46 protein-coding genes and 1 pseudogene (1 of these 47 only partly in view) are annotated in these 57,671 nt (G+C 46.9%); 25 read left to right on the plus strand and 22 right to left on the minus strand.

All coding sequences use genetic code 11. The features are described 5' to 3' along the window. Positions 1–168: 168 nt before the first annotated feature. Positions 169–774, plus strand: coding sequence for a nitroreductase family protein (locus C943_RS03540; RefSeq protein WP_008624302.1), 606 nt, complete (start codon positions 169–171; stop codon positions 772–774). A 69-nt stretch (positions 775–843) separates the two neighbouring features. On the opposite strand, the gene C943_RS03545 is transcribed toward C943_RS03540, so the two are convergent. Then, on the minus strand, positions 844–1,374 hold the full coding sequence (locus tag C943_RS03545; RefSeq protein WP_008624304.1) for a DinB family protein: 531 nt from the start codon (positions 1,372–1,374) through the stop codon (positions 844–846). Positions 1,375–1,453: 79 nt separating this feature from the next. Between C943_RS03545 and gldD the strand changes: the two genes are divergently transcribed. Beyond that, entirely contained in the window at positions 1,454–2,035 is a 582-nt protein-coding gene (gene gldD / locus C943_RS03550) for a gliding motility lipoprotein GldD (protein ID WP_008624305.1), read from the plus strand. A 60-nt stretch (positions 2,036–2,095) separates the two neighbouring features. Here gldD and C943_RS03555 read toward each other — a convergent pair whose 3' ends face one another. Both C943_RS03555 and C943_RS03560 read right to left on the minus strand, forming a co-directional pair. Then, positions 2,096–2,659 (minus strand): alpha/beta hydrolase, encoded by a 564-nt coding sequence (locus C943_RS03555; protein ID WP_211208859.1) that lies wholly within the window; start codon positions 2,657–2,659, stop codon positions 2,096–2,098. A 96-nt stretch (positions 2,660–2,755) separates the two neighbouring features. Next, complete coding sequence (locus C943_RS03560) at positions 2,756–4,537, minus strand: sodium:solute symporter family protein (RefSeq protein WP_008624316.1); 1,782 nt, start codon at positions 4,535–4,537, stop codon at positions 2,756–2,758. A 224-nt stretch (positions 4,538–4,761) separates the two neighbouring features. Between C943_RS03560 and C943_RS03565 the strand changes: the two genes are divergently transcribed. Beyond that, a complete protein-coding gene (locus C943_RS03565; protein WP_008624317.1) occupies positions 4,762–5,793 on the plus strand; it encodes a phosphotransferase enzyme family protein in 1,032 nt (343 codons plus the stop codon). 86 nt (positions 5,794–5,879) lie between these two features. On the opposite strand, the gene C943_RS03570 is transcribed toward C943_RS03565, so the two are convergent. Together C943_RS03570 and C943_RS03575 are read right to left on the minus strand one after the other, a co-directional pair. Next, a complete protein-coding gene (locus C943_RS03570) occupies positions 5,880–7,952 on the minus strand; it encodes a protein-disulfide reductase DsbD family protein (RefSeq protein WP_008624318.1) in 2,073 nt (690 codons plus the stop codon). A 227-nt stretch (positions 7,953–8,179) separates the two neighbouring features. After that, entirely contained in the window at positions 8,180–9,565 is a 1,386-nt protein-coding gene (locus C943_RS03575) for a dipeptidase (RefSeq protein WP_008624324.1), read from the minus strand. Between the two features lie 142 nt (positions 9,566–9,707). On the opposite strand from C943_RS03575, the gene C943_RS03580 reads away from it, so the two are divergent. Both C943_RS03580 and C943_RS03585 read left to right on the plus strand, forming a co-directional pair. Next, positions 9,708–11,219 carry a zinc-binding dehydrogenase gene (locus tag C943_RS03580; protein WP_008624326.1) on the plus strand — a complete coding sequence of 504 codons (1,512 nt, stop codon included), beginning with the start codon at positions 9,708–9,710 and terminating at the stop codon, positions 11,217–11,219. Between the two features lie 72 nt (positions 11,220–11,291). Then, complete coding sequence (locus C943_RS03585; RefSeq protein WP_008624327.1) at positions 11,292–12,386, plus strand: glycoside hydrolase family 130 protein; 1,095 nt, start codon at positions 11,292–11,294, stop codon at positions 12,384–12,386. Between the two features lie 25 nt (positions 12,387–12,411). Here the strand turns inward: C943_RS03585 and C943_RS03590 are convergent, their stop codons facing one another. Next, positions 12,412–13,083 (minus strand): methyltransferase domain-containing protein, encoded by a 672-nt coding sequence (locus C943_RS03590; protein ID WP_008624328.1) that lies wholly within the window; start codon positions 13,081–13,083, stop codon positions 12,412–12,414. Between the two features lie 189 nt (positions 13,084–13,272). Between C943_RS03590 and C943_RS03595 the strand changes: the two genes are divergently transcribed. The 3 genes from C943_RS03595 (at position 13,273) to C943_RS03605 (ending at position 16,887) form a co-directional block, all read left to right on the plus strand. Further along, entirely contained in the window at positions 13,273–14,643 is a 1,371-nt protein-coding gene (locus C943_RS03595; RefSeq protein WP_040478888.1) for an undecaprenyl-phosphate glucose phosphotransferase, read from the plus strand. Continuing rightward, the gene (locus tag C943_RS03600) at positions 14,633–15,562 is read left to right on the plus strand and encodes a class I SAM-dependent methyltransferase (RefSeq protein WP_245545502.1); all 930 of its coding nucleotides are present in this window, start codon (positions 14,633–14,635) and stop codon (positions 15,560–15,562) included. Before C943_RS03595 ends, C943_RS03600 begins: the two co-directional genes overlap by 11 nt. A gap of 107 nt (positions 15,563–15,669) precedes the next feature. Further along, a complete protein-coding gene (locus C943_RS03605; protein ID WP_008624332.1) occupies positions 15,670–16,887 on the plus strand; it encodes a hypothetical protein in 1,218 nt (405 codons plus the stop codon). Between the two features lie 22 nt (positions 16,888–16,909). Here C943_RS03605 and C943_RS03610 read toward each other — a convergent pair whose 3' ends face one another. Together C943_RS03610 and ispE are read right to left on the minus strand one after the other, a co-directional pair. Then, positions 16,910–17,146, minus strand: coding sequence for a hypothetical protein (locus tag C943_RS03610; RefSeq protein ID WP_008624334.1), 237 nt, complete (start codon positions 17,144–17,146; stop codon positions 16,910–16,912). 54 nt (positions 17,147–17,200) lie between these two features. Continuing rightward, positions 17,201–18,007, minus strand: a complete 807-nt coding sequence (ispE, locus tag C943_RS03615; protein ID WP_008624336.1) for a 4-(cytidine 5'-diphospho)-2-C-methyl-D-erythritol kinase — start codon at positions 18,005–18,007, stop codon at positions 17,201–17,203. Positions 18,008–18,644: 637 nt separating this feature from the next. On the opposite strand from ispE, the gene ilvD reads away from it, so the two are divergent. From ilvD to truA, 10 genes are all read left to right on the plus strand, one after another. Continuing rightward, positions 18,645–20,321: a dihydroxy-acid dehydratase gene (gene ilvD, locus C943_RS03625; RefSeq protein ID WP_008624338.1), complete on the plus strand. Its 1,677-nt coding sequence runs from the start codon at positions 18,645–18,647 to the stop codon at positions 20,319–20,321. A gap of 12 nt (positions 20,322–20,333) precedes the next feature. After that, the gene (gene ilvB, locus C943_RS03630; RefSeq protein ID WP_008624340.1) at positions 20,334–22,016 is read left to right on the plus strand and encodes a biosynthetic-type acetolactate synthase large subunit; all 1,683 of its coding nucleotides are present in this window, start codon (positions 20,334–20,336) and stop codon (positions 22,014–22,016) included. Between the two features lie 15 nt (positions 22,017–22,031). Then, the gene (ilvN, locus tag C943_RS03635; protein WP_008624342.1) at positions 22,032–22,541 is read left to right on the plus strand and encodes an acetolactate synthase small subunit; all 510 of its coding nucleotides are present in this window, start codon (positions 22,032–22,034) and stop codon (positions 22,539–22,541) included. A 14-nt stretch (positions 22,542–22,555) separates the two neighbouring features. After that, complete coding sequence (ilvC, locus tag C943_RS03640; RefSeq protein ID WP_008624344.1) at positions 22,556–23,599, plus strand: ketol-acid reductoisomerase; 1,044 nt, start codon at positions 22,556–22,558, stop codon at positions 23,597–23,599. Positions 23,600–23,612: 13 nt separating this feature from the next. Beyond that, entirely contained in the window at positions 23,613–25,124 is a 1,512-nt protein-coding gene (locus C943_RS03645; protein WP_008624347.1) for a 2-isopropylmalate synthase, read from the plus strand. A gap of 2 nt (positions 25,125–25,126) precedes the next feature. Then, on the plus strand, positions 25,127–26,527 hold the full coding sequence (leuC, locus tag C943_RS03650; protein WP_008624349.1) for a 3-isopropylmalate dehydratase large subunit: 1,401 nt from the start codon (positions 25,127–25,129) through the stop codon (positions 26,525–26,527). Between the two features lie 104 nt (positions 26,528–26,631). Beyond that, positions 26,632–27,240 carry a 3-isopropylmalate dehydratase small subunit gene (gene leuD / locus C943_RS03655; protein ID WP_008624351.1) on the plus strand — a complete coding sequence of 203 codons (609 nt, stop codon included), beginning with the start codon at positions 26,632–26,634 and terminating at the stop codon, positions 27,238–27,240. 61 nt (positions 27,241–27,301) lie between these two features. Continuing rightward, positions 27,302–28,921, plus strand: coding sequence for an alpha-isopropylmalate synthase regulatory domain-containing protein (locus tag C943_RS03660; RefSeq protein WP_008624353.1), 1,620 nt, complete (start codon positions 27,302–27,304; stop codon positions 28,919–28,921). Continuing rightward, positions 28,890–29,951 (plus strand): 3-isopropylmalate dehydrogenase, encoded by a 1,062-nt coding sequence (leuB, locus tag C943_RS03665; protein WP_008624355.1) that lies wholly within the window; start codon positions 28,890–28,892, stop codon positions 29,949–29,951. The genes C943_RS03660 and leuB overlap by 32 nt, the downstream gene beginning before the upstream one ends. Before the next feature lie 72 nt (positions 29,952–30,023). After that, on the plus strand, positions 30,024–30,809 hold the full coding sequence (gene truA, locus C943_RS03670; RefSeq protein ID WP_040478937.1) for a tRNA pseudouridine(38-40) synthase TruA: 786 nt from the start codon (positions 30,024–30,026) through the stop codon (positions 30,807–30,809). Positions 30,810–30,878: 69 nt separating this feature from the next. On the opposite strand, the gene C943_RS03675 is transcribed toward truA, so the two are convergent. The 3 genes from C943_RS03675 to C943_RS03685 all read right to left on the minus strand — a co-directional run bounded on the left by C943_RS03675 (position 30,879) and on the right by C943_RS03685 (position 34,791). After that, on the minus strand, positions 30,879–31,694 hold the full coding sequence (locus C943_RS03675; protein WP_008624359.1) for an enoyl-ACP reductase FabI: 816 nt from the start codon (positions 31,692–31,694) through the stop codon (positions 30,879–30,881). Between the two features lie 112 nt (positions 31,695–31,806). Beyond that, complete coding sequence (recN, locus tag C943_RS03680; RefSeq protein ID WP_008624361.1) at positions 31,807–33,459, minus strand: DNA repair protein RecN; 1,653 nt, start codon at positions 33,457–33,459, stop codon at positions 31,807–31,809. Positions 33,460–33,633: 174 nt separating this feature from the next. Then, positions 33,634–34,791 carry a PQQ-dependent sugar dehydrogenase gene (locus tag C943_RS03685; protein WP_008624363.1) on the minus strand — a complete coding sequence of 386 codons (1,158 nt, stop codon included), beginning with the start codon at positions 34,789–34,791 and terminating at the stop codon, positions 33,634–33,636. Between the two features lie 143 nt (positions 34,792–34,934). Here C943_RS03685 and C943_RS03690 point away from each other — a divergent pair, with 143 nt between their 5' ends. After that, positions 34,935–36,056: a sugar phosphate isomerase/epimerase family protein gene (locus C943_RS03690; RefSeq protein WP_008624368.1), complete on the plus strand. Its 1,122-nt coding sequence runs from the start codon at positions 34,935–34,937 to the stop codon at positions 36,054–36,056. Positions 36,057–36,126: 70 nt separating this feature from the next. On the opposite strand, the gene clpB is transcribed toward C943_RS03690, so the two are convergent. Next, positions 36,127–38,739, minus strand: a complete 2,613-nt coding sequence (gene clpB / locus C943_RS03695; protein ID WP_008624370.1) for an ATP-dependent chaperone ClpB — start codon at positions 38,737–38,739, stop codon at positions 36,127–36,129. Positions 38,740–39,169: 430 nt separating this feature from the next. Here clpB and C943_RS03700 point away from each other — a divergent pair, with 430 nt between their 5' ends. Continuing rightward, positions 39,170–42,319 (plus strand): histidine kinase N-terminal 7TM domain-containing protein, encoded by a 3,150-nt coding sequence (locus tag C943_RS03700; RefSeq protein ID WP_008624374.1) that lies wholly within the window; start codon positions 39,170–39,172, stop codon positions 42,317–42,319. A gap of 74 nt (positions 42,320–42,393) precedes the next feature. On the opposite strand, the gene C943_RS03705 is transcribed toward C943_RS03700, so the two are convergent. Further along, positions 42,394–43,407: a dipeptide epimerase gene (locus C943_RS03705; RefSeq protein WP_008624376.1), complete on the minus strand. Its 1,014-nt coding sequence runs from the start codon at positions 43,405–43,407 to the stop codon at positions 42,394–42,396. Positions 43,408–43,482: 75 nt separating this feature from the next. Here C943_RS03705 and C943_RS03710 point away from each other — a divergent pair, with 75 nt between their 5' ends. After that, positions 43,483–44,973 (plus strand): M14 family zinc carboxypeptidase, encoded by a 1,491-nt coding sequence (locus C943_RS03710; protein ID WP_008624378.1) that lies wholly within the window; start codon positions 43,483–43,485, stop codon positions 44,971–44,973. A 154-nt stretch (positions 44,974–45,127) separates the two neighbouring features. Here the strand turns inward: C943_RS03710 and C943_RS03715 are convergent, their stop codons facing one another. The 4 genes from C943_RS03715 to C943_RS03730 all read right to left on the minus strand — a co-directional run bounded on the left by C943_RS03715 (position 45,128) and on the right by C943_RS03730 (position 51,662). Next, on the minus strand, positions 45,128–45,916 hold the full coding sequence (locus C943_RS03715) for a hypothetical protein (RefSeq protein WP_008624380.1): 789 nt from the start codon (positions 45,914–45,916) through the stop codon (positions 45,128–45,130). A gap of 104 nt (positions 45,917–46,020) precedes the next feature. Further along, positions 46,021–48,903, minus strand: a complete 2,883-nt coding sequence (locus C943_RS03720; protein WP_008624383.1) for a TonB-dependent receptor — start codon at positions 48,901–48,903, stop codon at positions 46,021–46,023. A 97-nt stretch (positions 48,904–49,000) separates the two neighbouring features. Then, positions 49,001–50,506, minus strand: a complete 1,506-nt coding sequence (locus C943_RS03725) for a hypothetical protein (RefSeq protein ID WP_008624384.1) — start codon at positions 50,504–50,506, stop codon at positions 49,001–49,003. Between the two features lie 184 nt (positions 50,507–50,690). Then, positions 50,691–51,662, minus strand: a complete 972-nt coding sequence (locus C943_RS03730) for an AAA family ATPase (protein ID WP_008624385.1) — start codon at positions 51,660–51,662, stop codon at positions 50,691–50,693. A 327-nt stretch (positions 51,663–51,989) separates the two neighbouring features. Between C943_RS03730 and C943_RS03735 the strand changes: the two genes are divergently transcribed. Beyond that, the gene (locus tag C943_RS03735) at positions 51,990–54,194 is read left to right on the plus strand and encodes a B12-binding domain-containing radical SAM protein (protein WP_040478939.1); all 2,205 of its coding nucleotides are present in this window, start codon (positions 51,990–51,992) and stop codon (positions 54,192–54,194) included. A gap of 136 nt (positions 54,195–54,330) precedes the next feature. On the opposite strand, the gene C943_RS22470 is transcribed toward C943_RS03735, so the two are convergent. Both C943_RS22470 and C943_RS22610 read right to left on the minus strand, forming a co-directional pair. After that, the gene (locus C943_RS22470) at positions 54,331–54,636 is read right to left on the minus strand and encodes a hypothetical protein (RefSeq protein WP_245545503.1); all 306 of its coding nucleotides are present in this window, start codon (positions 54,634–54,636) and stop codon (positions 54,331–54,333) included. A gap of 114 nt (positions 54,637–54,750) precedes the next feature. Then, positions 54,751–54,939, minus strand: a pseudogene (locus C943_RS22610) (zinc-ribbon domain-containing protein); the annotation flags it as partial. Between the two features lie 269 nt (positions 54,940–55,208). Here C943_RS22610 and C943_RS03745 point away from each other — a divergent pair. Next, positions 55,209–55,796, plus strand: coding sequence for a hypothetical protein (locus tag C943_RS03745; protein WP_008624393.1), 588 nt, complete (start codon positions 55,209–55,211; stop codon positions 55,794–55,796). Between the two features lie 233 nt (positions 55,797–56,029). On the opposite strand, the gene C943_RS03750 is transcribed toward C943_RS03745, so the two are convergent. Then, complete coding sequence (locus C943_RS03750; RefSeq protein WP_008624395.1) at positions 56,030–56,656, minus strand: pseudouridine synthase; 627 nt, start codon at positions 56,654–56,656, stop codon at positions 56,030–56,032. A gap of 60 nt (positions 56,657–56,716) precedes the next feature. Between C943_RS03750 and C943_RS21950 the strand changes: the two genes are divergently transcribed. Both C943_RS21950 and C943_RS03760 read left to right on the plus strand, forming a co-directional pair. Further along, positions 56,717–56,935 carry a hypothetical protein gene (locus tag C943_RS21950; RefSeq protein WP_008624397.1) on the plus strand — a complete coding sequence of 73 codons (219 nt, stop codon included), beginning with the start codon at positions 56,717–56,719 and terminating at the stop codon, positions 56,933–56,935. Continuing rightward, positions 56,925–57,236, plus strand: a complete 312-nt coding sequence (locus tag C943_RS03760) for a type II toxin-antitoxin system RelE/ParE family toxin (RefSeq protein WP_008624399.1) — start codon at positions 56,925–56,927, stop codon at positions 57,234–57,236. The genes C943_RS21950 and C943_RS03760 overlap by 11 nt, the downstream gene beginning before the upstream one ends. Here the strand turns inward: C943_RS03760 and C943_RS22190 are convergent. Both C943_RS22190 and C943_RS03765 read right to left on the minus strand, forming a co-directional pair. Beyond that, complete coding sequence (locus C943_RS22190; RefSeq protein WP_008624401.1) at positions 57,233–57,409, minus strand: hypothetical protein; 177 nt, start codon at positions 57,407–57,409, stop codon at positions 57,233–57,235. The two genes, C943_RS03760 and C943_RS22190, sit on opposite strands and share 4 nt — an antisense overlap. 173 nt (positions 57,410–57,582) lie before the next feature. Then, positions 57,583–57,671, minus strand: the final stretch of a protein-coding gene (locus C943_RS03765; protein WP_008624404.1) for a polysaccharide deacetylase family protein. The gene runs 850 nt beyond the window's last position; only the last 89 of its 939 coding nucleotides appear in the window; its start codon lies beyond the right edge, outside the window — the gene reads right to left on this strand; its stop codon occupies positions 57,583–57,585.

Raw genomic sequence — 57,671 nt, forward strand, 5'->3', positions numbered from 1 at the left:
CTGACCAAATTCGGAGATAACTCACCCATAGTCACACCTTTTGTTGAACCAAGGTAACGTGATCGTTGTGATTTTGGAATATATCTAGGATAGATTTTATTGAATCGAGGAAACCATTTTTGTCGGTTTTTTGCTTATTCTCCTGATCAACCGTCAAAACTCAATCACATGCAAAGACCTGATTTCAATATCTCAGAGGTTAACAAAATCATCCGTGGACGCAGGTCCCAATTTATCGCCCAATTCAAGGAAAATGACCCAGTAGACGACAGCATCATCGAGGAAATCCTCGAAAACGCGACTTGGGCACCAACGCACAAGCTGACCGAACCTTGGAGTTTTACAGTTTTCACCGGCGAAGGGTTGAAAAAATTTGCCGACTTCCAGGCAGATCTGTACAAGGAACGAGCCACCAAAAACGGGAACTTTATAGAGGCTACCTACGAAAAATTCAAAGAAAGCCCCCTGAAGGCTTCCCACATCATCGCGATCAAAATGAAGCGTGACCTGAAGGCCAACTTGCCTGTGATGGAGGAAATCGCTGCCGTAGCAATGGCAGTCCAAAATATGTACCTGACCGCTGTAGCCCATGGCCTTGCGGCCTATTGGGGAACCGGTGGACCTACATTTTGGCCCGAGGCAAAACCTTGGTTTGGATTGGCGGAAGAAGATATGCTGATGGGATTTTTCTATGTGGCAAAGCCTTCTACAGACAATTGGCCCGCAGGAAAAAGAAAACCGTTTGCCGAAAAAACCGAATGGGTGAGGGAATAAGTCCCAGTTGGCGTTATTCAGTTGGCAGGTGAAAAACACTGCCAACTGAATAATGCAAATGCCAACTGACTACCACCCTCTGTAGCGTGGCGGCTCGATGCCATTGGCACGGATATAGGCTACGGCAGCGCCACGGTGGTGTGTACAGTGGTCGTCAATCAAGGCGATAACTTGCCTGCGGGTGGCTTGCGAACCGAAAATTTCAACTTTCTCGGCTCTATCTGAATCGTTCAGGCTGGAGATTGTCTTCTTTCCATAGTCATAGCATTTTTCCACAAAAGCCCTCAACTCTGCCTTAGTGGCAGGTTTGGCGTCTGCAGCAAATCCTGGATCACCTCCCTTGAGAAAATTTGAACTGATCATCACGATGGCAGCAGAAAGGTGCGTCACTTGTTCCTTGAAGCTCATGCCACCGTCGTCAGGCTTGTAATCAAAAAGGTTTTCCGGCATCTTGTCCACTACTTCAAGTGTAAACTGCTTGCTATTGTCCCACTTGGCCACAAATTCCTCCATTGTGGTCTGCGCGAATGATTGGCCCGGAATGACAAAAAGCGCCACCAGGCAACCCATGGTGAAAAGTAATCCATAAGTTTTTTTCATAATTGGTGAAGGGTTTGGTTTATCTATAAATATCCGCTTTAAATGACTCATTTCAAACGATTTTGATAACTTTGGCTCCATGCTTCAGAGAATCCCCATTGCCGTTTTATTGCTTGTTTTTTCCTTTTCCTGCTCACAGGATTACCTCCCCAAGCCAAGGGGTTACAATCGGATAGACCTACCGGAGCGCGGTTTCCAGGCCTTGGAAGAGGAAACTCCGTACACCTTTGAGTATTCCAAAAATGCCCGAGTAGAGCCTGATTCCTTTAACCTCGCCCAAAAATCCTGGATCAACCTCAACTATACCCAACTCGGGGGAAAGATCCACCTCACCTATTTTCCCTTGGACACGAAAGGCAAGGATATCAAGCTCGTGGTCACCGATGCCATCAACCTGACCGCCAAGCACCAAATCAAGGCCTATGGCATTGAGGAATCGGTGCTCCTGACTCCGAAAGGCTACACCGGTGTGGTGGCTGAACTCAGCGGTGAAGTTCCGACGCAGTTCCAGTTTTTTGTTACCGACTCCACGGACCACTTTTTGCGTGGAGCGCTCTACTTCAATACTGCCATGAAAAACGACAGTCTTGCTCCAGTGATCGAGTACATCAAGGTGGACATGATCCACCTCATCAACACGCTGGAGTTTAAGAAGAAGTGAGGGGGAAGGTTTGGGATTTGGGATTTGAGACACGAACGCGAAATCGTTGATTGAGGAAAACTAGTTCTCTTTCAGTATTTCAGCCAACCATCGATTAATTACTTCATGTTTGTCGAGCGTCATCAAATGGCCGCCGCCTTTGATCACAATTGGACTTTGAACAAGCCGAATTGGCAGAATTCTGTCCCTGTCACCATGAAGGTGATTCAGTTGAACTGGATTCGGTCCGAAATGTTTCCAAGTGAGTATCTTGTCAATCGCCCATTTCAAAAACACCGGGTCAGTGTCCTCGAGTATATTCTTCAAAAGTGCTTTTTCCTCTGGCGTTTCCGCACCAAAAAACCAATTTGACAGGAAGTTTGAAGATTTGAGAAACTCTGCAGGAATTAAGCGATGCAAACGAATAGAACCAGCCAGGCGAAAGTAAAATGGGATTTCGTCACGGGTTTTCGCTGAAGATATCAGAATCACTTTCTCAGTCCATATCAGCTTCGCCACCTCAATCACCATAATTCCTCCAAACGAAAGCCCTATCAAGATCGGGTTCGGAGAGGCGATTTGGGTTAGGATCCGATTGGCATAAGAATCAATCGATTCGTTTTGAAGCGGAAGAATCCATTTCACATGAGTCACATGAAAACCCTGAAATTGAATTTTCCTAAAGACACGTTCATCAGCGCCCAAGCCGCTAAAGACAAAAATCGCTCTGCCCAAAACCTGTTACGACAACTTCATCCTATCCCAATTGCGGACGATAATAAAACCGCCTGCCAGCGAAACAACCCCAGCAATCAGCGCTCCGACAAAATTGCCATATAGGACAAATCCCACTGCAAACAGTGCGGCATACACCATCACCGTGCCGACCAGCATCAGACCAATCTCCATGGGAAGCTGACCTTGTTCCTGCTGTTCCTTAGGGTAGCGATCGAGCAGCTTTTTCCAGCCAAAAGCCGCAGGCCTTACTTTCCGGTAGAATGAAAGCAAAATTTCATCCTTCTCCGGCTTGGTCAAAAAGGTGACCAATACCCAGCCAATCGTCGTGATACCAACGCCATACAGTAACTTGAGGTACGACTGCTCTGCGGGAATATCGATGAAGCCCAAGCGTGGATTGATGCTTTCGAAGAAAATCGCCACGGCAAATGAAATGAACATCGCCCAGATCTCGGTGTAGGCATTGATCCTCCACCAAAACCAACGCAGGATAAAGATCAACCCTGTGCCCGCACCAATTTGCAACAAGATGTTGAAGGCTTCGAGGGCATTGGACAAAGCCAAGGCCAATACCGCTGCCAACACCATCAGCAACACGGTCGAGATGCGGCCCACAGCCACCAACTCTTTATCAGACGCGTTCGGCTTGATAAACCGGAGATAGAAGTCATTGACCACATACGATGACCCCCAATTCAGATGGGTAGAAAGCGTAGACATCACGGCCGCAATCAAAGAAGCCAACACGATCCCAATCAGGCCGGTCGGCAAGAAGGTCAGCATCGCAGAATAGGCCAAGTCATCGCCCAATTTGTCCGCGGGGATATTCGGAAAGGCCGCACCCAAATCAGATATCTGCGGGAAAATGATCAAGGACGAGAGCGCCACGATGATCCACGGCCAGGGGCGCATGGCATAATGCGCGATATTGAAAAACAGGGTCGCTCCAATGGCATTCTTTTCATCCTTCGCAGACAGCATCCTTTGGGCAATATAGCCACCCCCTCCCGGCTCTGCGCCAGGATACCAAGTCGCCCACCATTGGATTGCCAAAGGCATGATCAAGAGTGGGATCAAGAGGTTCCAATCATTGAAATCGGGGAAGAAATCCAATTTGTCGGCGACATTTGGATGTGTGAGCAGATTGTTCAGCGACCCGATCTCAGGCATGTCCAACACATAAATCGCTGCACCGACCGATCCGATCATGGCAATGAAAAATTGGAAGAAATCAGTCAGCAAAACACCCTTCAAGCCCCCCAAGGAACTATAAATCACCGTCACGACGGATGCCAACAGCAGGGTCTCGATCGGACTCAAACCAAGCATGACCCCACCGATCTTGATGGCTGCCAAGGATACGGTCGCCATGATGACCACATTGAAGAATACGCCCAAATAAAGCGCCCGGAATGCCCGCAAAAACGCTGCCGGCTTGCCTCCATACCGCAATTCATAAAACTCCAAATCCGTCGTCACCTCCGACCTTCTCCACAGTTTGGCGTATACAAAAACCGTGAGCATGCCCGTGAGCAAAAATGCCCACCAAACCCAGTTACCGGAAACCCCTCCTTTTCTCACGATGTCTGTCACGAGGTTGGGTGTATCAGCCGAAAACGTCGTGGCGACCATCGACACGCCGAGTAGCCACCAGGGCATATTCCTTCCCGAAAGGAAAAATTCCTTGGCAGAAGAGCCGGCTTGCTTCGAGGCAAAAACGCCAATGAGCATGGAAACCAGAAAGAATACTCCGATGATTGTCCAATCTATCCAAGATATTGTCATAGTTTTTTTGGGTTTGCGTGGGAAACGAGGCTAGAGTTAATCTATTTTTTCAATTTAGTTCGGATAACTTCTTTAATAAATTTTTCTAAGGTAAACATTTAATATTCATTTCCAAAATTGAGAATCTGGAACGCAAGAAAATTATTTCAACACAATGTTGGCACGTTACCAGTTTTTGAAACCCAACAATACCTTACTTTTGGAGTGTTTTGGAAAATCGCTACATGAACTACCCGGATTGGACAGAAGCTTTGGAATCGCATTACGCCATCAAAGTGGCATCAGGTGATATTCATCCATTTGGTGACGGTCATATCCATCAGACATTTCTGGTAAAATCGGGCGCGGATGCCTATATCCTGCAGGCTTTCAACAAGAATGTGTTCAATTATCCGGAGCGGATTTCCCACAATCACGAAATCTTGCTGGAAGGAATCAACCCGAAGGATTTGCCTTTCATACTCCCACTGCCCATACCGACAAAAACGGGGGCACTGCTTGCGGAAGACAAAGGCAGCATGTTTCGCCTGAGTCCCTTTGTGGCAGGAAGGTGCGTCAATGAAGTCAATGATCCACGGCAAGCCTATTTGGCAGCCGAAGCTTTTGCCATCTTTATCCGCGCCGCAAAAGACCTGAATCCCCAGGATTTTCAGGAATCCATTCCGTCTTTCCATGATCTCAGCCTGCGTTTTCGTCAGCTTCAGGAAGCAACCAATCACACCCGTCGGCATTTTGACCAAGAGCTTCGGGAGGTCGTGGATTTTTATCTTGCACAGGAAAGTCTCGTGCAGGAATACGAAAATTGGAGAAAAATCCTGCCTCTCCGCGTCACCCACAGTGATACCAAGATCAACAATCTGATTTTTTCGGAAAATATGGACAAGGTCCGCGCAGTGATCGATCTCGACACGATCATGGCCGGCTACGCGATGTATGATTTTGGGGATTTGGTGCGGACGGTCGCGTGCACGGAGGGTGAAAGCTCAAGGAATTGGGAAAAAATCAAAGTGGATTGGGAAAAGTATCAAGCACTTTTGAATGGCTTTTTAGAAGGAGGAAAAGGGCTGCTGAAGGAGGAGGAAATCGAATCCCTGCCCTTCGGCGGCAAGATGATGACCTGCATCATGGGCTTCCGCTTTTTGGCCGACTACCTCAACGGCAACATCTATTACGCCATCCACTACGAGCGCCAAAACCTCGACCGGGCCATCAACCAGATGTGGCTGCTGAAGGGATTGGGGGAAAGCAATTCTTAATTCAACCAAGATCAAAGCCTTGACTGAGCTTCGTCAATTAGCCCAAGGTTATTCGAGGCAAAAGGTTGATCAGCGTTCAAAAAAATTCACCTCCTTCCAAACTCCGCCTTCGCCTCCTCGAGGAAATTGACAAAGTTTTGGATATTGGTATCATAGGCCTTTGGCTTTACGAGCAATTCCTCGTTGTGGTCCAAAATGACATAGTAAGGCTGCGCGTTGTTATTGAACCGGGTAATCTGGAAATCCGCGTTCTGCTTGCCAATCGTCGATTTGACCTTGCCATCGTAGGTGGAAGTGTACCACTCTGATTCCGGTAATGGGTGCCTTTCGTCAATGTACAAGGCAACCATGACGAAGTCATTTTTCAGCCTTTGCAAGACCTGCGGATCCGACCATACGCGGGCTTCCATCTCGCGGCAGTTCACGCAGCCATGTCCGGTAAAATCAATGAAAAGCGGTTTTCCCTGCTTTTTGGCCGCAGCCAAAGCCTGCTTGTAGTCAAAATACCCCTGAATTCCGTGTGGGAAATGTAGGAAATCCGCATACTTGGGTACTTCGTCAAGGGCATTGGATTCAGACGTTCCCGTTGCCCTATTTTCCAACAGATTGAAATCATGGGAAGAAATAGGGGGAAGGTAGCCGCTCAAAGCCTTCAAAGGCGCACCCCATAGTCCGGGGATCATGTACACGACGAACACAAAAGTGACAATTGCCAACATCAGCCGCGGTACGCCGATATGCTCCATTTTGGAATCATGCGGCAGCCTGATTTTTCCCAATAGGTAAAATCCTAACAAACCGAAAATTACGATCCAGATTGCCAGGTAGATATCCCTGTCCAAAATGCCCCAATGATAGACTTGGTCGGCGATGGAGAGGAATTTGAAAGCCAAGGCCAATTCCAAAAAGCCGAGCACCACTTTGACAGAGTTCAGCCAACCGCCGGACTTGGGCAGGGAATTGAGCCATTCGGGGAAGATCGCAAACAAGGTAAATGGAATCGCGAAGGCCAAGGAGAATGCAAACATCCCCGCAATCGGGGTGATGAAATCCCCGCCGGCGGATTTGATCAGGATCGAACCCACAATCGGTCCGGTGCAGGAAAATGATACCAACACCAAGGTGAATGCCATGAAGAAAACACCTGTCAAGCCGCCTTTGTCCGACTTTGCATCGATCTTATTGACAAAGCCGCTCGGCAAGGTCAATTCGAACATGCCCAAAAACGCCATCGCAAACACGATGAATACCAAGAAGAAAAAGACGTTCGGTACCCAATGCGTCGAGAGCCAGTTGGCAAACTCAGGCCCTTGAATGGCCGCCACCGCCGTGCCGGCTATCGTGTAGATCGCAATGATGGAAAGTCCATAAATGAAGGCATTTCTGATGCCGACAGCGCGGGATTTGGCGCGCCCGGTAAAGAAAGTCACCGTCATCGGAATCATCGGAAACACGCATGGCGTCAGCAAAGCTGCCAAACCCGCCAAGAACGCCACAAACATAAATCCGATCAATCCGCCTTTTCCCTCCTCGGGATCTAAAGTAACCACGGTCCGGTTTTCTTTGCTGGCCGAATCCGCGTCGGTTGGCTGTGCGGCCACAGTGGACTCCCGATTCGCAGAATCGGGCGCAACCGTCGGTTCTTGCGTCGTGGTAGCGTTTGCGGCGGCAGGTTCATCCGAAACCGCCGTTGCCTTGATCGTGAAATCCTCCTCGTAAAGGATGCATTGGCCGGTCACGTCGGAGCACATCTGATACTCCACGACACCCTTGATCTCTACATTCGGCTCAGTGATGGTGATCTTTTGCCGAAATTCCCCAATGCCTGAAAAATAGGTGATATCGGCTTCCCATACCTTGTCAAACTTCTTTTTCGGATTGATGGGGCTGAGCTTTTCCTTTACCGAAATTCCCTTTGATCCTTCCAATGACAGCGTCGTCAATACCGGCCCCGCATTCTCATCGAAGTCATTGGAGTAAATGTACCAATTCATCGGGATGCTGGCTTTCAATACGATTTCCGCTTCCTGCCCTACTTTTAGGTCCTTTTCGGCCAATTGGATCGTCCACTTGGGCGGAGATACCAACTGTCCAAATGACTGGACTTGGAAAAAAAACAAAAGGAGAGCGATCAATGAAAGTGGAAGAAACCTTGACATCATAATGGGATATAAGCGTAACTTTTTGTTAAAGTCAATATGCACGAAATTGGTTCAAGCTGACATCAATACACGGCCACAAAGGAAACCCAATTTCCCTTTCGGAATTCTGTGAATTCATGACAGATCCTTTTTTTCTCAAAAAGTAATGTGGCCACGAATGCACGAATGAATTGAGAAAACAGGTCCTTTTTCCGCCTCTTTGCGCCTTCGCGTCTTTGCGGGCCTCATTTAACTTGTTCCTTGAAATGCTTGAAAAACAGCGCGATCGTCTCTATCCCCATCAGGTAATTTTTGATACCATAATGCTCATTGGGCGAATGGAGTGCATCTGTATCCAAGCCAAATCCCAACAGAATTGAATCCAAGCCCAATTCATTCTGGAATAGCGCGCAGATCGGAATGGAGCCACCTTCACGGGTCGGGATCGCCTTTTTCCCAAAAGCCTCCTGGATCGCCAAGTCGGCCGCACGGTACCCCGGCGTATCTGTCGAAACAACGGCGGGCGCCCCTCCGTGGTGGGGAATTACTTTGACTTTTACGGAAGCCGGCGCAATGGCTTTGAAGTGGTTTTCAAACAGCGTCGCTATCTCCTGATAGTCTTGGTTGGGCACGAGGCGCATAGAGATTTTTGCGAAAGCCTTGGAAGGCAACACCGTTTTTGCACCTTCGCCGGTGTAGCCGCCCCAGATTCCATTTACGTCCAAAGTTGGTCGGATGCCGATACGCTCGACAGTCGTGTAGCCTTTTTCCCCATGCACGTCTGCGATGTCCAATTCCTTTTTGTAGGCATCCAAGTCAAAAGGCGCGTCGTTCAGCGCTTTTCGGTAGGCTTGGGAATATTCCTCCACCTTGTCATAGAATCCAGGAATGGTGATATGGTTGTTTTCATCGTGCAGGGAAGCGATCATTTTGCACAAAATATTGACCGGATTGGCAACGGCACCACCATAGGTCCCCGAGTGTAAGTCGCGATTGGGTCCCGTCACCTCCACCTGCATATAGGCCAAGCCGCGGAGTCCGACGGTGACGGAAGGATGCTCGAGCGAAATCATGTGCGTATCCGATACCAACACGACATCGGCTTTGAGTTTTTCCTTGTTGGCCTTCACAAAACCATCCAAATTGGAAGAGCCTACTTCCTCCTCACCTTCGATCATGAACTTGACATTGCAAGGCAGTGAACCTTCGGCCATCATCGCCTCAAAGGCTTTTACATGCATGTAAAACTGCCCCTTGTCGTCCGCCGATCCCCGGGCAAAAATGGCTCCCTCCGGATGCCTCGCCGTCGTCTTCACCACCGGTTCAAATGGCGGTGAATCCCATAGCTCGTATGGATCTGCAGGCTGTACATCGTAGTGTCCATAGACCAATACAGTCGGCAATGCCGGATCGATGGTTTTTTCTCCGTAGACAATCGGATATCCATCCGTGAGGCAAAGTTCGACGCTGTCGGCGCCGGCTTTTTCCAATGATTTCTTCACAAAATCCGCAGCCGCAAAGACATCTTTGCTAAACTTCGGGTCTGCGCTGACAGAAGGGATGCGGAGGAGTTCAAAAAGCTCTCCGATAAAGCGGTCGCGGTGGGATTGGACGTAAGATTTGATGGACATACAGGCGAATAAAGGGATTTCAACAAAAGACCCAAACGATCCATGGAATGTTTGGTGGCGTCGTTGAAATGTTCTGGTTATTTAAGCGCTCGAAATTACGCCTTTAAAAAGTAATTGCCTATTTTGATCCAAACTTTTGCCCATGAAAGCAATCCTCTGCACGGAATTTGGCGGTCCCGAACTGCTGCGTTATACCGAAATCCCCGAGCCTGAAATTGGTGAAAAGGAGGTCCTGATCCAGGTTTTTGCCTGCTCGGTCAATTTCCCCGACGTGCTGATTATCCAAAACAAATACCAATTCAAACCGGAGCTTCCATTTTCTCCAGGTGGTGAAGTGTCGGGCATCATCGAAAAAGTCGGGGCGGGCGTCAAGCACCTGCAAGTTGGCCAACGGGTTTTGGCACTATGCGGTTGGGGTGGTTTTGCCGAAAAAGTAAAGGTAACTGCTGATCGGGTCTTCCCGATTCCACCCATGATGGATTTCGCAACGGCTGCCTCCACCTTGTACACTTTCGGCACCGCTTACCATGCACTCAAGGACCGTGCAAAAATCCAAGCCGGCGAAACACTGCTCGTCTTGGGGGCAGCTGGAGGCGTAGGATTGGCAGCGGTGGAATTGGGGAAGGTCATGGGCGCGACGGTCATTGCCGCAGCCTCGACAGACGAAAAGCTAAGCCTCTGTGCGGAAAAGGGCGCCAGCCACCTGATCAACTATCAAATGGAAGACCTCAAGGAACGCATCAAGGAAATCACCCTTGGCAAAGGCGTAGACGTGGTCTTGGATGTGGTGGGAGACCGATATGCCGAACCTGCACTGCGCAGCATGGCTTGGAATGGGCGCTACCTGGTCGTCGGTTTTGCAGCCGGAGAAATCCCCAAGCTCCCCTTCAATTTGGCCTTGCTCAAAGGCTGTGCGGTAATGGGGGTTTTTTGGGGAAGATTTTCCACCGAAGAGCCCAAAAAAAACCAGCAGAATATCATAGAGCTGGTCAACATGATTCTTTCAGGGAAAATCAGCCAACATATCCACAAAACCTATTCCCTCAAAGATGCACCAAACGCGCTTCAGGATATGCTCGACCGCAAGGTGATGGGAAAGGCGATGGTGGAAGTTAGAGGGGAGAGATTGGAAGCGAGGCGCGGGACACAAGAGGCAAGAGACAAGAAGCAAGAAGAGGGAGATGGTGGAGCAGAGCGGAAGGTATTCAGGTCATTGGCGGATTTGAAAGCGCATGAAGGTAAACCACTTGGCCAAAGCCGCTGGGTCGAGGTCAGTCAGGAGATGATCCAGAATTTTGCGGATACGACTGGAGACAGGCAATGGATCCACGTGGATACCGAAAAAGCCAAAGCCCTGATCCCCGGAGGAAAAAACCTGGCGCATGGTTACCTCACGTTGTCACTCATCCCGCAGCTTATGTACGAGGTCCTGCCGCTCGAAGGGGTACAAATGGCCCTGAACTATGGAACGGAAAAGGTACGGTTTCCCGCGCCTGTCTACTCGGGTGACAAAATCCGCCTACATGCCTCCTTAGCCAAGATCGAAGAAAATCCCGATGGAAGCGCCAAGGTCTTTTCCAAAATCGAGATGCACTCAGACCATGCCGACAAGCCCGTATGTGTGGCAGAAGTCATCAGCATGGTGAGATTCTAGAACAATCGCAGAAGTAATTTCCCGTAACACCTGCACCGTTTTGCCCAACCCAAAAACCCCAAACCCAGTGCTATGAAAATCTATTACTTGGCCATCTTCGTTTTTGCGGCCTGTTCCCCGCAGCAGCAGGACAAATCCTGGATGTTGGGGCCATTTGAGCGGCCTGAAAACGCCCAAGCGATCATTTTTCCCAATGACCAATCCAGTTGGATTGATGCCGTGACCGGCCAATCCGTCAAATGGGAATCCATGGCGACCTTTAATCCGGCTGCAATCGTGAAAGATGGAAAAATCCATGTGCTCTACCGGTCAGAGGAAAAGCTCGGGGAACTCGAAATCGGCGGACATACTTCGCGTTTGGGCTTGGCGATTTCTGAAGACGGTATCAGCTACAGGCGAAAACCCAATCCCATTTTTTTCCCAAAAGATGACAATCAAAAAGAATTTGAATGGCCCGGTGGAACCGAAGACCCACGGATTGTCGAAACCGACGACGGCCTTTATGTTCTCACCTACACGCAGTGGAACAGGGAATTCCCACGCTTAGCCGTGGCCACGTCTAAAGACCTCCAAAACTGGGAGAAGCATGGTCCGATTTTCAAGGATTTTAAAGACGGGAAATACCACAACCGCGAAACAAAATCCGGAGCTATCGTCACTGAGCTCAAAGATGGGAAATTGGTGGCGGTAAAGATCCATGGGAAATATTGGATGTATTTTGGTGTGCCACATATTTGGCTGGCTACCTCCGACGACCTGATTCATTGGGAACCGATAGAAACCATTGATGGCAATTTTGCGCCCGTATTGAGTCCAAGGCCGGGCTTTTTTGATTCTTGGCTGGTCGAAGCCGGACCGCCGCCGCTGTTGACCGAACACGGGATCGTGGTGCTCTACAATGCTGGCAACCAACAACACATCGGTGTGAAGGATTTGGGCAACCGGGTTTATACCGCGGGACAAGCGCTTTTCAGCAAGGACGAGCCCTGGAAGCTATTGGACCGGACCGACAAGCCATTCTTAAAGCCTGAATTGCCATTTGAAAAGTCAGGGCAATATGTCGATGGGACGACCTTTGTGGAAGGTCTCGTCAATTTCCAAGGCGTTTGGTACCTATACTATGGCACGGCGGACTCGATGGTCGGAGTGACGATTTGGAAGCCTTAGTCTGTTTCCCGAAAAAGTCAGGAACCTATAAATTATGCGCCGTAAATGATTTGGTCATGCCAAGGAATTTCTCGTCATAAATCTCCGCTTTGGGGAAAAGCCGTTTGAATTCCCTCCGGTCCAATAGGCGGATTTCATCCAAATACTGTTGGGCATCCGCAGGATTCCACTTGTTTCCCCTACTCAGCCTCGTTTTGGTCAATAAAAAAAAGGTCCATGACTTTGGAAAATACTGTACAAAAGGCAGGGCATAATGTGGTTCAGCAAAAAAGTGCCTGTTGGGGGTCTGGATGAAGTATTTTTTACCGACGCGGACTGCTTCAAGGGCCATCTTCTGTTGGTTTTCCGAGGTGTAAAGGTGCTCGATTACGGAATTGGAAAAGACCAAATCGAAACTTCCGTCTGGAAATTGGCTCAGGTTGGTAGCATCTCCAGCGACACTTGAAAGGCCTGGGACGTCGACGGGCTCCTCGGTAAGATTCAGGAGGGTGATTTCGAGTTTTCTTGCAGCCAATAAATCCTGACCAATCCAAAACTGTGACCTGCCGCCGATATCCAAAACCCTGATAGGAAATTTCCCCGAAAAATTTCTCTCTACGAGTTGTTCGAAATGAGCAAGACGCTTTTTGCGAAATTGACTGCCCAAAGAATCGGGTTGATCTGAAGATGCAAGAAGGGCTTTGAGCTTTGACAACATTGAACCTTAAACTGATAGGCTGGCAAAACTATCTATTTTAAAAAATTAATTATAGGAAATACTCGGGCTTTGATAATCTTTTATAATTTTGCGAGCGATTGAGATAGACAAAAGCCTCCTCCGATCTTTTGTTCAGACGAATCCTTCCGAGAATTCCCGACGTAAGTAGGAGTGAGTAGAATGATTTTTATGAAAAAACGCTTTTACAAATACTTCCCCTGGCTTTTTGTATTGGGTGATATTTTGGTTCTCACATTTTCTGTCCTTTTTTCGAATCAGCTTTTCCAAACGTTCCAGGATTTTAACGGCTTAGACTTTCCGGCATTTCCTGCCTTTATTATGATTTGGATGGTCATCACAATCCTAAAGGAAGACTACAAGATCGGCAGGACAAACGAGTTTGAAGAGACATTCAAAAAACTGCTTGCCTCGCTGGCTTGGTTTCTAGTCATCATTTCGATGATTTGGCTGCCCTTCCATGACAATGCACTTCGGCTTTTATCCTTCCTTTCGCTCGCTGCGTCGCTGTTCCTTTTCTTGGGAATTTATCGTGTGGCGGTGCACCTTTCGCTCCGCAAATACAGGGAACAAGGACACAACTTCAGGCGCGCTGTGATTTTGGGAATGGGTGATACCAGTGACCAATTGGCCAAGGTGTTTAGGCAGAGAAAAGATTTCGGGATCAAGTTTCTTGGATATTACGACGACCAAGTGAAAAATGGCATTTCCAGGGGTTCAATCAAGGATTTTTTCAGAGAGGCCAAATCCCTTGACGTGGACCAAATCTACATTTCCGAGCATTTAGAGGAGAGCAAGGTGAAGCAGGTCATCAACTTTGCCGACGAAAATTACATCAAAGTAAAGGTAATTCCGGGCGGTAGGCTGCAGCTCGAAAAGAACCTCTCATTCTCCAAATACGGTGATTTTTTTGTCATCAACGTCAACGAAATCCCCTTGGACAACGCCTTCAACCGGGTCTTCAAAAGGGGTTTTGATATCGTTTTTTCATTATTTGTAATTGTCTTCATTCTGAGTTGGCTTATTCCTTTGGTGGGATTGCTGATCAAATTGGAATCAAGAGGTCCCGTTTTCTTCATCCAGGAACGAAACGGAGAAAACAACAGCGTATTCAGGTGCTTAAAGTTCCGCTCGATGACACCTAACGACTATGCGGACACACATCAAGCCACCAAAAATGACCCAAGAATCACACGTATTGGTTCATTCCTTCGGATGACTTCCTTGGACGAAATGCCCCAATTCATCAACGTACTGTTTGGCGAGATGTCCATTGTCGGCCCACGGCCGCACACGGTCCCGATGAATAGGGAGTTTAAAACGCAGATCGAAAAGTACAACAGCCGCCACAAAATCAAGCCCGGCATTACTGGCCTCGCACAGGTGAAGGGATACCGTGGCGAAATCGAACAGCCCTATCAAATACGTGCCCGGGTGAAGCTGGATTCCTTCTATATCCAAAACTGGTCATTTTTATTGGACCTCAAAATCTGCGTCCTGACCGTGTACGAATTGCTCGTCAACCGGGAAAATGCCTATTAAACCAAATTACGTATGCGCGTTTTGCAGACAAACTGAGGGTCCCACACTGATGGCGGCACAGGAAAGGATGTTTGGAATGGGAGATCTTTTTGAAGTGGCGGTTTGCCCTAAATGCGAATCCATCCAATTAGTAGATGTGCCGGAGAATTTGGACAAGTATTACCCGGAATCCTACTACGCGCACCAGGTTCTCGTCACAGCAAACCCATTCAAAAACTTCCTCAAGAAAATCAGGTATCAGCTATTCCTTTTAACTCAAGGGAAAGCATTCAAGCCCATTTTTGGGGAATGGATGGCAATCGCAGGGATTGGAACGGATGATGCGATTGCAGATATCGGCTGCGGCAACGGCCAACTCCTTTACGAAATGCATGCGGCGGGATTCCGGCATCTGAGAGGCTATGATCCTTATTTGGAAACGGAAAAAAAGCTTGGCCCAGAATTTAAACTTGAGCGAAAATCCATTTTTGAGGTCGAAGAAAAATTCGACCTGTTGATGATGCATCATTCTTTTGAGCATATGTCCGAACCCGCGAAAGTGTTGGCGAAAGCCTTTGAAACATTAAACCCCGGAGGGAAAATGCTGATCCGAGTGCCAGTTGCAGACGCCGAAATTTGGAAAAGTGAAGGAGCCGATTGGGTTCAGTTGGATGCTCCACGGCATTTGCATATACCTTCTGTGAAAGGACTTTGCCAACTCGCTGAGGGATCAGGTTTCAAGACCCAAAAAGTGGTTTTCGACAGCACCGCCTTTCAATTTTGGGGTACCGAATTATACAAAAGGGAAAAGCCACTTCGAGGCACAGATCCAATCAACGAATTCACAGACGATGAGCTGAAAAAATTTGGGCAAAAAGCCCATACACTCAATCTCATGATGAAGGGCGACCAAGCCTGTTTCTATTTTTCCAAACCATAAGCTGGAATCTGGAGGGATATTTGAGATCTCCCCAAAACCAACTTCGAAAAAGGCTAATTTTTCAAAGGATTTGTCTATTTTTCCATTTAGCAATTTTTGTAAGAAAGATGGAAGAAAAACCAATCAAAAAGCAACAAGACCTTACTTGGCTTGAGAATCTGCAGAAAAATAGTTGGGAACCCGAAGTCATCATATCAGGTATTATTCTGGCGTTTTTGTTCGTCATTCCTTCCCGGTTTTTTGAGCTGTCGGTCATGTTGATACAGGATTTTGGACTAGAATATGTCCCTGCAAACTTGGTGTTTGTTTATTTCTCCACGATCATTTCGTTTTTCAAGATTTTCCTCGTTTCCCATTTGATCCTGCGGTTCTTATGGGCCGGGATGTTGGGGATTTCCTATGCTTTTCCCGACGGTGTCAAAAAAGAAAACCTTTTCAAGACCTCCCAAAATATCGAATACAAACATCCCACACACTACTTGGTGAAGTTGGAGGAGTGGTGCAGTATGGCCTATGGCTTTCCGATTTCGGTTGCAGTGCCGCTGTTTTTCATTACTGCCTATCTCGTAGTTCTTATTGGTGTGTATCTGATTTTCGATCTGGATTTCCAGGTTATTTATGTGGTTTTCATGGTCAGCTTGCTAGTCTTTGCAATTGCCGGTCTTGCTTTCAAAAAATCCGCGTTGAAGGATTTTATCGGCGGTAGTATGAACGGGACCGTTTCTGCCATCTACCAAAGTAACCTCGGGAAATGGACTTTCGTTACTTATTCAGGGATTTTATTGGTGCTTTCATTCCCATTGATCTATATAGACACGAGGGGATTTTCCCAATTTCAAAACGAAGTGAATCTCGATGATTCAGATTACGCTTGGCCGCAGGAAGCTTGGTATTTCGAAAATTACAACACAAAGGGCATGCGATTTGGCAGGGCTTGGACACAGAGCAACCAAATCGCCAGTTCCCATATGGTTTTGAACATAGCAGTTTATGACAGGGATTCCCGGAGTTTGGACAGGCTAAATGAGTTACTCCGGGGAGAACAGGATACGCTTCCTTGGAAAGAAGTGAAGGGAATTGGACAATTGTATCGGGTTTATTTGAATGATTCCCTGCTGCAGGATTTGGATTGGACACCCTTCACCTCAGGCATGACGGGCCAAAAAGCATTGTCTACATCACTATCACTTGAGGAACTTCCTGAGGGAAAAAATGAAATAAGAGTTGAAAAACTCATCTATCTATCACCCTTTCTAGGTGTTGGCGACGAATTGCGGCATCGGCAAAAGTGGGCAAGGTTTGTGTTCTTGAAGGTAGATGATTGAGAAAACCTCTACACCATGATCTTTACGTGGTTTTTGTTTGATGAAAGTAATCCGACATACCTTCTTCTACCATAACAGCAATATACTCGTCCAGTAGATCGGCCTGAAATAACCTTTCATATTCCCCTCTCTTAAGATCACCGAAATACGCAATCAGTGCGCCTTCGATAATTTTTTCCTTGGAAACAGACAATTTATCTGCCGCTTCTGACAGCTTATCGATCACATGTTTTGAAAGGGATATATTGATTTTTTTCATCGAAGGTAAAACAAATCAACACAAAAACAAAGATTGCCTAAAACGTTCTTTGTTTCAAAGCGTCGCCTCGAAAACAAAATAACCATCTGCCCATTTCATCTCGGGTAGTGCTTGCGTAAACAGCCCGAAAACCGTCGAGCCTGATCCTGACATTGCTGCATAGTATGCGCCGCTGTCGTACATCCGTTTCTTGATTGCAGGGAGTTCGGGATGTTTTGAAAATATGCTCTCCTCAAAATCATTGCGCAGCGAGTCTTTCCACAACGACTTATCGGAAAGGATATCCACAAGTGGCACCTCTGACTTTTTTGGTCTCACACCAGCATACGCCTCTTTGGTTCCGATATGGATTGGCGGCTTGACCAATACGAGATAGTCGCCCTTCAAGTCAACATTTACGGGGGCCAAAACCTCCCCCCTCCCAGTTGCGATTTTCGGGGTATTCTCCACAAAAAACGCACAGTCACTCCCAATCTGCGCGGCATATTCCTCCAAAAACCAGGACTCCAAATGCAGGTCAAACAACTTGTTCATCAGCACAAGAGCAAAAGCCGCATCCGCAGAACCCCCACCCAAGCCTGCTCCCATCGGGATGTTTTTATGGAGGTGGATATGTACGTCCCCGACATCCGGGAAATCCTTTCGGATCAACTTCAAGGCCTTGAGCACAAGATTGTCCTTTTCTGCTCCTGGAATTTCCAAACCTGAACTTTCAAAAACAGTCTTCTTGGCGGGAATCATTTCCAGGGCATCATAAAGCGGAATAGGTACCATGCAGGTCTCAATATCATGGAAGCCATCATTACGTTTGGCGACGATATTGAGTCCGAGATTGATCTTTGCGTTGGGAAAATTGATCATAGAGAAAAATTGATGTCGTAAATATCGATTTTAATCTTGGATGAAACCACGCCCCGACATTTTGATCGATGCCAAATTTTAGCTTCGTCGACCCTACCCATTTTTCAGAATGTGTCGGATCTACTCAATATTTGCCATGCCGAAAATTCCAGAGCCAACCTGAGAAATACGCATCAAATTTTGAAGACCATTGCTTTTTTCATTACAAATTGATTCCGGATTACAAAATCATCAATAATTCGGAAAATAAATTACAAAACCCTGAATTGGTATTTTATTTTGATCATGGCGACTTTTCTAAATTTTTTCGTAAAGTTAGTTTGGTATATAATCGATAAATGGAATAATATTCTGAAAAAATGGTTTATACAGCATTTTTTGATTTACAAACTCTAAAAAAAAAGAAATTAAATATTGTAACTATCGATTTTGAGCCTTAATATTGTATCATCAAAGTCAAAAAAAGAAACCATTCCACATGTTTGAAATAGTCACTCCCCTCAGCTTTATTATTGTGATTAGTAGTAAATACTGAGGCGCTGACTTTTACGACAAACAACCATACAATGTAAAGTGCCTCAGATGATGAGGCACTTTTTTTATCAACCTATTAGACATTCAAGACCCTGAATTAACCATGAATTTGAAAAAATACAGTTGGGAAATCAGTCAAAATGAAGAACATCCCGCTGGCAAGGCGATGCTGTATGCCACGGGAATGTCGGATAAACAGATGAACCAGCCTTTTGTAGGGATAGCGAGTTGTGGCTATGAAAGCAACCCCTGCAACATGCACCTCAACGACTTTGCCGGTCTGATCAAGCAAGCTTCCAAAGCGCATGGTCTGACCGGTTTGGTTTTTAATACCATGGGTATATCCGACGGGATATCAATGGGGACTTTGGGCATGCGGTATTCCCTGGTGTCAAGGGAGATCATTGCCGACTCCATCGAGTCCTTTATCCTTGGGCACTCATTTGATGCATGTGTGGCTGTAGCCGGCTGCGACAAAAACATGCCCGGAGCAGTGATGGGAATGCTCCGTATAAACAGGCCGTCCATCATGGTCTATGGCGGCACGATCCGCTCCGGCCTATACAAAGGCGAAAAACTTAACATCGTTTCTGCCTTCGAGGCGTATGGTAAGCGTGTAAAAGGCGAGATGACCGATGTGGATTACCAAGGCGTCATTGAAAATGCCTGCCCTGGTGCTGGTGCATGCGGAGGCATGTATACAGCAAACACCATGTCCTCAGCCATTGAGGCCATGGGCATGTCACTCCCCTACAGTTCCTCAACGCCAGCTACTGCGGAGGAGAAGCAGAAAGAATGTGAGGAAGTATCTAAGTACATCAAGATCTTGCTCGAAAAGGATATCAAGCCCAAAGATATCGTCACAAAGAAGAGCCTGGAAAACGCCGTCCGTGTAGCTGTCGCACTTGGCGGAAGCACCAATGCCGTCCTGCACATTCTGGCGATCGCCAAAACCGCCGGCGTGGACTTCACTTTGGAGGATTTCAAACGCGTCAATCATGAAACACCACTCCTGGGTGATTTCAAACCCTCCGGGAAATTTTTGATGGAGGACTTATTTGAGCAGGGAGGACTACCAGCCTTCATGAAATACCTCCTCAACAACGGAATGCTGCATGGTGATTGCATGACCGTGACAGGAAAGACAGTCGCAGAAAACCTGGCGGATATTGACCCAGTGGTACCTTCGTTGGTCAATGTGATCCACCCGATCGAAAAGCCATTGAAAGAGACAGGCCACCTGTGCGTACTTAAAGGTAACTTGGCCCCGGAAGGAGCGGTGGCGAAGATTTCAGGAAAAGAAGGAAAATCCTTTACAGGCCCTGCGAGAGTGTTTGATTCGGAACTGGAAGCCAATGAAGCGATCAAGCACAAGCAAGTTGAAAAAGGAGAAGTAATTGTCATCCGCTATATCGGCCCAAAAGGCGGTCCAGGGATGCCTGAGATGCTGAAGCCAACGTCGATGATCATCGGCGCCGGACTTGGTTCGGATGTTGCTTTGATTACAGATGGACGGTTTTCCGGCGGAACACACGGATTTGTCGTAGGACACGTGACGCCAGAAGCATTCCTTGGAGGTCCGATTGCTTTGGTTCAAGACGGTGACATCATCACGATCGATGCCGATACATTGACGCTGCAGGTGGCAGTTTCCGATGAGGAACTAGCCGCGCGTAAGCAAACTTGGAGAAACAAAGATGTGAGTGACCTACAAGGCACTTTGAAAAAGTACAACAAACTCGTATCCACAGCATCACAAGGCTGTGTCACCGACCTATAAATCCCGATTACTATGATAAGAGGTGCAGATATCGTGGTCAAATCCCTGATTGCCGAGAACTCAGAGTACATTTTTGGCTATCCTGGCGGGGCTATCATGCCTGTGTATGATGCCTTGTATGATTACAGTGATCAAATCAAACACGTCTTGACCCGTCACGAGCAGGGTGCTATCCACGCGGCTCAAGGTTATGCGCGGGTATCTGGCAAAGTCGGCGTCGTCTTGGTCACCTCTGGCCCTGGCGCTACCAACCTGATTACAGGCCTCGCGGATGCGCAAATTGACAGTACTCCCTTGGTATGCATCACAGGGCAAGTTGCAGCCCACTTGCTGGGCTCTGATGCCTTTCAGGAAACCGACGTTGTAGGCCTATCGATGCCTGGCACAAAGTGGAATATTCAAGTGAGAAAAGTTGAAGATATTGCTCCGGCGATTGCAAAGGCCTTTCACATTGCACGGACAGGCAGGCCTGGGCCGGTACTCGTTGACATCACCAAAAATGCACAGGTAGAATTCGGCGACTTCAACTATGTGCCTTGCCTTGGAGTAAGATCTTATCGACCCTATGTTACGATTGATAAAAAGGCCATTTTAGATGCAGCTAGTTTGATCAATGAAGCCAAGAAACCCTATTTGCTTTTTGGGCAAGGCGTTGTGTTAGCCAAAGCCGAGGCGGAGTTGCGGGCTTTTTTGGACAAAACAGGAATACCGGCAGCTTGTACGTTGTTAGGCTCAGGTGCTTTGCCTCAGGACCATCCCATGTATGTCGGTAAACTTGGCATGCACGGCAACTATGCTCCAAACTTATTGACCAACCAATGTGACGTACTGATCGCAGTAGGAATGCGTTTTGACGACCGTGTGACGGGTGATTTGAAAAGGTATGCCAAACAGGCGAAGGTCATTCATCTGGAACTCGATCCCGCCGAAATCGACAAGAACGTGAAGGCCACAGTAGCTATCCAAGGAGACTGCAAAGATAGCCTCTCACAACTTACCGAGGCTGTAAAACCCAGTTTTCATCCGGAATGGATGAAGCGTTTCCGCGAGTTGGAAAACGAGGAAAAAAAAGCCGTATATGCCAATGACCTACATGGAACACACGGTGGTCTCCATATGGGCGAAGTCATCCGTCTAATCAATCAATTCAAAGAAGATGACGCCATACTCGTCACCGATGTGGGCCAACATCAAATGATTGCTTGGCGGTATTTCGACTTCAAACAAACCCGCACCCAAGTGACCTCCGGCGGCCTAGGAACCATGGGATTTGCGCTTCCCGCCGCTTTGGGTGCACAACTGCACGATTACAATCGACAGGTAATCTGTGTCGTCGGCGACGGCGGAATCCAAATGACCATTCAGGAACTTGGGACGATCATGCAAACCAAGGCACCCGTCAAGGTAGTGCTGCTCAACAACAATTATCTAGGAATGGTGAGACAATGGCAGCAGCTTTTCTTTGACAAGCGCTACTCCTTTACTGAACTTGAAAATCCTGACTTCATCAAAATCGCGGAAGCATACAGCTTCAAAGCCACTAAAGTGACTGACCGGGACGAACTTGAATCCGCCGTTGCCGAAATGCTACTGCACAAAGGTCCATACTTCCTCGAAGTAGTCGTTGAAAAAGAAGACAACGTCTTCCCGATGATTGCCACAGGATGCTCTGTAGAAGAAGTAAGGTTGAGTTAAGCCCAAGCCCAGCATATGAACCGTTATACCATTTTAGTATATACAGAAAATTTCATAGGTATCCTCAACAGGATCACCATCATCTTTACCAGGAGGGGGATCAACATCGATGCGCTCACCGCATCGGAAAGCAGGCTGGACGGAATCCACAAAATCACGATCGAGGTCACCGTCACGCCTGAACAGATCATCCATCTGGTCAAGCAAATCGACAAGATCGTGGATGTGATCAAGACTTACCATTTCACGGATTCTGAGGTAGTCTACCAAGAGATCGCGCTTTACAAACTCCCGACAGAGAGTCTTGATCCCGGCTTGGAAAAAGTCATTCGCCAGTTCAATGCCCATATCATAGCAGCGGAAAAAGAATTTGTCGTCATTGAGTTCACGGGCCACAAGGAGGATACCCAAGCATTGCTTGAAATCCTCAAACCATTCAACTTGTTGGAATTTTCCCGATCAGGAAGGGTTGCGATTGCAAAGCCCAAATTTTCGGTACAAGAATATTTAAATAATCAAACCTAATTAAAATCAACACTATGAAACTGAAATTCGGATCAGTAGAAGAAAACGTCGTCACCAGAGAGGAATTTCCTTTGGAAAAAGCCAGGGAGGTTTTGAAGAACGAAACCATCGCCGTCATTGGCTATGGTGTGCAGGGCCCGGGCCAAGCGCTTAACCTCAAGGACAATGGTTTCCACGTCATCGTGGGCCAAAGGAAAAATTCCAAAACTTGGGACAAGGCTGTGGCAGACGGATGGGTGCCGGGCGAGACTTTATTCGATATTGAAGAAGCTTGCCAAAAAGGCACCATTATCCAGTTTCTGCTTTCCGATGCTGGTCAGATCGCGCTTTGGCCGACAGTGAAAAATTACCTCACTCCTGGTAAAGCGCTGTATTTCTCCCATGGTTTTGGGATCACTTACAAAGAAAAAACGGGTATCATCCCTCCGGCCGATGTGGACGTGATCTTGGTAGCACCAAAAGGTTCCGGAACATCACTTCGCAGAATGTTTGTAGAAGGCAGGGGATTGAACTCTTCCTATGCCATTTACCAAGATGCTACAGGTAAAGCCAAGGACCGCGTCGTTGCATTGGGAATCGGTGTAGGCTCTGGTTACTTGTTTGAAACAGATTTCTACAGGGAAGTAACTTCCGACCTGACAGGCGAAAGAGGTACGTTGATGGGTGCGATCCAGGGGATCTTTGCCGCCCAATATGAAGTATTGAGAGCAAACGGCCATACGCCTTCAGAGGCATTCAACGAGACCGTGGAAGAGTTGACCCAAAGCTTGATGCCATTGGTGGCCGAAAACGGTATGGACTGGATGTACGCCAACTGTTCGACCACTGCACAGCGCGGCGCGTTGGATTGGTGGAAGCCTTTCAGGGATGCGACCAAGCCTGTTTTCGAAGAGCTTTACAACAGTGTAAAGACAGGTAAAGAAGCCCAAAAATCAATCGACTCCAACTCCAAGCCTGATTACAGGGAAAAATTGGAAGCGGAATTGAAAGAATTGAGGGAATCTGAAATGTGGCAGGCAGGTGCTACTGTGAGAAAATTGAGGCCAGAAAACAACTGATTAAAAGATTACTATGAGTGACAAGCTATGGATATTCGATACCACCCTCCGAGATGGGGAGCAGGTACCGGGGTGTCAGTTGAACACCAAGGAAAAGATAGTAGTGGCCAAGGCTTTGGAAGCATTGGGGGTGGATATCATCGAGGCGGGATTTCCGATTTCCAGCCCAGGTGATTTCAATTCCGTGGTGGAGATTTCGAAGGCAGTTTCCAATCCTATCATCTGCGCCCTTTCCAGAGCTGTAGAAAAAGATATTGATGTAGCTGCCGATGCCCTGAAATATGCCAAAAAGGGTAGGATCCACACCGGCATTGGAACTTCACCATATCATATCCAATACAAGCTTAGGTCCACACCCGAGAACATTATCGAAAGAGGTGTAAGAGCGGTGAAGTATGCCAAAAAGTATGTGGAGGACGTAGAGTTCTACGCCGAAGACGCTGGTCGTTCAGAATTGCCATTCTTAGCCAAAATCATCGAGGAAGTCATCAAGGCGGGAGCTACAGTCGTCAATATCCCGGATACGACGGGGTATTGCCTTCCAGAGCAATACGGCGCGATTATCCGCTACCTCAAAGAGAATGTCTCCAACATAGACAAGGCGATAATCTCGACCCATTGCCACAACGACTTGGGAATGGCTACCGCCAACACAATCGCCGGCGTGCAAAATGGAGCAAGGCAAGCCGAGTTGACAATCAACGGAATCGGTGAAAGGGCTGGAAATACCTCCATGGAAGAGGTCGTCATGGCGATCAAATGCCACCACGACATTCCTGTTTTCACCAATATCAAAACCGAGAAAATCTACGAGACGAGCCGCCTGATTTCCAAACTGATGAACATGCCTGTGCAACCCAACAAAGCAATCGTGGGCCGAAATGCATTCGCACACTCTTCAGGAATCCACCAAGATGGTGTATTGAAACATCGGGAAAACTATGAGATCATCGATCCCAAAGAAGTCGGCGTGCACGAGTCTTCGATCGTCTTGACGGCAAGAAGTGGTCGCGCGGCATTGAAGTTCCACTTGGATTCGCTGGGTGTAGAACTAGAAGGAGATGCGCTCAACGAGGTTTATGAGGATTTTCTGGTTTTGGCGGATTCCAAACGCGATATCGGGCCAAAGGACTTGCTATCCTTGGTTGGTAAATACATGGATGAGTCCTCTTTTATCGAGTTGGGCAAGGTTCACTACAAATCCAATGGTGCTATCGAAGCGACTGTTGAACTGAAGGTGGGCGAAAAAGCCTATGAAGCTACTTCCACAGGAAATGGCCCAGTTGATGCTGTTATCAAGGCGATTGAGTCTATCGTGAACCCCCATATCGTATTGGAAGAATTCCTCATCCAAGCGATCACAGCGGGCAGTGACGATGTGGCCAAAGTCCATATGCGCTTGATGCAGGGAGATAAACCTTATTATGGCTTTTCCTCCAATACTGACATCGTGCTTGCATCCGCACAGGCTTTTGTGGATGCATTGAACAAAATTCCAGTCAAAGACAAAGTGACGATTGATTAATCATGGAAAAAAAGACCCTATTTGATAAAATCTGGGATGCACACGTGGTAAGGTCGGTTCCGTCCGGCCCAGATGTTTTCTTTATTGACAAACATTTCATCCACGAGGTGACCAGCCCAGTCGCATTTCTCAACCTCGAGAAAAGAGGAGTCGGTGTAATGTATCCTGCAAGGACCATTGCCACGCCAGACCACAACGTTCCCACCGTGGATCAAGACAAGACCATCAAGGATAAACTGTCCAGAATGCAAGTCGAGAAACTCAGGGAAAATTGCCACAAATATGGCATCGAACTCCATGACCTTGGCTCTGACCACCATGGTATTGTCCACGTGATTGGACCGGAATTGGGCGTCACCCAACCAGGCATGACGATCGTATGCGGCGATAGCCATACTTCCACCCATGGAGCTTTTGGAGCCATCGCCTTTGGCATCGGTACTTCAGAGGTAGAAATGGTCTTGGCAACCCAATGCATCATGCAGTCCAAGGCAAAGAAAATGCGGATTACTGTGGATGGCCAACTCGGGAACGGTGTGACCTCAAAGGATATCATCCTATATATTATTTCCAAAATCTCGGCAGCAGGAGCCACGGGCTACTTCGTCGAGTATGCGGGATCGGCGATCCAAAGCCTCAGTATGGAGGCTCGGATGACCATCTGCAACATGAGCATCGAAATGGGCGCGCGCGGAGGCTTGATAGCTCCCGATGAAACGACTTTCAACTATCTCAAAGGCAAGCAGTACGCTCCAAAAGGCGAAGCTTGGGACAAAGCAGTGGCATATTGGAAAACCCTAAAGACAGACGAAGGTGCTGTTTTCGACAAGGAATATCACTTTGACGGCAACGACATCGAGCCGATGATTACCTATGGCACCAATCCCGGCATGGGCATCAAGGTCAAAGACAGGATTCCAACCACTGAGGGTATGGAAGGCAGCAATAAGACAACTTACCTCAAATCTTTGGACTATATGGGCTTCGAACCTGGAGAACCCATCAAAGGCAAAAAGGTGGACTATGTTTTCGTGGGAAGCTGTACCAATGGCCGGATCGAGGATATACGTGCTGTCGCCAATTTCGTCAAAGGAAAACATAAGGCAGACAACATCACTGCTTGGATTGTGCCAGGTTCCAGAGAAGTGGAAAAGCAGGCTCACGAAGAAGGGCTTGTGAAAATATTGGAGGATGCTGGGTTTGAACTTCGCCAGCCAGGCTGTTCTGCATGCTTGGCCATGAACGACGACAAGATTCCTGCCGGCAAATATGCGGTTTCCACTTCCAATCGGAACTTCGAAGGAAGGCAAGGCCCAGGCGCAAGGACAATGTTGGCCAGCCCACTGACGGTGGCCGCAGTCGCCGTGACTGGAGAAATTGTAGATCCAAGAGAAGTGTTTTAATTTCAGTTATTTGGTTATTAGGTTATTGGTTAAAAGGTATTTATACGTCAATTCAAACTCAATAAGATAATAACAAATAACCATTAACTCCTATTCAGAAAACTATGGCTTACGATAAATTTACCGTCCTTACCAGCACAGTAGTGCCTATGAGGACCGAAAACGTAGATACAGACCAAATCATACCTGCCCGCTTTTTGAAGGCAACCGAAAGAGAGGGGTTTGGAGACAACCTATTCAGGGATTGGCGCTACGATGTAGAGGGGAATCCCAAAAAGGACTTCGTCCTCAATGACCCGACCTACTCCGGTAAAATCCTCTTGGCAGGCAAAAACTTCGGTTCAGGCTCCTCAAGGGAACACGCCGTTTGGGCGATTTACGACTATGGCTTCAGATGCGTTGTTTCCAGTTTTTTTGCGGATATCTTCAAAAACAACTGTCTCAACATCGGCGTCTTGCCCGTCACGATCAGTCCTGAATTTGCGGAGATTCTCTTTCAAGCCGTAGAAACTGATCCCAAATCAGAAGTCGAAATTGATATCGACAAGCAGCGGATCACTTTGCTGAAAACCGGCCAATCGGAGACCTTTGACATCAATTCCTACAAAAAGGAAAACATGAAAAATGGCTTTGATGACATCGACTACCTGCTCAACATCAAGGCTGAAATAGCCGATTTTGCCAAAGGCCGAGAGCGGCTTCTGAACGCCTAAATTGATTTCGCGGGACCAAAAGCCAAGATCAACACAAACTTTCTCTTTACCAACCGATCTAATGGGCAACCATAGGAAAATAGAAATCATGGACACGACCCTGAGGGATGGAGAACAGACCTCGGGGGTTTCCTTTATGCCTTTGGAAAAGCTTCAAATTGCAAAGCTCCTGCTGGACGAGCTAAAGGTGGACCGCATTGAGGTGGCATCGGCTCGGGTTTCCGAGGGAGAAATGGAAGGCGTGAAGCGCATCACCCAGTGGGCTTCAGAGAAAGGCTATTTGGAAAAAGTCGAAGTGTTGGGTTTTGTGGACACGCCTGCTTCTGTCGATTGGATTGTGGAGGCAGGAGGACGTGTATTAAATCTTTTGACGAAAGGCTCGCTCAACCACCTCATCCACCAATTGCGGAAAACCCAGGAACAACATTTTGCGGATATCCAAAAATGCGTGGCCTATGCCCGCTCCAAGGGACTAAGTGTCAATGTCTATCTCGAAGACTGGTCCAACGGCATGCGCAATTCCCTCGAATACACCATGAACCTGATCGAGATGCTGGCACAACTACGTGTCCGCAGGATTATGCTGCCGGATACCTTGGGGCTTCTGAATCCCCGTGAGGTGGCACATTTCGTGAAGCTGATCACCTCCGAATTCCCAGATACCCATTTTGACTTCCATGCACACAATGACTACGATTTGTCAGTCGCCAATGTGTTGGAAGCAATCTACAACGGCATTGGAGGCATCCACACGACTGTGAATGGCTTAGGAGAAAGGGCCGGAAACGCACCATTGGAGTCAGTCATCGCCGTATTGAAGGATTTCACGGATTTCAGAATCGGGGTGAAGGAAAACAAGATCTACCGGGTCAGCAAGTTGGTGGAGCAGTTTTCGGGACAGCATATCCCAGCCAACAAACCTGTAGTTGGTGAAAATGTCTTTACCCAAACCGCTGGCATCCATGCGGACGGGGACAATAAGAAAAACCTGTATTTCAACGACCTGATGCCCGAGCGGTTTGGCAGACAGCGGAAATATGCCTTGGGGAAAACCTCAGGCAAAGCCAATATCCTCAAAAATCTCCAAGAACTTGGGATCTCACTTGAACCCGAAGAGCTCGCTAAGGTGACCCAAAAGATCATTGAGTTGGGGGATAAAAAAGAGCGGGTTACCACGGAAGACTTGCCCTACATCATTTCCGATGTGTTGCAAAACAACTCCATTACCCACAACATCTATATCGAAGGATATAACCTGAGCCATTCCAAAGGACTAAGGCCCACCGTTCAACTCAAGATGAATATCGATGGCCAAAGCTACGAGGAGGGTTCATCAGGCGATGGACAGTATGATGCATTTATGAAAGCCCTGAAGAAGATCTATAAATCTCTCGACCGGGAACTTCCGATATTAACAAACTACCACGTGACCATTCCACCGGGTGGAAAAACCGATGCCTTCGTGGAAACAGTCATCACCTGGGACTATGGACGGATATTCAAGACCAAAGGCTTGGACAGTGACCAAACGGTAGCGGCCCTGAAGGCCACCGAAAAAATGCTCAACATCATCGAACAACTCGACAAAGGAAAATCTGGGCCTTTCAAAGCGAGGCCAGAAATAATTGAACAAGACAACAACAGTTTTTATGGAAATGAATATAGCGCTGTTACCAGGTGACGGTATCGGTCCGGAGGTAATCGCCCAAGCAGTAAAGGTAGTCAAAGCAGTTGGAGCCAAGTTTGGCCATAAAATCAAGTTTGAGGAAGCTCCAGTCGGGGCGACCGCGATTGATTTGGTGGGTGATCCATATCCTGAAAGTACCCATGAAGTGTGCCTCAGGGCTGATGCGGTGCTTTTCGGCGCCATCGGCGATCCGAAATACGATAACAACCCCAAAGCCAAAGTGAGACCAGAACAGGGCCTTCTGAGAATGCGGCAGAAGCTTGGACTATTTGCCAACGTCAGGCCTACTTTTACTTTTCCTTCGCTCATCCATAAGTCTCCGCTGAAACTGGAGCGTGTCGAAGGGGTGGATTTTGTTTTCTTCAGGGAATTGACTGGAGGTATCTATTTCGGTGAACCAAGGGGTAGAAATGAACAAGGCACCAAGGCTTTTGATACCAATGTATATACCAAAGAGGAAATCACACGCCTTGCAAGGATGGGATTCGAAGCCGCGCAGAGGAGGCGAAAACTCTTGACCTGTGTAGATAAAGCAAATGTATTGGCTACTTCCAGACTTTGGAGGGAAACGGTCCAGGAACTTGCCCCAGAATATCCAGATGTAAAGGTCGAATACGAGTTTGTGGATGCCGTAGCCATGCGGCTGATCCAATGGCCAAAGGCTTATGACGTGTTGATTACGGAAAACCTGTTTGGCGATATCCTGACCGACGAAGCCTCAGTCATTTCTGGATCAATGGGACTGATGCCTTCGGCTTCGGTGGGCACGGACAACAAGCTCTTTGAACCTATCCACGGCTCCTATCCACAGGCTGCTGGCAAGGACATTGCCAATCCATTGGCTACGGTGCTTTCCGCAGCGATGATGTTTGACTATGCTTTCGGACTCAAGGCAGAAGCGCAGGCCATCACCGATGTGGTCAACAAATCCTTGGCCGCAGGGATTGTGACAGAAGATATCGCTGAAGGAGGAAAAGCTTATAAAACCTCTGAGGTTGGGGATTGGCTGGCTGCAAACCTCTGATAGCAATTTCACCGAAATTCGAATCCTGCCAAGCGTTCCTTGACAGGATTCTTTTTTTTCAACCAAATCGATATGCAAAGCAATTGGTATACTTACCTCTTCCATGTACAATACCTCGGCTTGCGCTACGCTGGCTGGCAAAAACAGGAAGGTGTCCGCACCATCCAAGGGACTTTGGAGCGAACATTCCGTCATTCTTTGGGCGAGGAGCGATTCAAGATACTCGGAGCTGGCAGAACAGATGCAGGAGTTTCGGCGAATCGGGCTGCATTTGAGTTGTTTTCTCCAGTACCGATTGAGTTAGGCACTATCTGCTATCAGGTCAACCAGTATTTGCCCACAGATATCCGGTTATTGGAAGTGCGGGAAGTTGGGAAGGACTTCAATATCATCCACGACGTGGCATGGAAGGAGTACCGGTACAACTTAGCATTCGGGGAAAAATTCCATCCGTTCGCAGGGGGATATCTCAGTTACTTTGCTGGCAATCCGGATATTGAGTTAATGCAGGAAGGCCTCGCTTTATTGAAGGGAATGCATGATTTTAGGCGATTTTGCTCCGTAGATAAGATTACCGACAATTATGTGAGGACGATCTTGGAAACCTCCTTTTCCCGACATCCGCAAGCAGGCCTTGGCTACATTCCCGAACAGAGTTATACGATGGAGTTCAAAGGAAAGGGATTTCTACGTTACCAGGTTAGAATCATGGTTGGGGCCTTGATTGACTTGGGATTGGGGAAACTGAGTTTGGCTGAATTTGAGGAAGCACTTTCCGGACAAGGCAGCGGCGCCATCGCCATCCAAGCCCCAGCGCATGGATTGGTTTTGGAAAATGTGGTTTTCAGAAACATATAGCCAAAAAGAAAGGGCCGAAGCCCTAAATGAAGGATGACGGTGATTTGTGGTCACCGCAAATCCGTTATTTCACAAATCCTTGAACTGCTCCATCAATTCCTCGGAAATACCCGTCGTCGAATACCCACCGTCATGGAAGAGATTTTGCATGGTGACAAATCTTGTAAGGTCTGAAAACAGCGTGATGATATAGTCCGCGCATGCTTCTGCGGAGGCATTGCCAAGTGGGGACATTTTATCCGCAAAATTGAAAAACGCGTCAAATCCACCGATCCCTGTTCCAGCAGTTGTTTTAGTCGGAGATTGGGAAATGGTATTGACACGGACTTTTTTCATCTTTCCAAGTCGGTAGCCATAGCCACGCGCGATGCTTTCCAAAAGCGCCTTGGCATCCGCCATGTCAGTATAGAATGGATAAACCCTTTGTGCAGCGATATAGGAGAGACCAACGATGGAGCTCCACTCGTTGAGGACATCCATTTTCTCAGCTACGTGCATCATCTTATGGAAGGAAATGGCTGACACGTCATAAGACTTATTCATCCAGTCGTAATTCAGGTCTCCATAGGAACGGCCTTTTCGGATATTGGGGGACATCCCGATAGAGTGGAGCAAAAAGTCAAAGTTACCTCCAAGGTATTCTTTCGATTCTGCATACAGCTTTTCGATATCTTCCAAGGAAGTAGCATCAGCGGGAATTACGATCGTCTTGCAATGGTCCGCCAGTTCCTTGATCGCACCCATGCGCATGGCAATTGGCGCATTTGTCAACACAAACTTTGCGCCTTGCTCGTGGGCTTTCAATGCCGCCTTCCAGGCAATGGAGTTTTCGTCCAATGCACCCGTGATGATGCCCAGTTTCCCTTTCAATAGATTCTCAGCCATATGTCTTTTTTGGTTGGTTGAATTGTCAAAGCCCAAAATTAATCAAAAAATTAAGAAATGGGCTTGCTATCCGCGAGGGCGTTTCGTTACCGCCCAGCTTGTTTGGCCGATTTTAGTTGGCCAGCAATTCCTTGGCACTTTCAAATGCGCTTGCCGATGGATTGGCCCCGGCGATCATTTTGGCGATTTCGGTGATCCTTTCTTCCTTGCCCAAAAGTCGTATTTTACTGATGGTTTTATCTGAGCTATTGTCTTTGTACACAAAGTAATGCTGATCGCCTTTGGCAGCGACCTGTGGCAAATGGCTGATGCAAATTACCTGGTGCTTTTTGGAGATTTCCTTCATCATCCTGACCATTTGCAGCGCAACCTCACCGGAAACACCTGTATCTATTTCGTCAAAAATCAATGTCGGAAGGGCCATTTTGTCCGCCATAATATATTTGATTGCAAAAATCAACCTCGAAAACTCCCCTCCCGATGCGACCTGCTTGAGTGCTTGGGGTTTGATTCCTTTGTTGGCGGAGAAAAGTATCTCGATCTGATCTACTCCGTTTTTTGAAGGAGCAATCCCCTGATGGATAAATTCCACCCGGGCATCTTCCATCCCCAATTGCTGCAGGAGCCTTTGGAGTTGGCTCGCAAATGGACTGAATCCCGACTTGCGCTTTTCAGTTAGGGCTTTTGCTTGTACAAGCATTTCTTTCTCGGCCTTGGTTTTTTCAATCCTAAGCTTCTCCAGGGATTCGTCCAGATTTTCGACTTGGAATACCTTGTCGGCCAATTCCTTTTCAAGTTCAATCAACTTTTCTACGGAATCCAAACCATGCTTTTGCTGCAAATGATAGATATTGCTCAAGCGCTGACGGATGATTTCCAATTTCTCAAAATCCACCTCCAGTCCCGCATCCTCATCCTCCAAGCTTGCGGCGATGTCCTTCAGTTCGATTACCATACTTTGGAACCGCTCGGAATATGCTTGGAACTTGTGGGCATAGCGCGTCAGTTGCTGTAGGCCCTGATTCGCCATGGAAAGCAATCGCAGTGCTCCAAACTGATCGTCTTGAAGTTGACCCAATATCTCCTGGATTTTGGATTTGATCTCCTCGGCATTTTCCAAGAGTTCCTGATCGGATTCCAGACTTTCCTGTTCCCCGGCCTGAAGTTGCAGTGCCGACAATTCCTCCAGTTGAAACTTATTGAAGTCGGCTTCCTTCTTCATCTCAGCCGCTTCATGCGTGAGCTTTTCTAAGGCCTTTGCGGTTTTTTGATAGATCCCGAAAGCTTCTTGATAGGCTTCAAACTCAGTTTTGCTTTGGGTAAAAACATCCACCAAACCCAATTGATAAGCTCCATCGCCCAGTCGGAGATTGTCGTGCTGAGAATGGATATCCATCAGAAAGAGCCCCAATTCCCGAAGTATATCAAGTCCGACGGGCGTATCGTTGACAAAAGCCCGCGACTTTCCATTGGGGCTAATCTCCCTTCTGATGATGCATTCCGAATCAAAATCCAGGTCATTCGCCTTGAAAAAATCCTCCAAACCGTAGGTGCCGATTTGGAAACTCCCCTCTACCACGCATTTTTTTTCCTCGTCGAGCAAGGCCTTGGTATCAGCCCGATTTCCTAAAAGCAAACCCACAGCCCCAAGCATGATCGATTTCCCGGCTCCTGTTTCTCCCGTAATTGTATTGAGCGCACTATTGGGTTGCATCTCCAGGGACTGAATCAGGGCATAGTTGGAAATTCGGAGTGATTGCAGCATACGGCTCAAATTACGAAGGCAAATCTAAGAAAATCCGACTGATCCTTTAAAGCTTGAGCATAGCCCATTCGGTCTTTCCGAAAAAATACTTAGACCCTTTGTGATCGGGATATATTCACAAACCGCTAAAAAAAGCCCGACCAAAACGATCGGGCTTAGACGTACAATCGGATTTTATCGCTGCGGCACCAACTTGACCAAAAGACTGGTCGCCTCCGTGATGGCATAAATGTACCCGTCTGGACTTTCGGACACTTGGCGTACCCGTCCGATATCCTTGAGCAGGGTTTCTTGGGATTTATACTTCGTACCCTCCAATTCCACGCGGGCGATCTGCATTCCGGCAAGACCTGCCACGAGGATATTGCCTTTCCACTCGGGATATACATCGGAAGTCACCAAAGCCATCCCGCAGGTGGCGATCGAAGGAACCCAATATGTCACCGGCTGTTCCATTCCTTCTTTTTCTGTCAATTCCGTCAAAATTGAGCCGTCATAATTGATCCCATATGAAATCACCGGCCAACCATAGTTTTTTCCTTTTTCGATCAAATTCAACTCATCCCCTCCTTTGGGACCATGTTCGACGGCCCATATACGGTTGTTGGCCTTATCATAGATCATGCCTTGTGGGTTTCTATTGCCATAAGTCCAGATTGAAGGAGAAGCGCCGGGTGTATTGACGAATGGGTTGTCAGCCGGGATACGGCCATCGTCGTGGATTCGGTGGATTTTGCCGTGGTCATTGTTAAGTTCTTGGGCGTTCATCGGGCGGGAACCTTTGTCACCGTTGGAAAAGTAGAGGTATCCATCGTTGTCAAAAACGATCCTCGAACCGAAGTGTCTTCCTCCCTCCCACTCTGGATTGCAGACAAAAATCTCCTGCAGGTCGGTGAGCGCGTTGCCGGAAAGTTTGGCCCTAGAGATCACCAAGACTTCGCCCTTGTCTGCCTTTCTGGCGTAGGAAAGGTAAATCCAGCCATTTTCGGCATATTTTGGATGCACCGCAATATCCAAAAGACCTGCTTGGTTGACCTCACTGACGGCAGGCACTCCACTGAGCTTGTTTCCCGTGAATTTGTCATCCTTGAAAACGAGGATTTCTCCTTTTCTCTCAGTAACGAGCATGGTGCCGTCAGGTAGCCATGTCATTCCCCAAGGGTTGATAAACTCTGTGTAAAGCGTATCAATTTTGAGCTTGAATTTCTCTGTTTGGACAGCAAATGGATCTGGGGCTACAACTTGTGTACTTTCTTCCTTTTCGGCGCAGGAAACCAATGCCGCAAACGAAGCGGCAGCTAATCCCAGATAAATGTTTTTGAAAGTCTTCATGAATGGTTACGAATTTGCCGTAAAAATAATCAAATATCGGGCTGATTGTTTGGTGCTTTTGACGAATGGCTGGTAGGTTTTGCCGAATAGCTTTTTAAAAATTGGATGGATTTCTATCTTTCGACCAATCAAATTTCACCGCTATGCACAACCAAATCTGGATCATGACTTCCGCTTTTGACCAACTCAATTTGGATCAAACCATTTCAAAGGCCAAAGAAATTGGCGTGCAGGGACTGGATCTGTGCGTGTTTAGACGGGATGGGACAAGGGATGATTTTGTGGCCACCCATCTCGATTATGAGGTATTTGGACCGGATGATGCCAAGCGAATTGTGGACAAATTCAATAGTGCAGGATTACGCTTGTCGATCGGCGCTTTTGAAAACCTCATCGGGGGAGACCCGGCGCAGCGGGTGAAAAACCAAAACCATCTTTTGCGCCTCATCCGAATGGCATACTTACTCGGTGGCGATGAAAATGATGTCAAAGTGGGCTCCTTCGTGGGCTATAACCATGAACTGGGAATCCAAGAAAGTGGCTTTGAAAAAAACCTTGAGGAATTCCGAAGGGTATTTGCCCCCATCATCAAATACGCCGAGGACCTCGGCGTGAGTATATTGTACGAAAACTGCCCAATGGAAGGATGGCGCTCGTCTGGGTATACGACAACCTTTAATAATCTACCAGGTGTATTGGCAGCCAGAAAGATCATGTACGAACTGGTCCCCAGTCCAAACCATGGGGAAATCTATGACCCTTCCCACGACATTTGGCAAAATACCGACCCGATCGAAGTCATCCGACACACAGATATGACGCGCCTGAAGCGCATCCATGTCAAGTCTACCAGAAACATATCGGATCCTTTTTGGGGAAATATGTACCCGATGCAGCGGGTACGGGAAGACTGGGCGAAAAAAGCTGGAATCCCTGTTAGCACCAACCCTTGGGATCGCCACCACTACGAGGCGACACTCCCAGGATTTGGTCTCGGGGACAGCATGGATTGGAGGGCGTTTGTCCAAACGCTGCATGAAAAGGGCTTTTCGGGGCCTTTTGAAATCGAGAACGAGGCCAAGCTATCCAAGCAAACAGGAAAAATGGCGGCGATCGTCCAGGGCTGCAAAGCTGCCGTACAAAATTTGGCCCCTCTGCTTTGGCCCCTGACTGAGAATGGGTTCGAATACGCCGAACCAATTAAGCCTTTGGTCAACTTGGCACGGAATGATGTGCCCTTGGTGACGATGAAGGATTTGGTTTGACACCTTTGAGTGAAATAAAAAAATCCCGAGAGCTATCTCACGGGATTTCGATCTTAATCGACACGCTGTGTTAGACCTCCACGGCCTCTACGTTTCGGAAATAGACCTGATTGTCTGCATCCAACTCGACCAAAACAGCTGAGTCGTTTTTGATGTAGCCTGCCAAGATTTGCTTGGATAGCTCGTTGAGAATGAGTCGTTGGATGGTGCGTTTCAGCGGACGCGCTCCAAATGTCGGATCGAAACCGACTCTACCCAGGTAATCCAGAACCTCCTGGGTTGCTTCAATCTCGATATTGGACTCGGCAAGCCGTTTTTGGATTTCCTTCCATTGGATATCGACGATTTGACGGATCACTTTTTGGTTGAGTGGCTCAAACATGATGGTCTCATCGATACGGTTGAGGAACTCAGGCCTCACGGATTTTTTGAGCAGTTCATAGACTTCTGTTTTTGTCTTTTCCATGATCTCTTCCTTGTTCCATTCTTCCATTTCGGCAAACCGCTCTTGGATAAGATGTGAACCGATATTGGTCGTGAGGATGATGATCGTGTTTTTGAAATTGGCGACGCGACCCTTGTTGTCCGTGAGCCTTCCATCATCCAATACCTGCAAAAGGATGTTGAAGACATCAGGGTGGGCTTTCTCGATTTCATCCAAAAGCACCACAGAATAAGGCTTCCTCCTGACCGCCTCGGTCAATTGCCCGCCCTCATCGTATCCCACGTATCCGGGAGGCGCTCCCACCAATCTACTCACGGCATGTCTTTCTTGATATTCAGACATGTCTATCCTTACCATCGCATTTTCGTCGTTGAAGAGATATTCGGCTAGGGCTTTTGCAAGCTCAGTCTTACCAACACCGGTCGTACCCATGAAGATAAATGATCCAATTGGCCTTCTGGGATCCTGCAGCCCGGCCCTGCTTCGGCGCACTGCATCCGAAAGCGCCGCTATTGCTTCCCGTTGACCTGCCACACGTCTTCCCAACTCATCTTCCAAGTGGAGCAATTTTTCACGCTCACTTTGGATCATTTTAGATAGCGGAATTCCGGTCCATTTGGAAACTACTGAGGCGATGTCCTCATTGTCCACTTCTTCTTTTAGTAGCGGTGAGCCTTGCTGCATTTCTTCCAATTGGGCCTTGTAGCCTTCAAGCTTTTTCTCAGCTTCGACGATCTTTCCGTATCGGATTTCGGCGACTTTGCCAAAATCCCCGGCACGCTCGGCCTGCTCGGCTTCGAGTTTCAGCTTGTCAATGTGTTCTTTCTCCGTTCTGATTCCGGTGATCACTGCTTTCTCGCTTTCCCACTTGGCTTTTACACTTTGTCTTTTCTCGGAAAGTTCCGCAATTTCTTTGCTCAGGACAGCTTCCTTGTCTTTGTTATTTTCCCTGCGGATAGCTTCCCGCTCGATTTCAAGCTGCATGATGCGACGGTTCAATTCGTCCAATTCCTGAGGAAGTGAGTCGATTTCCATCCGAAGCTTGGCAGCAGCCTCGTCCATCAAGTCGATGGCTTTGTCTGGAAGAAAACGGTCGGATATATACCGTTGGGAAAGTTCAACAGCTGCGATGACGGCATCATCCTTGATTCGCACACCGTGGTGCAGCTCATATTTGTCCTTAATACCCCTGAGTATCGAAATGGCATCCGCAGCATCAGGCTCATCGACCATGACGGCTTGGAACCTTCGCTCAAGGGCTTTGTCTTTCTCAATGTACTTTTGATACTCCTTCAATGTAGTGGCGCCGATCGCGTGCAATTCCCCGCGAGCCAATGCAGGCTTAAGCAGGTTGGCAGCGTCCATAGCTCCTTCGCCGCCTCCGCCGGCACCGATAAGCGTATGGATCTCGTCGATGAAGAGGATAATTTCTCCATCCGAATCGGTCACTTCTTTGATCACGGCTTTCAACCTTTCCTCAAACTCCCCTTTGTACTTGGCGCCGGCAACGAGCAAACCCATATCCAAAGAGATAAGTGTCTTGGATTTGAGGTTTTCGGGCACATCACCGCTTACGATTCTTTGGGCAAGTCCTTCCACGATGGCTGTCTTACCGACACCCGGCTCACCCAAAAGGATGGGGTTGTTTTTTGTCCTTCTTGCCAAAATCTGCAAGACCCGCCTGATTTCTTCATCACGGCCAATAACGGGGTCAATTTTTCCTTTCTTGGCGAGTTCATTGAGGTTCTTGGAATATTTCTCCAAGGCTCTGTATTTGGATTCTGCGTTTTGATCTGTCACTTTGTTTCCTTTTCTAAGTTCTTTGATAGCTTCGGTCAGCGGCTTTTCAGAAATCCCCTGATCTTTCAACAGTTGCGAAATCCTGTCCGACCCCGCCAAAATTGCTAAAAACAAATGCTCAATGGCGACGAACTCATCTCCAAATGTCTTTAGGTAGTCTTTGGCTTTAGCAAGAACTTGGTTTGCCGCATTGGAAAGGTAAGGCTGCTGCCCTGTCACTTTCGGGTAGCTCCTGATGATTTCGTCCGTCTTTTGTTCGACGAAGGCCTTGTTGACCCCGAGTTTTTTGAAAATAAACCCGATCACGTTTTCGTCCTCAGAGAATATCCCCTTTAGCAAATGGGCGGGTTCTATGGCCTGTTGCTGTTGGGCCATCGCCAATTCCGCGGCCTTTTGGATCGCCTCTTGGGATTTTACTGTAAATTGATTGAAGTCCATGTTGTTAGTTGGTTTTGGTTTTTCTCTTAGTCTCGTTTTGACACCTATCGGCAAAATTCCAACCAAGCATATTTTTCGGAATTTTTGTCTGCTTTTCAGCGAAAACCCCCACGATTCGAGACTTTTTGACAGAGAAAAATAAGGATCATTGGACCAAAATTTGTCTGGGAATCCCACGCTCACTACTATGAGAAAAATAGATGTGAATTGATTGACGCGGTTGTAGGATTTTCACCTAGCGATCTAAGCAAATAAACGAAACAATATGCGTTTGTCAGCCGTCCAAAACAGCCTTCGACGGAGATAGTATTTTGATTTTTAATAATTTACCCCAATAAAATTTTTTATTCCGTACATAAATATTTTATTTTTACTTTGCTTAATCGAACTTACCCAGAAACTAGCATTGAATCCCTAGGAACCGCCTTCTATGAACCTTCAGTTTTACTTTAATCCATTTTCAATACCAATATTTTTCACTGCCCTCGTTTTTCTGTTTCTTTTGAGAATTTCGTTTTCGAAGGACTTCAAGTTAGACGATCGATATTTTTCGCTGCTGATGCTCAGCTGTTTCCTTTATTCGTTTTTTTATGCCATTGAGCTCCTGGGGGTCAATGCTGACACAATTAGGCTATTTTATTACTTGGAATTCATCGGCGGGGTATTTGTCGCGCCATTTCTATTCCTATTTGTACTTAGGTACTCGGACCAAACGCAACTCATCAACAAATTTCTCGAGCGGCTTCTTTTTGCTTGTTCTGCCTTTTTCTTGGCAATGGTATTGACAAACGAATCGCATGGACTGTTTTATGGGAGTGTCTCGGCTCAGAACAACGGCTACTTTTTGGCCGTGGAGTTGGAGAAAGGAATATTCCACTGGCTCTATGCCTCATACAACTCACTCCTCATCATAGCTGCCAATATCCTGTTGGTCAGGATGCTTTTTTCGGTCCCCGACCTTTACAAAGGTCAAGTATTGATCATGCTTTTTGGCACATTGATCCCTTGGCTGGCCTATATTCTCGTAGTATTTGGAAATTATCCCTTTGGGCTCGATCCAGTTCCTTTCTTTTTGGCAGTCAGCGCAATTGTGCTCTTTTGGGCACTTTACAAGTATCGTCTGTTCAGGACTAATCCTATCGCGTTCAAGACAATTTTTGAGAATATCTCTGACGGGATCATCATTTTCGACCGACTGGGTGATGTGGTTGCCCTCAATCTGACAGCAAAAAAATTCTTCCAGGACACAGGTATCCAAAGCCCCTCCAATAAGTCCGATTTGGCAAAGTTCCAGGATGACCTGTCGGACTTGGTAAACGGAACCAAAGCCACCATCGAAATCGAGGACAAGATCTCCGAAAAGTCATACGTCGTCTATCTCCGAACAATAAACGGTGAACATCCCGATGGAGACAATTTCCAGTATCTGATTATAAGGGATATCTCCGAACAAAAGGCCACGGAAGTCCTCATTAAGGCCAATGAGGAAAAAATGCAGCACGTCAATCAAGACCTGCTGCGAAAGGAAAAGATGTTGACATCGATCGCCTTTGCAACGAAGGAGCTCCTTTCCAACCAAGACTTTGAAATTGCCACACAAAAGGCAATTACCTTGATTGGCGATGGTGCCGGCGCAGATCGGGCTTATTTATTCGAAAACCGAATTGATGAAAACGAGAATATCCTAAGTTCCCAAAGATTTGAATGGAGCGCATTGGGAGTACCGCCAGAAATTGATAATCCAAACCTTAAGGACCTTCCCATCGGGATGTTTGGAAGGGCTGCCGAAAACTTCCTTCAGAATAATTCATTTCACGGTATCGTATCCCAAATGGACGAGGATCCGGAGCTGAAAGAATTGTTTCAAAGCCAAGATATCCTTTCAGTCCTTTTGATTCCAATTTATGTAGAAGACCATTTCTGGGGATTTGTAGGATTTGATGACTGCACCAATGAAAGGCATTGGAGCGATGCCGAAACCGCATTGCTTATCTCTTTTGCGGACAGTATTTCAAATGCAATAGAGCGGAAAAACATGGAGAAGAACTTGATCTTCTCCATGGAACAAGCAAAAGAGGCAAGTGTGGCGAAATCAGAATTTCTTGCCAACATGAGCCACGAAATCAGAACCCCGCTCAACGGTGTGATAGGTTTCTCGGACCTGTTGATGAAAACAAACTTGGAGGATAACCAAAAAGGATACCTGAAATCCATCATCCAATCCGGCAACCTATTGTTGGGCTTGATCAATGACATTCTGGATTTCTCCAAAATTGAAGCCGGCAAACTGGAACTTAGCCAAGAATGGTTCAATGTCCGGGACGTGGCCGCCGAAACCTTGAAAATTATTCAGCCTGTTGTCGACGAAAAGAAACTTCAACTTCAGCTCAATGTAAATACCGATGTGCCAAAATTTGTACAGGGCGACCTGACGAGAATCAAACAAATCCTGATCAACCTGCTCAGCAATGCCGGAAAATTCACACACGAAGGCAAAATTGCGATGGAAATTTCCGTAGACAATCTACGCTCCAGTGCAACCAAAAAGGCATTGATCTTCTCAGTGATAGATACTGGAATCGGTATTTCCAAGGAAAAACAACAAACTATCTTCGAGGCTTTTGCTCAGGAAGATACTTCAACTACCCGAAAATACGGAGGCACTGGGCTTGGGCTCACAATCTGCAGCAAATTGCTCGAATTGATGAAAAGCAAGCTGGAACTTGAGACCGAAGTTGGACAAGGTAGTACTTTCTTTTTCACGTTGGAATTACCGTTTGCGGAGCAAATAGAGGAACCGACTTTAGAAGTTTCACCGGCGATTATCGTGGAACGGGAAGAAAAGGAAACGCCGGCGTCAAAGGGCACTTACAAGGTATTGTTGGTAGATGACAACCCAGTCAATATGCTGTTGGCGAAGTCCATTGTCAAAAAACTCCTTCCTTCCAGCGAAATCTCCGAAGCTTACAATGGTGCAGAAGCCGTTACCCAATACAAAAGGGAGGTTCCTGATATCATCTTTATGGATATCCAAATGCCTGAGGTGAGCGGCTATGAGGCAACCAAACAAATCAGAGTTCTAGAACAAGACCGACATACACCAATCGTGGCACTAACTGCCGGTACTGTCAAAGGGGAATATGATCGTTGTATCGAGGCAGGCATGGACGACTATCTGAGCAAGCCTGTTTTGGTATCGGATATTGCGGGGATGATCGAGAAATATCTCGGATCGCAGCCGATAGAGGAACAAGGAGAAGCGATTTCCTCAAAATTTGACGAGTATAAAAAATCAGATCCGGAATTTTTCAGGGAATTGGTGGAAGTAAGTATCTCCAACATTTCAAAACTCAAATCCGCACTGCAACATCACTTTGATCAAGGCGACCTCAAAGGCGTGAAGCAAACTGGACACGCACTCAAGGGCGTGGGATTGAACCTGGATTTTCAGGGCCTTGTCCAAGCGGCTGGAGACGCGGAAAGATTGACGGAAATCACATTGTCCACGGCACCGCTTGTCAATGCAACAATCGAGGAGGCGAATAGGATTTTGGCATTACTGGAGAAGGAAATCAAATAGGATAGCGAATTAGAATCATTGGCTGGCCTGCTTGTCCCACCGAAAGCGAGTCAGGGCAATGATCGGGTTTGATTTCAAAAAAGCAATACCGCGCCTATGCCATCCCTATCAGGGAAGGTGACTTTTTCGGGACTGATGCTAACCCCCGCGGCAATGTCCTTAGCAAGCAACATCGCCCCGTCCATATCGACATAATCCAACAACGGGGCAATATGGGCAATCGCACTGATCCCAACCGAAGACTCCGTCATACAGCCCACCATCGTCTTCATTCCCAAGCTTTTGGCATGGTGGATCATCCTGAGGGCAGGCGTTATACCCCCCGCTTTGACGAGTTTGATATTGATTCCATGAAATAGTCCCTGGCATTTGGCGACGTCTGATTCCACGATACAGCTTTCGTCCGCCATCACTGGGAGCTTGGAGTATCTATATACCTCTTTCATCCCAGCCAAATCATCCTTGCCAAGCGGCTGTTCCATAAATTCCACACCCAATTTGGCCAGTTCTTCCGAATTCCGAATGGCCTGTTCAGCAGTCCAGGCACAGTTTGCATCGATTCGAAATACAGCGTCGGTGTGTTTTCTCAGTTCCCGAATGATCTCCAAATCATGGTCTGTACCCAATTTAATCTTGTAAAGCGGCCAGTCCACTTCCTTCATTTTGGCTACCATTTTCTCAACCGTATCGATTCCGATCGTGTAATTGGTGACAGGAATATTGGAGGGGTCAAGTCGGAGGTACTCATATAGTTTTTTGCCCCGCTTCTTGGTAAATATATCCCAAGCAGCCATATCCAAGGCGCATTGGGCAAAGGGATTGCTTTCAAAAATATTCTTCCCCATTTCCCAAAGTTGTTCGGGACTTTGCCAGGCGCCATTTTCTACCAAATCCCTACTCGCCTCAAGGCGCTCGGTGATGTTCTCCGCGGTCATGCCGTAGAAAGGATTGGTGGTCGTCTCCCCGAGTCCAAAAAATTTCCCGTCTTCCAGTTTCACGATGACAGTATCTTGAACATCACGGCTTTGGTGGGCGATGGTAAACGTGTGCTTCAGCGGCAGGTCTTTGACGAAATAGGTGAGCTTCATTGGAGGCAATTTGCGGGTAAAAGTAAATTTATTTTCCTGTCTAAGTTTATAACTTAGCCGAAAATAAACACCGCCATGACCGCTCTATATTTCCAACAAAGGATTCTTTTTTTCGCCTTAGTGATAATCACCATTTCATTCGCACCAGCCTGTCGCGCTTCAGGTATTGCTGAAAAACCGTCGAACCCATCGAGACTGGAACAAGCCTACGAGCGCTACAAAGAGGCATCAATTTCCGAAAGGAGATTCAAGTACGATTCGGTCATCGGACTTGTCACGGCGAGAAAGGGAAACTTCGAAGTACAACCAGTCGGAAAGTCCGTCGAGGGAAAAAACGTGTACCAAATGACAACCGGCACAGGCAAAACCAAAGTGATGCTTTGGTCCCAGATGCACGGCAACGAAAGCACTGCGACCATGGCCCTGTTTGACATTTTCAATTTTCTGGAAGGAAAAAATGACGGCTTTGATGACATCAGGAACACCCTGCTGAGTAAACTGACGCTAAGATTTATCCCGATGGTCAATCCAGACGGAATGGACCAATGGATCAGAAGAAATGCTCTTGATATAGATTTGAATCGGGATGCACTTGCGTTGGCGTCGCCGGAAGCCGTTTTGTTGAAAAATGCAAGAGATGAGTTTTCTCCGGAATTTGGATTCAATCTCCACGACCAGCAGATCTATTATACGGCTGGAGAGACTCGAACACCTGCCACGATTTCAGTATTGGCACCGGCTTACAATTTTGAAACAGAAGTAAATGACGTCCGAAAAAGGGCCATGCAGGTGATCGTCGGCATGAACAAGATGATGCAGGAAGTAGCTCCCGGTCACGTCGGCAAATACGACGACGCCTTCGAGCCCAGGGCGTTTGGCGACAATTTCCAGAAATGGGGCACAAGTACCATCCTGATTGAGTCCGGTGGCTATCCAAACGATCCAGAGAAGCAGCAAATCCGCAAACTCAACTTCATGATCATGCTTCATGCCTTGCTGGAAATTGCGGAGCAAAAATATACTTCCTACAGCTTGGATGACTACTACAGCATCCCGGACAATGCCACCCGCCTGATGGACTTGATTGTCCGAAACCTGAGAATGAAATATGCAGACTATAAATACAAAGTGGACATTGGCGTGAGAAGGAGGGAAACGGACGCGAATGGATCATTTTTCGTAACGGGCGCGATCGACGATTTGGGTGATCTGTCGATATTCTACGGCTATGAAGAGTTGGATGCGAGTGGTCTTGAGATTGTCGAAGGCAAGGTCTATGAAAAGGAATTTGCAAAAGTCTCCGACATCACTCCTGACGAAGCCTTAGAACTATTGAACGCCGGATACCTTGCGGTAAAAGTCCAAGAAGCTCAGGAAAGGGAACTGCACAATCTCCCGATTTGGATCCTAAAGACAGCTAAGACCTACCCCAAAGGACTCAGAACTGGAAACAACCCAAGTTTTTTCCTGGCTGAAAACGGCAAACTGAAATATGCGATCGTCAATGGCTACCTGATCGACCTCCAAAAACCTTCCCAAACAAAATGGATGATGCGGGTGATGTAAATGTCCTTTTCCAACCCAGTAAAAAAATAAGAGGGGCAAAAAGTAGAACTATTGCCCCTCATTTTATATCAAAAAACCGTGGAAAAATTCAAATCTGATGATTCAAATTTACCACGGCGCATAGTCAAAAAAAATACCCTGTTTAGGGTATTTTTCATTCATTTTCGGCAAGAATGCGGTGATTTTTAAGCAAATTTTCCATCGCTAACACACGATCACAAGGATAATACCTCTTTGCCTCATCCAGCTGTTCGATTGCATCAGTTAGGTTTCCCTCGTTGTTGTAAAATATCGCCCGGTTGAAATGCTCAAGCCCTTTGAGTTGGGAAATCGAAATCTCCCGATAAATGGATGGATTAAGGATCGACTCTAGTTCCCTGAGTCTCGGGTTCAGGTTTAGGTTTGGGGTTTTGTCAGGCCCAAATACACTCAGATAGTTTTTTACTTCTGCAGAGCCCGAGATAAATCCATCTATACCTCCGGTACTTTCCAGAATGATTTCTTCTCCCCCTTGTTCTACAATGACAAACACATGATGGGAAGTCTCCATGATGCTGTATGGGATTTCAAATCGATCGAGCAGAGACGCTAGCAATAACGATCCCGATACACAATCAAACTTACCCTCCTGCATCACATCCTCCAACAGGGAATATTGCTGATATTCTTCCAATAGATACATCTCAGTCCGGTAATACAGAGACTTGAGAAATCGGGGATGTCCTTTATACTTTTTGTAGTCCTTTCCCAACTTAGTCACCAACTTCCGAAAAAGCGCATGGCTTTGCTCCCATTGCGATACAAAGTCGAATGAAGAAAAATCCTCAACGGGTACGTTACTCGGCTTATTTTGGGCGACCCAGTCAGCAGCTCCAAGGGCTCGGGTTTGATGGCTTTCTATGAGACCGAAAAACAAAAGGAATGAAATGAGATAGGCTTTCATACCAATGTTAATTTATTGTTAAGTAAACTTAACCGTTTATTAACATTGATGCAACAAAAAAGCCTCTGAAATTCAGAGGCTTTTTTGGCAGTATCTAAATCAGATTACCAAATAGAATACCTAATTCTGAAGGCAACCCTTCTTCCCGGTGCAAGTCGAGAGAATATTTGGTCCTCGGCATTGTACATGGTAAAGACTTCTTCCCGCTTGTCGTCAAGCAAGTTGGTAATATTGAAAGTTGTCTGTACCCTTTCTGATTTACCCCAAGTTTTGTTGATGTTCAAATTGAGGGAATGGAAAGGTACCAAGTAAGTATCGGTCCTATTGCCAAATCCGATAAAGTTCAATGTCGGTCCCTGAACGTTGTAGAAGACGCCAGCCTCAAGCCCATTGATTGGATTGTTATAAGAGAATCCAGCATTGATCAAATAAGGTGCCTGACCAGCCATCACCCTGTAGCGATCGATTTGCTCGCCTTCCCGGGCTGAGAGTTGTCTGGATCTAAACTCAGATTCGGACATTTCGATTCGCGAATCCACCACGGTGATGTTGGTGTTGAAGAAGAAATTCTCCATCGCAGGGGTGATAAAATCGAGCGATTTTCTCAGCTCCAGTTCAACGCCCAGAACCGTACCTGAGCCAACGTTCCTCGGTTGGTATGCTCCTGGATCGGAAAGGAACTGGACCATTTCAATCGGCTTGTCGAAGGTCTTGTAGAAACCAGATATCGAAACCAATTCATTCCTTTTCAGGAATTTCTCCCACCTCAGATCAAAGTTATTGATTCTGGTCGCTTGGAGATTTCCGTCCCAAAGCACTTCCGTACCTCCATTGGTTGTCTCTTCAAATAAACCGCCGATGAATGTCCTACCCGTAATTGGGTCAATGATCTCCGCAAAAGACATTTCCTTGAATGACGGCCTTGCGATTGTTCGAGAATAGGCCGCACGGAAGTTTTGATTTGCGCCAACCGACTGGATCAAGTTGACAGTTGGGAAAAGGTCCAAGTCATCCAAGACCCTCTCATTGTCAAACACGATCGTGTTGGTTTGGTTAGTACCCGTATAGAATTGCGTATACTTTTCAGCCCTCAATCCGACGATTGCCTTCAAACTAGGCGTTGGATTTACCTCAGTGGATGCGTACCCAGCAAAGTTTTGCAAATAAGAATTGAACTGGTTGGGGTTGATTGGGATAAAGAGCGGATCATATCTTACACCGTTCCTGTTGGTGGCAGAAAAGAGATTCTCTTCATTCATGACCTGATTTGGGTCACCATTGAACTGGGTGCTTCCGGTTGGAAATTGGAAATTCTCGATCAAGAAATCGCGATTCTTGTAGACATAGGCGCCACCGAATCTCAACTTGGCAGCACTTTGCATGAACTTGTAATTGTTGATGAAATTCAGGTTTCCAAAAAGTCCCCTTTCCTCGAGGTTTCTCCAGATTCGGGTAGGAAGGCCAACCTCTGTACCGATAGTGTTGTTGGGAAGCCTAAACCTCGTGATCCTTACATCTGGATCTTCGATGGTAGAAAGTGTAGGAGAAATTTTCCATTTGACTTCCCATTTGCCTTTTCCAAGAAAATGTTCGCCCGCCAAAAGCAAATTGGTCATCGCTCTTTGGTTGTACTCAATGTTGTATTGGTCCGCTTCGAAGTTGGCACCGAGGTTTGAATTCAAGAAATCAAATCTGCCGACTTTGGACTCTCCGTTTTGGAGACGCAGGAAGTTCAATTTGATCTTGGTAAATTCAGACTTATATGCCAAGCCAGCTACACCTCCCCAAAGTACATTGTTGACAGAAAGCGTTCCTTTTGAAAGTTCAAGTGCCTCCATATTGAATTCATTGGCATTTCTTGGTTTCCCAAAAAGGTTGTACTCGGCATTTTCGAATACCTCGGTCTCATTCCTGTAAGTGAACGCCAGATTATACCCGAATTTCTTGTTTTTGATCGAAAACTGATTGCCAATGGAATAACCCATGCCGATGTCGGCAAGAGGACTTCTTTTTTGCGTACCTCCAAGGATCGGGTTAAAATCCCTCAGGATTTGTTGAAAAAGCTGGCCACGTGGACTGTTTGGATTTCCGACCACTTCGGCAAATTGAGGAATATCGGAAATCCCTTGGGTTGGAATTGTCCGGGTACCGTCATCAAAACCCAACCAATCGGTCTTTCCGCCTTGGATCGCTAGGTTATTGTTGTTAAGGTGCATGGCAGGATTATATCCTCCCGTCACACTCAATACCATCGTTTTTTCCTCAGGAAAATCCCTAGTTTCAATATCTACCACACCACCGGTGAAGTCCGCTGGCAATTCTGCGGTAAAGGACTTCGAGACAATGATATTGTCGATTACGTTGGTAGGGAAGAGGTCCATTTGGATGGTATTCCTATCCGGATCCAAACCTGGAATTTCGACACCATTCAAAATAGTTTTGGTGTATCTATCGCCCAATCCACGGATGTAGACATATTTTCCGCCCTGCACGGATACACCGGTAACCCGCTTGATAGCCGCAGCCGCGTCGCCATCTCCGATCTGCCTGAATGTGGAATTGGAAATCCCGTCCATCAGGTTGGCCGCGTTCCTCTTGACAGACATCAATGCCGCCTCTGTCGTCCTAATCGCTTCGGCGGAGATAGTCACCGTCTCTAAATCAGAGGTAAATTCAGTCATTTGGATGTTATCCAATACAGTGACCTTACCTGCAGTCACCTCGATATTTCCAATTTCAAGTGGGTTGTAGGAAATAAATGTGATTTTCAGACTATGGACCCCTGGATCAGCTTGGATTTCAAAATCCCCCTCAAAGTCCGTTACAGCACCCGTTTGGGAACCTACAAGCAATACCGACACACCAAAAAGCGGCTCGCCGGTGCCTTGATCAAATATCGTCCCCCTGATCGTACCCTTCTGGGCAAACGAATAGATGGGAGACAGACTAATTCCGATAAATAAGACTATTAGAAATAGCTTTTTCATATAAGTGTTTTGTTGTGTACAGCATTCGACTATGGCAGTATAAAAAAGTCAAATTGGGGAGCCCCCATAGATGGCTCCCCAATGAGTTAATCATTGTTTATTTAAGGTCATTCAGATTTCCAGAAACTGCTGACCAAGACCAGCCAGCAAAGGCTGACTTGGTAGCACCTATAGTATTGGCATGCAAGGCTACATCAGAAGCATGAACATGCGTTCCGTTTCTAAATACCGTCGTCAACGTAACCGCAGCAGGAGAAGTCACTTGAAGCACATTGAATTTCAAATCTCCACTTGCAAAGTTGGCCAAGGTCTTATCGCCAGAAAGTGAAAGATCTCCCCTGCCAGCAGTTGCCGCAGGATCAGGGAAACCGAAGAAGTAGATATTTTCAAATGTGCCTCTAGCTCCATCCCTGAAATCCCCCAATTCTGCTGCAGTGCTTCCCCTGACGGAACCGTTCTTCACAGTATGTGCGGCAAGCAATGACCCTTCTGGACCATCAATTTCCAAAGCATGGTCCGTCTCAGAACCACAAAGCACGATGAAGTTGTCCAATGTACCGGACCAAGCTTGGTCAGTGTCGATAGCATCATCACCAGCGTTCCAAACAATTGCATTTTTAACGTTGACTGTTCCGCCGAAGAACTCGATACCGTCATCTTGGTTACCGATTACCTCTACGTTTTCAATCACAGTTCCTGAACCAACACCTCCCAATGTAAGGCCGTTGATTTCGTTTCCTTCACCAATATTGGCACCACCATGTCTGATGGAGATATATTTGATGACACCGGAATTGTCCGCAGGCTGGTTGCCTCCATATCTCCCGTTTGGATCTGAAGCTGGAATTCCCTCGATCTGAACCTCGGTTACGTCACCGGCAAAAGAACCTGGAGCTCGACCCAAGACCAGCAATCCACCCCAAAGACCTGTGATTGTTGGTTCCAAATTTGGACTGGAAACTTGGCCAGACGCGATTTCATCTGCCACTGATGTGAAAATGATCGGCTTTTCAGCAGTACCGTTAGCGAAGATCTTCGCTCCTCTCGCGATGATCAAAGCTGTAGCGTTAGCACCAGAACCTACTTCGCCTTTGATTATTGTTCCAGGTTCGATAGTTAGTTCAGCTCCATCAACAACAGCGATGCGGCCAGCCAATATATAGGTCTTCGAAGCAACCCATGTAACCTTTCCAGTGATGTTTGTGGTAACACGGACAGTAGTTTCTTCAGCTTGCACTGTCAGTACGTGGGTGACAGTTGCCACGGAACCATTTTTATCTCTTGCGGTAAACTCGAACACAAGGTTCTTTCCAGCATCGGCAGGTGTGGCAGTGTATGTGAATGTCTGCGTAGCAGAAGTCTCTCCGTTCAAAGGAACAGTCGTCACAACGGCACCGTCTTTCTTTACTTCGAAAGAAGCCAATCCATCAGGTGCGGTCACCGTAGCCGTAACTGGCCCTACAGTACCTCCCGCAGGAATAGTTGCAGTTGCTGGGATTCCACTAATTGCAACTGGATTGTCTGGCTCTGGATCCTCGCCACAGCTCGTGAAGACGAGAACTGCCGCCAAGAACATGAACAACAGGGCATTAAATTTTCTCATAAGAGTTAAGTTTAGTTAGCATATTTGTTGAATACGCTGCAAAACTGACTCAAAAAAAATGGTTGGTAGAATTTTCCGCTTTACGGTTTTTTTAAAAATCAATTCGGAATTTAATATTGAATTAAACTGAGGTACAAAAAAAATCCCCGGTATCCCGGGGATCTCGTTTTTGCGGCTTTTGGGCCTATTTCAATGTTACGGTTTTGTTAATCGGGATTTTTTCGAGGAATATCCGCACCAAATCCCGGGTACTCACATTGTCTGCCTCCGCCTCATAATTGAGGATAATCCTGTGGTTGAGCACATCCTCCGCGACCGCTTTGATATCCTCTGGAAGGACATAATCCCTGCCTTCCATAAAAGCCACGGCCCTGGATGCAAGATTCAAATTGATACTTGCGCGGGGAGAAACACCGAACTGTATGTACTTCGCTTCGTCCTTCAAACCATACTTTTCAGGAAACCTTGTCGCGAAGACAAGCTCGATGATATAATTCTCCAGTGGCTCGGCGATTTTGACTTCGTTGATTTGGGTACGGATGGCAAAAATATCCTCCTTGGAAAGGATTGCATTGACTTCGGAATTGAACTGCATATTGGCCATACGCCGCATGACTTCCAATTCATCAGCCTTGGAGGGATAATCTATGTGCACCTTCATCATAAACCTGTCCACCTGTGCTTCGGGCAGCGGATAGGTTCCTTCTTGATCGACGGGGTTTTGTGTCGCCAAAACGAGAAAGGGTCTATCCAATTGGAATGTCGTCTCACCGATGGTGACCTGCTTTTCCTGCATCGCTTCGAGCAAGGCTGATTGTACCTTTGCAGGAGATCGGTTCACCTCATCCGCAAGGATGATATTGGCGAAGATTGGCCCTTTCTTGACTTCGAAGTTTGCTTCCTGTTGGTTATAAATCATCGTACCGATCAAGTCGGAGGGAAGCAGATCCGGGGTAAATTGGATCCTTCTGAAATCCAGATGCAGCACTTTGGCCAAGGTATTTACCGTTAGGGTTTTGGCAAGTCCCGGTACGCCTTCCAACAATATGTGCCCATTGGTGAATAAGCCTATCAGCAAACGATTGACCATCCGGTCCTGGCCTACGACTACTTTTTTTACTTCTTCAATGACCTGTTTGATTTTCTCCTGATGCATCTTGGATCTTGGTGTTGGTTTAATTCTGGCCTTTACGATCGTGGAAAATCACACATCCCAAAAGCCCGCCTAAATTATAATAATTCTATCAATTTTGGATTGCATGAATGGATAAACGGGCGATTGGGGGAAAAGGGAAAAAGAAACTCGCAAAATTTCCCAAAAATACTTGATTTCCGAAACCCAGCTCAGCGTAATCGGGCAGGTTAATCAATGAACCTACACGGTGTGAAATTCACAAACCAAGATAGAAGCCTCGAAGCATCTTTTTTCTTTTGTAAAAGGTTATCACAGAAATTCCTGAAATTTGAACCAAACCATTTTCCCGTGTCCAAACCCATTCTCCTTATAACCCCGCCTTTTACCCAACTCAATACCCCCTACCCGGCGACTGCCTACATCAAGGGTTACCTGAATACGATTGGTAAAAAGGCATTCCAAAGTGACCTTGGAATTCGGGTAATTTTGAGGATTTTTTCGAAAGAAGGCTTGACAAAAGTGTTTGAGGCAATAGAACGACGCGGGCTAAAGCACTTGTCAGTCAACTGCCAACGCATCGTCAAGCTGCGGCAGGATTACCTCCACACTATTGATCCGGTGATTCGCTTCCTGCAATTCGACAATCCGACTTTGGCCTACACGATCTGCGAAGGGGATTTTTTGCCGCAGGCCTCCCGGTTTGCGCAATTGGATGATCTGGACTGGGCCTTTGGCACCATGGGGATTCAGGACAAGGCAAGGCATTTTGCCACCCTGTACCTCGAGGACATCGGGGATTTGATCAGCGAGGCTTTGGACCCGCATTTTGGCTTCAGCCGGTATGCAGAGCGCTTGGGAAGGTCGGCGACATCTTTTGATCCGCTGCACGACGCATTGGAGGGTCCGGAGTCCTTTACCGATCAGTTTTTGTTGGAGGAATTGGAAAGACTGATTCAAGAAACCGATCCGTACCTGATCTGCATTTCCGTGCCTTTCCCGGGAAATCTTTACGGTGCACTGCGTTGCGGAAAATTCATCAAGACCCATTTCCCAAACATCAAAGTCGCCATGGGCGGCGGGTATCCGAATACGGAACTCCGCTCACTCAAGGAACCAAGGGTTTTCAAATACCTGGATTTCATTACTTTGGACGATGGGGAGAGGCCACTGACCTGTCTTCTGGAGCATTTGGATGGAAAAAGGGAAATCGCGGAACTCAAACGGACCTTCGTACTCATGGATGGAAAAGTCCGCTATTGCAACGGCGCCAAGCACATGGACATTCCCTTCAGCCAAACGGGTACGCCTGACTACTCCGGTTTGCCATTGGACAAATACCTTTCCGTCATCGAAATCGCCAATCCCATGCACCGGCTTTGGTCGGATGGGCGCTGGAACAAGCTGACGATGGCACATGGCTGCTATTGGAAAAAATGCTCCTTCTGCGATATCAGCTTGGATTATATCAAAAACTACGAACCCGTTAGTGCACAGATCCTTTGTGACCGTATCGAAGAATTGATTGCGCAGACGGGCGAGACGGGATTCCATTTTGTGGATGAAGCGGCGCCGCCCGCACTCATGCGGGAATTGGCGATCGAAATCCTGAAGCGAAACCTCAAAATCTCCTGGTGGACCAATATCCGCTTTGAGGAAAGATTTACCGAAGACCTCTGTCGGCTGCTGCGGGCTTCGGGCTGCATTGCCGTTTCGGGCGGATTGGAAGTTGCTTCAGATAGGCTTCTTGAGATGATGCAGAAAGGCGTCACGGTCGCCCAAGTGGCGCGTGTCGCCCGGAATTTTACCGCATCCGGGATTATGGTCCATGCCTACCTGATGTACGGTTTCCCGACACAAACCGCCCAAGAAACCATCGATAGCCTCGAAATGGTACGGCAATTCTTCCTGAACAACGTCCTGCAATCGGGGTTTTGGCATTTGTTTGCAATGACTTCCCATGCACCAATCGGGATAGATCCCGGAGCGTTCAGAGTCGTGCGGACAGGACCGGAATTGGGGCTGTTTGCAGACAATGACCTCAGCCACGATGATCCCGAGGGTGCCGATCATGAGCTTTTTGGCGAAGGACTGAAAAAAGCCCTGTTCAATTACATGCATGGAATATGCTTCGAATTTCCGCTGCAGGAATGGTTTGATTTCAAAATCCCCAAGACGAAGGTATCCCCGCATTTTATCGAAAACGCCATTATGGTCGAAACCGGCAAGGTGATGAAACCCAACGCCAAGATGGTGTGGCTGGGCAACATGCCCGAACTGGAGATATCCGAAAACCTCAAAAAAGGTAAAAAAACGACCACGTATCGTATGGTGATCGAAAACAAGAATGGCACCGATACCATCTCCGTCAGCCAAAGAGAAGGTGAATGGTTGGAAACCATGGTCCGTGAAATGATGCCCAAACCGGGAAAAAAGGAAATGACTTTTGCGGATTTCGAGCAGCGCTACAGCTCGGCTAATTTGGGCGAGTTTGACAGGTTCCTAGGCTCAAAACCCTGGCGCTCACTGCGGGAATATGGGCTGGTGATGGTGTGATAAGAATAAAAACATCAGCCTAACCAACCGCGGATGGCCAATTGATGGGTCAAACCAAAGGGAAGTAGTGAACCTATTCAGTCTAAGCCTTCAGGAGTCTTGATGGAAAATGGAGGTTGTGGAAAGAAATTCGAGGTTATTTTCGGTCGACGTTCATAATCTCACCCTCTTCCAATTTGACCTTTAATTCTTCCTTCAATATAGGAAAGCGCTCCAGCACAAAGTCATCATCTCCCCTCATTTTTAAGTCCTTTATTCCCCTCCTTTTATTGGTCTCATACTGATGTGGCAACACGAAAACCGTATCTCCCACCACCTCATCGACTTTGTAAAGCGTATATTGCTTGTAGTCCAGTTTGATTTCATACACGTCCCCTTTCTGAGGGGACAAAATCAATTCGGCGTTTCTTTCCTTATTTTGGTTACTTCTGATTCCTCCCACCACAACAAAAATTGCGAACAAAACCAGCCCCGAAAAGGTCCAAATCGGGGTCTTACTTTTTGACTTCAAAATTTCATAGCTATCTCTAAACCTTGGGGGAAATTCCTCTTTTCGCAAAACCTGTTTGCAATGGGAACATTCGGTAACACCTGTCTTGGACATAGGGAACACCGGTATCCAAAAGACGTGCGCAAAACGCTGGAATACGAACATTTGAACACTATTCTTGGTGCCACAATTTGGACACTCGTAAGCAATTTTTTCCGTCGCGACTTGTGTCACCCGAGTACCGAAGAAAACCATATTTGTTGTTTAGGGTCAATTTTCAAATCCTGCATAAATCAAGCAGGAAAGGCCTCAAAGCTAAAAAAATTGGGGCATTTGGAATCACCTTGCCCTCAAGATCAAAGGGATTTTTTGATAGAAGAGAACATTCATCATAGCCAAACCCAAGGGGTCATCGATATTGGTTTTTAGAGTATTACTTTTTACCTAAAAAAATCAGCAAAATTACCTAATCACTATTTGTTAGGTAAAAAATTAACAATAACTTTCTCAAAAACGAAAGCCTTATGAAAAACAGTCTCATTTTTGCAATGCTATTGGCATTTACCTTTCTCTCTTGCAGCGAAACAGATGAAGCTCCCGAAACAACCACATTTCCCGAAGACGTCATGTTTGCGAAGGTAAAAATCGACGGACAGGATTATGAGTATTCCTACAAGCTCCTCGAAAACTATTTGACTGTCGACGAAGGAAGACCCCGGTTTGGTTTACTTGTACCTACAAGAGGCCAAAATTTCGTGATAAATCAGTATGGAAGCCTAGTTATCGAGATTATGTATGATTGCAATGCTTCACCCGGAAAAAATGCTTGTATCCAGATCCGTATAGATGGCCAAAATCCAACCGGAAAAAGCACCGATCCTTTTGTAGCAGGAATTATTCCAGGAAGTACTCCGAGAGCCTTTTTCAGAATCCGAAAGTCGAATGTGGATGTTCCACCTCCTTTCGAGCTTACCTTTGTTAATTACAGCCCGCTCAAACGAACCATAGAAGGAACATTTAAAGGACAGGCCGAATTGACAGACGCATCACAACCTGTGGTTAGAATTATCGATGTCGAGGGTTCCTTCAGAGGAGGCACTATACTTGACTAGTTTAGACTGAATCGGCAAACCGGTTGATGAGAATTGGGTACGAAGTTAAGGGCATCGTACCCAATTTTTTTTGCGCTAAAAAGTGACCTAAAACCAGAATAGTTGCTATCGCCTTACACGCTCTCAATCTCCAACCGCATATAGAAACAAATCCACTGATGACGAGAAAACTTGCGGATCAAAAGGGTTCCAAGAAATCCCTTGAGCCAAAAAAGTGATTGTTCTGTAATTGACTAGCGTTTCCCCACTTTCCCCTCCTGCTTTAAAAAAATCTTCTGAACCCTCAGCAGGCGGTAGATTTCGTCCTTTTCCATTTCGCGTACTTCGCCGACTTGGAAGCCTTCGATCGTAAGGTCTTCCACCGACCAGCGTACCAGGCGCAAGGTGGGAAATCCCACGACTGCGGTCATCTTGCGGACTTGGCGGTTTTTACCCTCGATCAGGGTCAGGCTGATCCAGGTATCAGGGACAGACTTCCGGTAGCGAATGGGCGGATTCCTTTCCGGAAGCGCAGGTGGATGGGCGAGTTTTCGGGCAATCGCCTTTTTGGTACGATAGGTTCCCGTCTCGATGCTGATGTCCACGCCCGATTCGAGCTTTTTCAGGTCCTCCGGTTCGGGAATGCCTTCTACCTGTGCGAAGTACGTTCGCTGGTGGTGAAACTTTGGATTGAGCAGGTAGTGGTTGAGCGTCTTGTCGTTGGTGAGGATAAGGAGGCCCTCGGAGTCTTTGTCAAGCCGGCCGACAGGATACACATCCGATGGAAAATCCCCCAAAGACTTCAAGGTGTCTTCCCCTCCGCTGAATTGGCTGAGGATGCCGAAGGGCTTATAAATGACAAAGTATCGGATGGCTTGCATAGGAATTTTACCTAAATTACAGCAAAAGTATCTTTGTCAAACAATTATTCATTGTCGGTTATGAAAACGATCTTGGTGAAAATCAGCAATCCCCAACAGGAAAAAGTGCTCACGGAGTTTTTGGAACAGCACCATTATGAATTTATGGCACCTGATGGGGAAAATGAATTGGAAACGATCAATAGGCTGCTGGATATTGCTGAGGAGGAAATCACCGAAAAAAAATACCGCACGCATCAATCAGCTATGGAAGAAATCAAATCCAAGTATGGATTATGAAGTAATCTGGACCGATCGCGCATTCCGGTCATTTGAAGAAATTTGCGATTATCTATTCAATTTTTTCGGCGAAAAAGAACTCGAAAAATTCATTAACAGAGCAAACTCCCTGATCGAAACTATTGCTTTGGACCCAAGGATTTTCAAAAAACTAGAGGGCCGTGAGCATGTCCACCATGGGTTTTTGCACCAAAACACGACCTTGTTTTACAAAGTGAACGAAAATGAAAAAAGGGTCTATCTATTGCTTTTTTGGGACAACCGACAAAACCCTTTTCGTTTAGGTTTGGAAATCAATTAGCTTCCACAGCCCACACAGTCAAAATGACTATCTACTGGCTTGATGCCCTTGAGCTGCATCTCCAGGTTGTGGATACGGTCGCGTGCATCCATATCCTGAAACATGTTGCCCGTAAGGGTGCTTTTGAGTTGGGCAATTTCTTGTTCGATGGCGGTTTGTTGTTCGGTCGTCATGGCGTTTGCTTTTGAAATGGAATTCCCAATTTAGAAAAAATCTAAAAAAGGCGAAGCGATACTTTGGCAAAAATTTCAGGGAAAGTTTCTCTGCAAATGAGTAAGCGGGTGGAGTACTCGCTTTGTATGCTGCCTTTGCAAAAGCGGCAAAACCATACCCTGTCGGCACCCAGCTATTTTAACTGCCCGATTTCCCTCCAGGTAATCAACTTGATATTGTTGGCCGCCAGAAGGTCCTTTGCCTTTTTGCTGGTGAAGAAAT

It is taken from the genome of Mariniradius saccharolyticus AK6, from assembly GCF_000330725.2.
Lineage (GTDB): Bacteria > Bacteroidota > Bacteroidia > Cytophagales > Cyclobacteriaceae > Mariniradius > Mariniradius saccharolyticus.

What these genes read in the sequence shown, in the direction of transcription:
- C943_RS03705 (WP_008624376.1), bottom strand. Translation starts at nt 43,407, where the DNA reads ATGAAGCTCACCTATTTCGTCAAAGACCTGCCGCTGAAGCACACGTTT.
- ilvD (WP_008624338.1), top strand. Translation starts at nt 18,645, where the DNA reads ATGAATTTGAAAAAATACAGTTGGGAAATCAGTCAAAATGAAGAACAT.
- leuD (WP_008624351.1), top strand. Translation starts at nt 26,632, where the DNA reads ATGGCTTACGATAAATTTACCGTCCTTACCAGCACAGTAGTGCCTATG.
- C943_RS03700 (WP_008624374.1), top strand. Translation starts at nt 39,170, where the DNA reads ATGAACCTTCAGTTTTACTTTAATCCATTTTCAATACCAATATTTTTC.
- C943_RS03540 (WP_008624302.1), top strand. Translation starts at nt 169, where the DNA reads ATGCAAAGACCTGATTTCAATATCTCAGAGGTTAACAAAATCATCCGT.
- C943_RS03675 (WP_008624359.1), bottom strand. Translation starts at nt 31,694, where the DNA reads ATGGCTGAGAATCTATTGAAAGGGAAACTGGGCATCATCACGGGTGCA.
- C943_RS03720 (WP_008624383.1), bottom strand. Translation starts at nt 48,903, where the DNA reads ATGAAAAAGCTATTTCTAATAGTCTTATTTATCGGAATTAGTCTGTCT.
- C943_RS03545 (WP_008624304.1), bottom strand. Translation starts at nt 1,374, where the DNA reads ATGAAAAAAACTTATGGATTACTTTTCACCATGGGTTGCCTGGTGGCG.
- ilvC (WP_008624344.1), top strand. Translation starts at nt 22,556, where the DNA reads ATGAAACTGAAATTCGGATCAGTAGAAGAAAACGTCGTCACCAGAGAG.
- C943_RS03570 (WP_008624318.1), bottom strand. Translation starts at nt 7,952, where the DNA reads ATGTCAAGGTTTCTTCCACTTTCATTGATCGCTCTCCTTTTGTTTTTT.
- leuB (WP_008624355.1), top strand. Translation starts at nt 28,890, where the DNA reads ATGGAAATGAATATAGCGCTGTTACCAGGTGACGGTATCGGTCCGGAG.
- leuC (WP_008624349.1), top strand. Translation starts at nt 25,127, where the DNA reads ATGGAAAAAAAGACCCTATTTGATAAAATCTGGGATGCACACGTGGTA.
- C943_RS03715 (WP_008624380.1), bottom strand. Translation starts at nt 45,916, where the DNA reads ATGAAAGCCTATCTCATTTCATTCCTTTTGTTTTTCGGTCTCATAGAA.
- C943_RS21950 (WP_008624397.1), top strand. Translation starts at nt 56,717, where the DNA reads ATGAAAACGATCTTGGTGAAAATCAGCAATCCCCAACAGGAAAAAGTG.
- recN (WP_008624361.1), bottom strand. Translation starts at nt 33,459, where the DNA reads ATGCTGCAATCACTCCGAATTTCCAACTATGCCCTGATTCAGTCCCTG.
- C943_RS03745 (WP_008624393.1), top strand. Translation starts at nt 55,209, where the DNA reads ATGAAAAACAGTCTCATTTTTGCAATGCTATTGGCATTTACCTTTCTC.
- C943_RS03645 (WP_008624347.1), top strand. Translation starts at nt 23,613, where the DNA reads ATGAGTGACAAGCTATGGATATTCGATACCACCCTCCGAGATGGGGAG.
- C943_RS03660 (WP_008624353.1), top strand. Translation starts at nt 27,302, where the DNA reads ATGGGCAACCATAGGAAAATAGAAATCATGGACACGACCCTGAGGGAT.
- C943_RS03590 (WP_008624328.1), bottom strand. Translation starts at nt 13,083, where the DNA reads ATGTTGTCAAAGCTCAAAGCCCTTCTTGCATCTTCAGATCAACCCGAT.
- ispE (WP_008624336.1), bottom strand. Translation starts at nt 18,007, where the DNA reads ATGATCAATTTTCCCAACGCAAAGATCAATCTCGGACTCAATATCGTC.
- C943_RS03730 (WP_008624385.1), bottom strand. Translation starts at nt 51,662, where the DNA reads ATGCATCAGGAGAAAATCAAACAGGTCATTGAAGAAGTAAAAAAAGTA.
- ilvN (WP_008624342.1), top strand. Translation starts at nt 22,032, where the DNA reads ATGAACCGTTATACCATTTTAGTATATACAGAAAATTTCATAGGTATC.
- C943_RS03760 (WP_008624399.1), top strand. Translation starts at nt 56,925, where the DNA reads ATGGATTATGAAGTAATCTGGACCGATCGCGCATTCCGGTCATTTGAA.
- C943_RS03560 (WP_008624316.1), bottom strand. Translation starts at nt 4,537, where the DNA reads ATGACAATATCTTGGATAGATTGGACAATCATCGGAGTATTCTTTCTG.
- C943_RS03580 (WP_008624326.1), top strand. Translation starts at nt 9,708, where the DNA reads ATGAAAGCAATCCTCTGCACGGAATTTGGCGGTCCCGAACTGCTGCGT.
- C943_RS03610 (WP_008624334.1), bottom strand. Translation starts at nt 17,146, where the DNA reads ATGAAAAAAATCAATATATCCCTTTCAAAACATGTGATCGATAAGCTG.
- clpB (WP_008624370.1), bottom strand. Translation starts at nt 38,739, where the DNA reads ATGGACTTCAATCAATTTACAGTAAAATCCCAAGAGGCGATCCAAAAG.
- truA (WP_040478937.1), top strand. Translation starts at nt 30,024, where the DNA reads ATGCAAAGCAATTGGTATACTTACCTCTTCCATGTACAATACCTCGGC.
- gldD (WP_008624305.1), top strand. Translation starts at nt 1,454, where the DNA reads ATGCTTCAGAGAATCCCCATTGCCGTTTTATTGCTTGTTTTTTCCTTT.
- C943_RS03750 (WP_008624395.1), bottom strand. Translation starts at nt 56,656, where the DNA reads ATGCAAGCCATCCGATACTTTGTCATTTATAAGCCCTTCGGCATCCTC.
- ilvB (WP_008624340.1), top strand. Translation starts at nt 20,334, where the DNA reads ATGATAAGAGGTGCAGATATCGTGGTCAAATCCCTGATTGCCGAGAAC.
- C943_RS03690 (WP_008624368.1), top strand. Translation starts at nt 34,935, where the DNA reads ATGCACAACCAAATCTGGATCATGACTTCCGCTTTTGACCAACTCAAT.
- C943_RS03595 (WP_040478888.1), top strand. Translation starts at nt 13,273, where the DNA reads ATGAAAAAACGCTTTTACAAATACTTCCCCTGGCTTTTTGTATTGGGT.
- C943_RS03575 (WP_008624324.1), bottom strand. Translation starts at nt 9,565, where the DNA reads ATGTCCATCAAATCTTACGTCCAATCCCACCGCGACCGCTTTATCGGA.
- C943_RS03605 (WP_008624332.1), top strand. Translation starts at nt 15,670, where the DNA reads ATGGAAGAAAAACCAATCAAAAAGCAACAAGACCTTACTTGGCTTGAG.
- C943_RS22190 (WP_008624401.1), bottom strand. Translation starts at nt 57,409, where the DNA reads ATGACGACCGAACAACAAACCGCCATCGAACAAGAAATTGCCCAACTC.
- C943_RS03585 (WP_008624327.1), top strand. Translation starts at nt 11,292, where the DNA reads ATGAAAATCTATTACTTGGCCATCTTCGTTTTTGCGGCCTGTTCCCCG.
- C943_RS03710 (WP_008624378.1), top strand. Translation starts at nt 43,483, where the DNA reads ATGACCGCTCTATATTTCCAACAAAGGATTCTTTTTTTCGCCTTAGTG.
- C943_RS03685 (WP_008624363.1), bottom strand. Translation starts at nt 34,791, where the DNA reads ATGAAGACTTTCAAAAACATTTATCTGGGATTAGCTGCCGCTTCGTTT.
- C943_RS03725 (WP_008624384.1), bottom strand. Translation starts at nt 50,506, where the DNA reads ATGAGAAAATTTAATGCCCTGTTGTTCATGTTCTTGGCGGCAGTTCTC.
- C943_RS03600 (WP_245545502.1), top strand. Translation starts at nt 14,633, where the DNA reads ATGCCTATTAAACCAAATTACGTATGCGCGTTTTGCAGACAAACTGAG.
- C943_RS03565 (WP_008624317.1), top strand. Translation starts at nt 4,762, where the DNA reads ATGAACTACCCGGATTGGACAGAAGCTTTGGAATCGCATTACGCCATC.